Origin of the sequence: Nitrospina sp. P1_D6, assembly GCF_052156615.1 — a bacterium.
Lineage (GTDB): Bacteria > Nitrospinota > Nitrospinia > Nitrospinales > Nitrospinaceae > Nitrospina.
This window is the reverse complement of sequence record NZ_JBQKUN010000004.1, coordinates 57,672-114,806: the sequence shown is the minus strand read 5'-3', so window position 1 is coordinate 114,806 and position 57,135 is coordinate 57,672. Positions and strand designations below refer to the sequence as shown.

Here is a 57,135-nt window from a genome sequence, read left to right as displayed (position 1 = left end):
CCAGTTCATGGATTCGGAAGAGCGGGCGCACCTGTACTCGTTCAAGGACCACTGGAAATTCGTGAAACCTGGCGAGTGTGTGGTGCGTGTCGGTGAGACGGATTACGGCTTCTTCGTCATCGTCAAGGGCACGTTCAGCGTCATCAAGCCGGAAGACATTTTTCTCGCGCACCTGAACCCCGGCGACCTGTTCGGTGAAGTCAGCCTCAAATCGCGCCGCAAACGTTACAGCAACGTGGTGGCGGACGATGAGGGTATCGTGTTCAAGGTCGATGACATCCTGTTAAAAAAAATCAGCCCGGCACTTCATTTGAAAATCAAGAACCAGGTGATTGAAGTGTTGATCCGCCGGCTGGACGACATGAACCAGCGGCTGGTCAAGCTCACCCGCATGCGCTGACCGGCAGGCGGCGTCCATTTTCTTTTTTTGAGGTTCCATCCGTGACCGCCCGCAACCCCTCCACTCCACGCGATCAAAACCCGCGCCGCAAAACGCCGCCGAAAAAAAAGCACATTCCCGTCAAGGAACGCGAATGGACCCTGTGCGGCTGGAACGCCTGCATGCGCGCGTTCGAGGAACGGCCGGAGGACCTGCTTCGCCTGTACTATCACAAGGACCGCTCGAAGGCGTTGTACCGCGTCAAACAGTGGTGCGCGAAACGCAAACTGCCGTATCGCGAACTGGACGACGACTCGCTGAACCGCGCTGCGGGCGGTGTGCATCACGAGGGGGTGGTGATGGTCACGCGCCCGCTTCATGCGCTCTCCCTCTACAAACTGCTGGAGAAGCCGGTGCACCACGACTGGATCGGCGTCGCCTTCGACGGCGTGGCCAACACCCACAATGTCGGTGCGGTGCTTCGTTCGTGCGGCTACTTCGGGGTGCGCGGGGTTCTGCTGGACAAGGAACAACGACAGGTGGCAGTGGCTTCCTCCACGGCGCGCACGGCGGAAGGCGCACTGGAAGTGGTGCCGGTGTACGACTGCGCCGACCTCGCCTCCGGCCTGCGCGATCTCAAGGGCAAAGGCGTGTTTGTGCTGGGCACCGACCCGGAGGCGAAGGAATCCCTCTACGAGGCCGACATTCCATTTCCCTGTGTGCTGGTGCTGGGCGGCGAACGCGAGGGGTTGTCGAAACGCGTGCGCGGGCGTTGCGACCGGGTGGTGCGCATTCCCGGCGAAGATACGATTCAATCGCTCAACGTGTCGGTGGCGGCGGGGGTGGTGCTGGGCGAACTGTTCCGCCGCCTGCACGCCCCTCCCAATTCTTCATCATCATGAACTTCGCGCTGGTGCATCCTTTGATCGTGCATTTCCCTGTGGCCCTGCTCACCAGCGGGAGCGTTCTGGAGTTGTACGGCCGCCTGCAGAAGGAACCGGTGGCGGAGCGCGCCGGGCGCTTCAACGTGCAGTTCGGGTTCTGGGCGTTGCTTGTCGCGGTGGCGGTGGGTTTGCTGGGACTGCTTGACCTGGAAGTGCAGGACAAATTCCGCTCGTTTTTAAGCTCACACATCCTGTTCGCTTTCACCACGGCGAGCGTGTACGCCCTGGGCATGGTCTGCTACCGCTTCCGTTCCAGAGCCTGGGCGGACGGTTTGTATCTGTTGTTATTGGCGGTGGGACTGTGCACCACGCTGGCGACGGGTTACTACGGCGGCGAACTGGTGCACCGATTCGGCCTGCCTTCGGGCGATCAGCCGCTGGTGGAGTGAAACACCAGCAGGTAGCCGCTGTAGGCGGTGGCGCCCATCAGAAGCACGTTGGCGATGTAAAAAAAGAAAGCGTTGCGCGACAAGGCGTTGGTGTAGGCGTAAATGGTGCAGATGATGGTGACAATGACGAAGGCGAAGGAATAGCCCTGGTGGCCTTCGACTTCCACCACCGGCCACTGGCCGAGGTCCACGGCGAACAGGCCGGAGAAGATCGCCATCACCCCCATCAACAACGCGGCGCTGAAGTTGAACGCGGCGGCCTGCACCATCTGTGTGTCGTTGCGCCGTTTGGCGAACCCCATCATGAGCAGTCCGGCCGCAGCCAGTGCCACCGGAAAATGCGACAAAAATGGATGGAGTGAAGGTGTGCTCAGCATAAACGGCCCGGATGGGGGGCGTGGCCCGCGGCAAATTGGCGACTGCCCGGTGGTTGTGCCGATGGTCCGGGAGCGCAATCCAAATACACTCCGTTTGCGTCACGTCCAACGTGGCATGGACCGCGTCCGATGCAACCGGCTGCTAATTAATGAGCGAGCGACGGCCTGAAAAGCGTTTCCAGGTACACACTGTTGGCTCCGCGGCCAGCGCGGGAGATCAGTTGTCGTTGGGCCGGATGTCGGTATCCAGGTTGACGTCGACGTCCACCTTGGTGGCGGCGGAGACTTCCTGTTCCAACTCCTGCATGTTGGCCGTTTGCTTGACGGTTTCGGTTTCGTCCAGCACTTCCTGCTTGAGTTCATTAAAGGTGCGCTGAAATTCGCCCCAGCCTTTACCGATGGCCTTGGCGAGACGGGGCAGGTTGGCCGGTCCAATGATGAACATGCCGATGCCCATGAGAATCATGATCTCAAAAAAACCGATATCGAACATAAGGGTTTCCAAAAAAAAGGATTCTGGTATGATTCGATCTTATCAGACTCCGTGGGGGGCGGCAAGAAAAGACAATCGGGCTTGCCCGTGGCCGCCGGACCCGGAATTTGACACACCCCCGGGACTTGGCTAACCTGTACCCATTCCTTCCCAGACTGGGAACCGGTGGCTCCGAATCCAGCCGATGCGCAATCCGAATCACCCGAAACGCCTTTCATGAAAATCACTCGAGGGACCAAGCACTTCAAAGGCCCGTTGCCGCACCCGGTGGTGGCGCTGGGCAACTTTGACGGGGTGCACCTGGGGCATCAGCTCATTTTCCGCAGGGTGGCGGAAATCGCCAGGGAGAAACAGGGGGCGGCGATGGTGTTCACCTTCGAGCCGCACCCTTTAAAAATCCTCGCGCCGGAAAAAGCGCCGCCGCTCCTCACCACCTTCCGCCAGAAGATGGAGTTGATCGAGCAATGCGGCATCGACGAGGTGGTGTGCGCCGATTTCACACAGCAGTTCGCCGACCAGCGTCCCCGCGACTTCGCCAAGGACATCCTGGTGGACCTGCTGGGGTCGAAGGAGATCGTGGTCGGCTACGACTACGCTTTTGGCCGCGGGCGCGAAGGCACGCTGACGTACCTGCAGAAAATGGGAGAGGAGTTCGGCTTCGCCGTGCACGTGATCGAGGAGATCCGCATCAACGGCCAGCGGGTGAGCAGTTCCCACGTGCGGGAATTGATCGAGGACGGGCAGGTGGAGGAAGCACGGCAGTTCCTTGGCCGTTACTATTCCATCCACGGTCCGGTGGTGCACGGCTACAAAACCGGCCAGCGCATCGGTTTTCCGACGGCGAACCTCGACACCAGCAAGGTGCAGATTCCCGGCACCGGCGTCTATGCCGTTCGCATCATCCACAATCAGAAAGAGTATGACGGCGCGGCCAACATCGGATTCAATCCGACGTTCCACCGCGACCGGCTGAGCGTCGAAGTGCACATCTTCGATTTTCACCAGGAGATCTACGGCATCGACCTCGAAGTCCAGTTCATCGCGCGCATCCGCGGCGAAAAGGAATTCGCCAATGCGGAAGAGCTTGTGATGCAGATCGAAAAAGACATCGAAACCGTCAAATCCATTCTCGCCAGGCACACGTTTTGAAACGATCCGGTCAACTGATCATCGGCATGCTGGTGGCCGTTGCGGCGGTGTATTACACCGTGCGCAACGTCTCGATGCAGGAGTTGCTCGACTCCTTCGCCAACGTGCATTACGGCTACCTGGCCATCTCCGCGTTGATGATGATCCTCACCTATGTCGCGCGGGCCGTGCGCTGGCGCGTTCTGCTCACTCCGGTGAAGGAAGTGCGGACCATCGAACTGGGCTCGCCGCTGATGGTGGGTTTCATGGCGGGCGTCCTGCCGGCACGCGCCGGGGAATTGATCCGGGCTTTTTTGCTGGGCAAGAAGTTGAACATGTCGTTCGCCAGCGCGCTGGCTACCATCGTTGTCGAGCGCCTGTTCGACATGGTTCTGCTTCTCATGTTGTTTGCGTGGCTGCTGGTGTTCCATGCCGACATGCTGGGCGCGAACATCGCCTGGTCGGGTATCCCCGTTCAGACCCTGGCCTTCCAGTTCGGGCTGGCGAGCGTGGTGCTGGTGGTGGGGCTGGTGGTGTTTATTTACCTGTTGATCTACCACGAAGAGCGCGCCATGAAACTGGTGCACTGGTTCATGAAACCGTTTCCGGAAACATTCCAGTACAAGATCGTGCAGATGGCGGAAACGTTCAGCCAGGGGTTGCATGTGGTCAAGAGCCTTCGCTCCCTGATGTGGGTGTTCGTGGCGACGGCGGCGGTGTGGGCGCTGGTCATCCTGCAGTATTACCCTCTTTACTTCGCCTACGACCTGAATGAAAAAACGCTCGCTTCCACCATCCTGCTCACGGTGATGATCTGCATCTTCATCACCATCCTGCCGACGCCCGCGTTTCTGGGGTCGCTGAACGCCGGGGTCCTGATTGCGCTCCACGAAATCATGAACGAGCCGGAGGTGGCGGCGGTGAGTTTCGGCTTCGTCGCCTGGGGGCTCAACTTCATCGTGGTCATGGTGGGGGGCATCTATTTCATCCTGCACGACCACATCTCCGTCAAGAACCTCGTCGAAATGGAAGAAGAAGTCTAGCGGGCGTGGCCCGGACTGCGTCCGGAGGCAGATGGCTGATGCCCTGCGGGCCAACGAGGGTCCGTGGGCGCGGACAGCGTCCGAAGCAGGGGCCTGCGCCGGTTGCAGACTCCTTGGCGACCGCTTCCGGCAGTGAAATTAGCATTCCATTTCCCAGGGCGTTATGCTATTTTACCTGCTCAAAATGAACATGCCGAAGTGGTGGAATTGGTAGACACGCATGATTCAGGATCATGTGGGGGCGACCCCGTGGAGGTTCAAATCCTCTCTTCGGCACCATCTTGCTCTGCCCACCGGGCCGGATCCTCTCCGGTCCGGTTTTTTTATGCCTTGGAGGGGATGGAGGCCTCCGCCCCGCGCAAAAGGGGGAATCCCATTTCCTCGCGCTGGCGCACGTAACCTTCCGCGCACAGGCGGGCAAGTTTCCTCACGCGGCCGATGAACCCCGTGCGCTCGGTGACGCTGATGGCGCCGCGCGCGTCGAGCAGGTTGAAAGTGTGCGAACACTTGAGGGTGTAGTCGTAGGCGGGCAGAACCAGGTCCTGCTCCAGCAGCGCCCGCGCTTCCGCCTCGTACATGTCGAACCACTGGAACAGGCGTTCCTTGCTCGATGCTTCAAAGTTGTAGCGCGAAAACTGTTTTTCCGTTTCCAGGTGGATGTCGCCGTAGGTGAACGCGTCGTTCCACTGCAGGTCGTATACGTTGTCGATGTTCTGCAGGTACATGGTGATCCGTTCCAGCCCGTAGGTCAGCTCCACCGTCACCGGTTCGAGGTCGAGGCTCCCCACCTGCTGGAAGTAAGTGAACTGCGTGATCTCCATGCCGTCCAGCCACACCTCCCATCCCAGTCCCCACGCACCCAGGGTCGGCGACTCCCAGTCGTCCTCGACGAAGCGGATGTCGTGTTGCAGGGGATCGATCCCCAGCGCGCGCAGGCTTCCGAGATACTGTTCCTGCACGTCTTCCGGCGAGGGTTTCAGGATGACCTGGTACTGGTAGTAGTGTTGCAGGCGGTTGGGGTTTTCGCCGTAGCGTCCGTCGGTCGGCCGCCGCGATGGCTCCACGTACGCCGCGCGGAACGGTTCCGGCCCCAGCACGCGGAAGAAGGTGGCGGGATTGAACGTGCCCGCACCGGCCTCGGTGTCGTAGGGTTGATGCAGGACACAGCCTCGGGAGGTCCAGTATTCGTTCAACTTCATGATGACGTTTTGAAAATGCATGGTCCGGTATTTAGCAGAGAACGAATAATCAAGTCAAATATTTAAATGCACTCCGGCCTGACTGTTCTGGCGTTCAGGACGGGGCTGTCTCCTCGCAAAAGCTGACCCACTTTCAAAAACCAACGAAGCCCCACTCGAATAAATTCAATCCGTCATTCGAAGCAATTCCCCCTGTATTTTGCAGTTTTGAGGATATTTTAAAATCGCTTTCTTATATAGAGTAACCAGCATGGAACACATCGGGGTTTCCGGCCGAAGGGGAACCGGGTGAGGCAGGGAACCTCCAAAGATGGGTGAGACGGATATGAAGGCTAATGGAACAGAGATGGAATTCAAGCAGGAAGCCGGGTCTTTTAAGGAACAATTGAAGGGGTTTTTTCAGAGTAAAACGCAGAATTTACGAGGCGACATATTCGGCGGCATCACTGCAGGCGTAGTGACGCTTCCCCTTGCGCTGGCGTTTGGTGTGCAATCGGGTCTGGGTGCGACCGCGGGATTGTACTGCGCCATCGCGCTGGGGCTGCTCTCCGCCGCGTTCGGCGGCACGCAGACCCTGATCAGCACCCCGACCGGACCGATGACCGTCGTCAGCGCGCTCATCATCGCCCGGGTGATCGACCAGACCGGAAGCCTGGCAGCCGGGCTGGGATTGATCATCGCCATTTTCATGCTGGCGGGGCTGATCCAGATCCTGCTCGGTGTCTTTCGCATCGGCAGTTTCATTCAATACATGCCCTATCCGGTGATCTCCGGCTTCATGACCGGCATCGGGGTCATCCTCATCATTGTCGAGTTGTTCCCGTTCATGGGTCTGGAGTCGCCCAAGAACGTGCTGCTGGTGCTCAGCCAGTTTCCCGGCGCCATTCCCGACGCGAACTTGGCGGCGGTGGCCCTGGCCACCATGACCATGGCCATCATTTACCTGTTCCCGCGGGTGACCCAGTCGGTGCCCAGCACCCTGGTGGCCTTGATTGTCGGGACCCTGGCCACGGCGCTGATGGGATGGTCCGTGCCGATCATCGGCGATATCCCGCAGGGCCTGCCCTCGCTCAAACTGGACGAACTGACCGGCATCAATGCATCGCATCTGTCGATGATCTTCATTCCCGCGTTGACACTGGCCGGGCTGGGAGCGATCGATTCCCTGCTCACTTCCGTCATCGCCGACACCAAAACCCGCACCCAGCACGACAGCAACCGCGAATTGATCGGCCAGGGTTGCGGCAACATGCTGTCCGGCGCGCTGGGCGGCATCGTCGGGGCGGGCACCACCATGTCCACCCTGGTCAATATCAACACCGGCGGACGCACCAACCTGTCCGGCATGATCTCGGCGGGATTTCTTATGATGGTGCTCCTGGGGCTCGGGGCCTATGCCCAGTACATCCCGATCCCGGTGCTCGCCGGCATCCTGATGACGGTGGGCCTGGACATCATCGATTACAAGGGACTCAAGCATTTGGCCGCCATGCCGCGCTCGGCCTCCTTCGTGCTTGTGACCGTGTTCCTGCTCACCGTTTTCGTGGACCTGATCGAAGCGGTGGCGGTGGGCATGGGCATCTCCTGCGTGGTGTTCATGAAAACCATGAGCGACCTGGGCCGCAAACAGACGTCACTGGCGCCGCTCAATGACCTGAAACTGAATTTCAACGGAAACGGGGACGGCAGGCATTTTCATTCGCTGGCGGAGGTATCCGAGCAGGTGTACATCAAAACGGTGACAGGCCCCATCTTTTTCGGCTTCGCACGAACATTGACGCAAAAAATCCGCGGCCTCAAAAACACGCGTTGCGTGATCCTGGATATGGACCGCGTTCCCTACATCGACCAGACCGGCCTGTTCGCCATGGAGGACATGGTGCGCGAGTTGAACGACCAGAACATCGAAGTGTTGATGGCGGGCGCCCAAAACCAGCCGCTGGAGATGATGAAGAAAATGAAAATGGTGCCCAACGTGATCTCGCCGGAAAACGTGTTCCCCAGTACGTACGATTGTCTGCATTCACTCGGACAAAGATTGACCCCCGCGTCGGATCATGCCCGGTGATCCCAGGGCGGCTCCGCAAGGGGCCGTTATCCCGGCCCTCTCCTCCTGCATCGCGTCATGTCAGCCACAGGCTCCTCGTGGAGCCTGGAAGAGGGGACCGGGGGTCATTTATTTATCCAGACGGTTCGGCAGTTCTTCTTCTCCCTCACAAAAGCGTCCTCAGGAAGAATTGCCGAACCCCCCCCCACCAAGGGACCGCCAAACCGGCGGTTCCTTTCATGGACTCATTCCAAATCGCTGTAATCCCGCCGCACTTTCTCGATGTGCTCGCGGTAGCTGTTGCCGTCGCCATAGTCCAGAAAGAATTTGTACCGGTTGTGCAGGTCCTTGACCTTGCGCGCGTGCTTGATGGGGCACCAGTGCTGTTCGGTGCGCGCCGCGATTTCCCGCGCATAGGCCACGAGCCCGTTGAAGTAACCGCAGTACATGCAGTTGATTTTTTCGATGCCGTTCAGGTAGCGCAGGTAGTGACGGTCGATGACGATGTAGTCCGACCGCTTCACCTTGGGTATGCCGTACACCGGAAAACAGATGGCCTGGTAAACGGACACCATCAAGTCCATAAAAATGGCCGGAAATATGAGAGAGTAAATGACCGGTGCGGTGACCACCGACATGATGCGCGCGTCGTGAAGGTAGCGGTAAATGGTTTTCATCAACAGCTTGTGCTGTTGGCGAACCTGTTGTTCGAAATACACGCGTTTGCGCTTGATGTGGTAATAGAACTTTTCCTGCCGGGTTTCGATTTCCTGCTGGAGTTGTCCTTCGAGTTCCTTGATCTTGTTCAGTATGTTCTGAATGGTGTCTTCCATGATCGATCTCGCGCGTTCACAGGTTGATGAGATACTTTCAAGGTATCACACTTCAGGGCGTGCGGATTCAGGCAAGGTAAGGGGTTGCGATAAAGGAAGCGGGACTAGAAGATGGCGAGGGAAGTGGGTTTCAGCAACAGCCGCTCCACCTGGAACGACATGCCCATGGATTCACCGTTTTTCTGTTTGAGGAATGCTTTCTGTATTGCCATGCCCTGGATGTCGGTCAGGCGAAGCAGGTTGTCCTTTGCGAAAAATCGGCCCTTCACGACGCGTTGAATTTTCATCGTCGCTTCCGTCATCTCCATCCGAGGGATGGTATCCTGCATGGGCTGACCGCGATTGAGGAAGGTGCCTTCCAGCTTGCCCTGTGGCCCCTTGGGGCACTGGATGTCGATCCGGCCGCGCTGGGAGGTGAATTTTTGAATGTCCCTGGAGCTGAATTCGAGGATTTGCAGAAACGGGTCGAGCGGCACCGAGCCGCTTCCCTGCGCCGCCACGCGGCAGATATTCTTGATGAGCGTTGCCGCGTTTTTGCGGTTGCGCCCTTCAAGCGACCACTCGAGGATGGCCTCCGATCCGAACAGGACCATGGATATTCCCGGATAAGGCTTTTAAAATTGAAAAGCGGAACCGCGCCCCGCATAATCCCAGTATATCGCAAAGGCCACTCCATGCATGAAGTATATAAAGAAACGACGATCGCGGACATTCATCGCATCCTGAATTACTGCCACCACCACAACGTGACCCGGGGGGGCCTGTTCGAGGTGTTCACCACTCCCGGCACCGACGTCCACATGGTCATCGTCAATTCCGGAGGAAACGACCAGCCGCTGGAGCAGTTCCGGCCGCTGGGTGCGTTTTACCTGAACTACACCCAGCCCGGCGCCATCACCCTCGAAGTGGACGACCCGCATTTCGACGGCATGCCCGAACGCAAGTACCACGTCGCCGCCATCCGCCAGGTCATCGACCTGCTCCTGGAACACGCCCGCCCCGGAACCACCATTTCTTTCAACGACCTGCCGTCCATCCCCAAATCCTGATTGCATTTGCCTCCGCGTGGGGTGATACAATTGAGGTAAGCAAAAGAAGGGGGACTACACGCCCAAATGGGCGTATCATCCCACACTCATCTGGAGATTTCGACATGCACGGAATCAACACATCGGCACGGTTTTACCTCGGCTCCTTGTTTTTGGCGGGGCTTCTGCTGTTTGGATCCGCATTTGCCGCACAGGCGGAAACGGGCAAGCACCGCACCCCCGACGGCAAACTGAAGGTGCTGTACCACATCGACGGCAACGATGTGGCGGTCGCCAAGTACGCCATGGCCCTGGTGAAAAAACACATCGAGGCGGAAGGCGGGATGGACAAAATCGACATCAAGGTCGTCGTGCACGGTCCGGCGTTGATGCTGTTCGACCGCGACGACGTCGACCCCGAACTGAAAGCAAAACTGAAGTCGGTAATGGACATGGGCGTGGAGCCGGAGATGTGCCAGGTATCGATGAAACTGTTCGGCCGTCCTTTGGACAGGCTTGTGGCCGGGTTCATTCCCACCGAACACCCGGTGGCGGTGAAACGCATCGCCGACCTGCAGGAGCAGGGTTATCTTTACATCAAACCCTGACCCCTGCCTTTAAATCTCACCCGGATTTCCTTCTCAATCCCCTCCTGTTACGGGGGAGGGTTGAGGAAGGGTAACCCAGGATCCTTCCCGGTTTATTTTTCCGGAAAGATAAAACAAATGAAGAAGCTGCGTGCTGGATGACTCGGGTGGGTCCGGCTGTGATTACTTTCCTGCCAGGCCAGGGGTCGGATAGGTGGTGAGCTTGCTGTAAAGCAGGGCCTGTGTTTCGAGGTCGAGGCGTCCGGTCACTTCCAGCCGGTGGGCCTGCTGAAAACGCTCGACGGCTTTTTCCGTCAGCGGACCGAACTGCGGCGCGTCGGGCTTGTTGAAAAATCCCAGCGCTTTCAGCTGCGCCTGCAGCCACAGCACCGTCTCACCTTCGTCGTTGCGGCCGAGCGACTCCGGCAGGTTCTCAAAATTTTTCCACACGATTTCCGCCTTGCGGTCCCAGACGGGATCGATGAAGGTCAGGGGGACCTGCAACAATCCCTTCGCACCAAACAGGCCGATGTTGCCGATGCGACCGAGGTAGGCCACGCGGTGCCGTCCCGTAGTCTCTCCCAGGTCGAGGGTGATGAGCGCCGGATAGTTCAGCGCGGTCAGGCGTTCCAGGTTGGCGTTTAAAGGAAGCGTTTGCAGGTGGTGCTCCGATTGCAGGTTCGCCCAGCCCGCCTGCCTCAGTTCCGCAATGGTCTCCAGTGTGATGCCCCAGGTTTTCAGCATCCACCGCTGCGCGTAGGCTTTGCTTTCCTCGCCTGTCATTGTGGAAAAGTAACCGTGAAGCTGGCCCGCATGCACCACCCGGTACGCGCCGGAAGGCGTCACCAGAGGCGGCCCGGCGGGAGCGTTCAGTGTGGCGGGGGGTGGTGTCAACGATTCCAGCTTGCCCGCACGCCGGGGATTCATCAGGTTGTGCTGGATCACGGGATCGAGGTCGAAGCCCCACGCCGGACGCCAGTCCACCTGGTCACGCACGGCGTAAAACAATCCCGCTCCGGCAACGAGAGCGAGCAGGATCAATCCCAGGACCGCCTTCACGCATTTGTGCAGGAACGACGGCTCCCGGTCCAGTCCGCCAAGGTCGTCCGCCGCCTGTCGAATGAGTTTTGCCGGAATTTTTTTCGTGCGCTCGTTGTGGGCGAGGGTCAGGGCGCGGTCCATGAGGGCGTTGATCATGCGCGGCACGCCCTTGGAAAAACGGTACACGTTGTCGAATGCGCGGTCGTCGATCAGCACCTTGCCCTTGCCGCCTGCGCGCTGGAGGCGGTAGCGAATGTAGCCCCGCGTCTCCTCGAGGTTGAACGGGGTCCACACGCGTTGCAGGGCGATGCGCTGGCGCACCGACTTCCATTCGGCTTTCGATAAAAAGTGGTCGAGTGCGGGTTGGCCGAGCAAAATGAACTGGATCAGTTTGTCCGTTTCTGTTTCCAGGTTCGACAGCAGCCGGATCTCCTCCCATACCGGGGCTGAAAGATTCTGCGCCTCGTCGATCAAAATCGCCGTCCGGCGTCCGGCCCGGTACTCGGCCAGTAAAAACTGCGACAATTCACGAACCAGCTCCTTTTTGCTGGTGGAATCGGCGGGCAGGCCGAACTGCTGGTTGAGTGATTGCAGGAGTTCGATGCCGTCCTCCGCCGGAATGTGGATGCAGGCGAAGCGGTAGGGGCCTTTCAGGTTTTTCAGAAAACTTTTGCACAGCGTGGTCTTGCCCGTGCCGGGCTCGCCGGTGATTTTCAAAAACCCCTTGCCTTCTTCAAGGCCCATCAAGAGTGCCGCCAGCATGTCCTTGTGGCGGTGCGGCAGGTACAGGTAATCCGGGTTGGGGGTCAGGTCGAACGGCTTCTCGGTGAAACCGAAAAACTCCGGGTACGTCTGGCGTCGGCGGGGGCGCGGAGTCGCAGGAGCGGTTGGAAGCTCGGCTTCCGCGCAACCGGGATCCGGCACGTCGTGGCTTTCGGAATTCAGTTTGCCTGAAGACAGTGCGTCCAGCAGTTGGTATGAATCCAGTTCGTGCGGTTGGCCCATGTCTGCGGTTCCAAAAGGTTCTGTCTGGCTGGCGGTGAGGCCTGCCAAGCCACCGTCGTCAGGCAGCTAAGTTTAAATAATTCAATGAAATATGGTCAATTCGCGGTGCGGAAAATTATAATGCATTACTATACAAAGGTTTAGTGTTCATGTAAACCGAAAAAGAATTTTAACTGATTGATTTTTAATGATTTTCTTGGTTGGAGGGATTGGCTTCAGGGAGGGGGGGTGACTGAATCCGGAAAGGCCCGGGGTTGCACGGCAATGGAAACTTGCGGCACACTTGACGGTGGAATCACAACACCCTGAACTTTGTCATGGACTGACTTATTGTGAGCGCTTCATTCCTCAAATGCCCCACCTGCAGAAAGAGAACGGAGAAAGAGGGCAATGCGTTTTTTCCGTTCTGCTCCGAGCGTTGCCGGCTGGCCGATCTGGGTAAGTGGCTGGACGGTGCCTACGCCATACCGGACACACAAACCCCGCCTTCGCCGGAAGAACCGGATTCCGAAAACAATTATTGACGTGGGTTGAGGAGGGGTCGGGTGGAACGGACCATGCCCAAACGAAGCGTCTCCGGCCGGGCCATGTCTAACCGGGTTGTGCCCGGTCAGGACTGGATGTTGCGCGCGGGGATCTTGCGCATCAGGATTTCCAGGATGGCGTTGTCGTAGAGGATGATGGCGACGTCTTTCATGCCGTCCTTGTTGAAGTCGCTTCCGGCAATGGCCCACGGGTGCCTGCCGACGGGGTAGTTGAAATGAGGATAGATGAAGGTGCCGTCGCCGCGTCCCTGCAGAAGGCTCACCGAGTTGTCCCGTTCGTTGAGGATCAGCAGGTCCGGCACGCCGTCACCGGAAAACTCGCCGGGAATGATGTGGCGCGGACCCTTCTCCGCCGCGAACTCTTCGGTCGGACGGAACCCGCCTTTGCCGTCGCCTAAAAACAAGGTCAGGCTGTCCGTGGTGGGGCTGGACACGATGAGGTCCATGTTGCCGTCCTTGTTCATGTCCGCCTGCTCGATGTAGGTGGCCTGATGCCCTCCGCGTATGGTTTTCGGCGGCAGGAAGGTGCCGTTGCCGTTCCCGAAAAAGATGCGGATGTAATCGGCCTTAACCCCGTTGAACGCGACGGCGAGGTCCTGGTTGTTGTCATTGTCGTAATCGCCCACCACCACGCGCACCGGCAGGCTGTGCGCCTTGTAGGCCTCCGCCAGTTTGAAAGTCCCGTCCCCGTTGCCGAGAAAGATGATCAGTTTGTCAAAACGGAGCGAGACCACGAGATCGATCTTGCGGTCGTTGTTGAAATCGCCGGTGGCGATGTTGATCGGCAGCTTGCCCGCTTTCACCGTGCCCGCGTTTTTGAACACGCCGTCTTTCTGGCCCAGGAAAACCTGTATGTTGCCGTCGCCGTAGTTGCACACTGCGATGTCGGCGATGCCGTCGCCGTTGAAATCCTCCGCCGCCAGCGCCATCGGTTCGCGCCCGGTGTCCATGGTGAACGGGTCCTTGAAGGTGCCGTCGCCGCGTCCTTCGAAAAACATGATGTTGTTGTCCTGCGAATTGGCCACCAGGATGTCGGGAAAATCGTCGCCGTTCATGTCGTGGGCGATGATCATCGCCGGCTTTTTACCCACGTCGTACATGGTGGGCATGTGGAAGGGATCCGGGTCCTTGGCGCGCGGACCGGAATCGCAGGCGGACAAGGGGACCCACACCAGGGCGAATACAGCGAAAAACAGGAAAAAACGGTGAGACACGATACGGAATAACCGGGAACCCGGCCGGACAGAGGGTTTGAGGAATCAGGTCAATGCCTGTTTCTCATATATACAGAATATCGAGCGGCTTGTAAAGCAGGGAAAGCGTCTTGACTCCCTAAAGGCTGGTGGTATAATTTTAGTGTTTTCAATTACTTATAAAGTCAGCCTGCGTCATGGCCCCAATCCGTTTATTGAAATGGGCGGCCCTTCTGGCCGCCGTGCTGTTTCTGACCAGTTGCAGTGTGCTGGACGCCTGGCGCTATCCCGGGCCGCAGGGCGTGTACCACACCGTGTCCAAGGGGCAGACGCTGTATTCCATCTCGCAGGCCTACGGGGTGAAGGTGCGGGTGCTCATGCGCGTTAACGGGTTGGAGGATCCCACCCAACTGCGCGCCGGACGGCATTTGTGGATTCCCGGTGTCGACTCCGTGAAACACGTGCCCCCGACGGTGGGTTACGCCGAAAAAAAATCCCAGCGCAAACAGCGCACCGCCTCGCGCAAACGCAAACCCACCGACAAACGCGTGGCGCGCAAGGCGTTTTCCAAGTACCTCATCTGGCCGGTGAACGGCGTCATCACATCCCGGTTCGGTCCGCGCGGACGCAGCACGCATGAAGGCATCGACATTGGTGCGAGTTCCGGCACACCGGTGTTCGCCGCTGCCGACGGACTGGTCAAGTTTTCCGGCTGGGGTCCCACGGGATACGGACGCATGGTGATCATCAAGCACCCGAACCATCTCACCACAGTGTACGCGCACAACTCCCAGAACCTGGTGAAGAAGGGACAGAAGGTGACGAAGGGGCAGATCATCGCCAAGGTCGGCGCCACCGGCCGCGCTTCCGGTCCGCACCTTCATTTTGAAGTGCGTAACGACACGCATCCCAAAGACCCCCTGTTATATCTGCCCTGAATGGGCTACAATCCTGCGGCATTTGAGTGACACCCACCCAGAACCACATCGCCCGTCGAACGAGAGGAGACACCACGGCATGAAGGAAATCAAAGAATACATCCGCGACATCCCGGACTTTCCCAAGGAGGGCATCGTCTTCAAGGACATCTCGCCGCTTCTCAATCATTCCGACACCTTCAACCGTGTCATCGAAATGTGGAAGGAGCGGTATGCCAACCATGGTATCGACACCGTGGTCGGCGTGGAGGCGCGCGGTTTCGTGTTCGCCGCTGCCGTGGCCTACGCCATCGGTGCGGGTTGCGTCATGATCCGCAAACCCGGCAAGCTTCCCTTCAAGACGTTCAGCAAAACCTACGACCTGGAATACGGCACCGACACCCTCGAGGTGCACCAGGATGCCATCGACCCGGGCAACAAGGTGCTCGTGATCGACGACGTGCTCGCCACCGGCGGCACCATGGAGGCGGTGCTGGAGTTGTTGACGGACAATTTCAAATGCGAACTGGTGGAGGTGACGTTCCTGATGGAGCTGTCGTTTCTGGGAGGCCGCGACAAAATGAAAAACCTGCCCGTCTATTCCCTCGTCAGTTACTGATCCGAAAAGATCGCATTTCAGTCGGCGCGCACACGCAAACCCAGGTTCTCCGCCATTTGCCAGGCGGGTTCGAAATCCGGGTCCAGATTGAGCGCCTGCTGCAGGTGCAGCACGGCACGGTCGAAGGTCTCCTGCGTGACGCCCCCGGGCCATGAAAGCTGGTAGTGCGCGAACAGGGTGTGGTAGCGCGGGTCGGCATCAAACAGGAACAGGGCCGATCCCAGGGCAAGGCCCGCCTCGGCCACGCGGTTTGCCAGCAAGGCATCCACCCCTCTCCGATAATACTCTTCCGCCGCGGGATGCCCCGTCCCGGTGATGGCGATCGACCCCAGAAGGTCGTTGAATGAATCCGTAACCGGTCCGGTGAACATGCCTCCCCCTGCAGTCAGGCCCCGGCGGTACACGTGAAACAACTGGACCCGCTTTCTCCTCTCCCCTTTCTGCACCACGTACGATTCGGTGAACAGGTCCAGCTGGTCGCCCGGAATATGCCGGGCTTTTTTTTCCGAGCGCAGGCGGAACTGGAAGTCCAGCTCCAGCCCGCGTTCCATCACGAACAGCAGGCCCATGCGTTCCTCATGCCATTTGCGGCCGAGCTCCAGTTCGGTGGCCTTGTAGTTGAGGTGATGGAAGTACGATGCCGCGGACAGGGAACCCAGCAGGCTTTGCACAAACGTCCTGTCCTGCAGAAAAACCTGCGTCCCGTCCGGGGTCTGCAACGCCATTGCACGCAGGGTGAAGTCGTAATGAAGGAAACCCTGCTTCAAAATGTTCTGTCTTTGCGTGCGGAAAGTTTCAGAGTCCATGCGGACGTGAAACACATCGACCATTCGCGTACCTTCGGGGAGCAGGATGCGATATCCCATCGGCAGGAGGAAGGGTGTGGCGTTCAAAGGCGTGCGCACTCCAGCCACCGGGGAGGTTTTCATTTGCGGAAAGTTCAGCGCCACGACGAATCCCGTGACCATGGGCACCAGGCCCACGAACAGGATGGTCAGACCCACGTTCCTCAAATGGCGCCGCGGCCGTTTCAGCTTCACCGTCTCATCGATGAAGCGGGTATAGATGTCGGGATGCTGAAGAAACGCGATGGCGGCGGCGAAGACCGTGAAATGAAAAAGGTAGAACCATTCCATCCCCCGCACCCCCAGAAACACCATCTTCAGGTACACGTAGCCGAAATAGAAAACCACCAGCGTCAATTGCGCAAAGAACCATCCCCAGAGCCGGGGAAGGAGCAGGCCGTACGCGGAAATCCAGCAGGATGCGATCAGCATGACCTGCCAGTTCAGCCAGAAGTAATCCCAGTAGACATTGATGTTGCGGGGAAAGTCGTCGAGGTAAAGGCGCGCCAGGAAATACAGGCCGAGGCCCAGCGCCGTCATGCCCATCAAGGGCGGAATGATTCTGCGGGTCGGTTTTTCCAAAAAAAGCCCCCCGTCGTTGAAGGCATTATTGGCCAGTTGGGAGAAAGATGCAAAGGGAGAATGCCATTCCTAATGGCATGGGATGCCGGTGGCTCGTGTGTTTCCCGGTGAACGGGGATCCGAGGGTGTAAACCGGTGGGCTTCCCCTTCTCCGAAGGGGGCTGGGGGGCTTTTTCATTTTCGGTTTGTCATCCTGAGCGTTAGCGAAGGAGGACACTGCGACGAAACTTCGGGCATCGAGATCCTTCGCTGACGCTCAGGATAACAGCGGAAGCATCCCCCTAACCCCCTTTACAACGGGGGATCGAGTCACACCCGGAGGCAATGTCTTGTATTGGGAATGCGCCCACGGACCATCGTTCGCCCACCGGGCAGTAGCCATCCGCCCCCGGCCGCAGTCCGGTCAGCGCGACAATACCTGCACGGGGATTTCTTTGGAAAGGGCGTCCACCACGCCTTCGACGTCGCTTTCGAAATCCGGCGCGATCATGAGCTCGATGTGCCCGCGCCTGGGATCGAGTGTGCGCACCACGGCGAGGTTGTCGCAGGCTTCGAAGATGCCGACGATGTAGGCGATGTCCTTCGGCTCGACTTCCAGGATCCATTGAACCGAATCGGTGTGCGGTGGTTGCATGGTGTGGGGAATCGTTACGCCGCGGGGGCGTTGGTGGTTTCGGCGGAGCCGTGGAGCCCGCGCGAGCGCCGCTCCAGCAACAGCATGAGCAGGCTCACCGCAGAGGGGGTGACGCCCGAGATGCGCGACGCCTGGCCGAGCGTCGCCGGACGGATGGTCTCCAGCTTCTGCACTTCTTCGCGCGACAACCCGGCGATGTCGCCATAAGAAAGATCGTTGGGGATGACGTAGTTTTCGAGCTTCTTCTGTTTTTCGACCAGGTGGTTCTGCCGCTGGATGAACGCCTCGTACTTGACCTCGATCTCCACCTGTTTGGCCACCGCCTCCGGGACCGCGTCCGCGCCATCGCCGAACACCTCCATCAACTGCGCGTGCGTCACCTCCGGCCGGGTGAGGAGGCCGCTCAGGGGCGTCGGCCCTTTCAGATTACCAATGCCCAGTCGGGCGAGCTTCGGTTTGGTCAGCTTGTCCGGAACGACCGTCGTCGTGCGCAGGCGGTCGATCTCTGCCGCAACTTTGCGGTGGCGCTCGACGCACGCGGTGTGCGTGTCGTCGGAGACCATTCCCAGCGCGTGGCCCTTCGCCATCAGGCGTTGATCCGCGTTGTCCTGCCTGAGCAACAACCGGTACTCGGCGCGCGAGGTGAACATGCGGTACGGCTCCAGCGTGCCCTTGGTGACGAGGTCGTCGATCAGCACGCCGATGTAGGCGTCCATGCGCGTCAGCACGAACGGCGGTTTGCCCTGCACTTTGAGCGCGGCGTTGATGCCCGCCATCAGGCCCTGCGCCGCCGCTTCTTCATAACCCGACGTGCCGTTCAACTGCCCGGCGTGGAACAGGCCTGACACGCGCTTGGTCTCCAGCGTCGGTTTGAGTTGCGTCGGCGGGATGAAATCGTATTCCACCGCGTAGCCCGGCCGCACCAGCTCCGCCCGCTCGAGGCCCGGGATGGTGCGCACGAACTCCTGCTGGATTTCCTGCGGCAGGCAGGTGGAGATGCCGTTCGGGTACACCCAGTCGGTGTCGAGTCCCTCCGGCTCCAGGAAAATATGGTGCGACGCCTTGTCGGGGAACTTCACCAGTTTGTCTTCGATCGACGGACAGTACCGCGGGCCGATGCCCTCGATGACGCCGCTGTAGAGCGGCGACTTATCCATGTTGGCGCGGATGACTTCCGCCGTGCGGTCGTTCGTATAGGTGATGTGGCACGGCACCTGCGGCCGGTGCGAGACGGATTCCGTGGAAAACGAAAACGGTTGCGGGTCGGGATCGCCGTCCTGGACCTCGCACACCGAGAAGTCGATCGAGCCGGCCCGGATGCGCGGCGGCGTGCCGGTCTTCAGCCGTCCCACTTCGAAGCCGCAGGCGAGGAAGGAGTCGGAGAGCTTGTTCGACGGCTGTTCGCCCATGCGCCCGGCGGCGTGATGCTCGAGGCCAATGTGGATGCGGCCTTTTAAGAAGGTGCCGGTGGTGATGATCACCGCCTTGGCGTAATACTCGTTGCCCTGGGCGGTGCGGAGTCCGTGGATGACATGGTTGGCGACCAGCAGTTCTTCCGCTTCTTCCATGACGATGTCGAGGTTCGCCTGCGCCTCCAGCACGCGGCGCATCTCGGCTTTGTAGGCGTGCTTGTCCGCCTGGGCGCGGTTGCCCTGCACGGCGGGGCCTTTCGAGGCGTTGAGCATGCGGAACTGGATGCCGGTGGCGTCGATGACCTTCGCCATCTCGCCGCCCAGGGCATCGATCTCGCGCACCATGTGGCCCTTGCCGACGCCGCCGACCGCAGGGTTGCACGGCATGAGGGCGATGTTGTCGAGGTTGAGCGTGAGGAGGAGCGTACTGCATCCCATGCGCGCCGCAGCCAGCGCCGCCTCACAGCCGGCGTGCCCGGCCCCGATTACAATGACGTCATACCGTTTCATGAAACTTCCAATTCCTTCCCCCCTTGTGAGGGGGGCCAGGGGGGTTTTTCCTTAATAATAAAACAAAAAAGAATCAACCACAGATGAACACCGATGCACACAGATAAACCCGGCTGAGCCGGGAAGCAACAAGGGCAATGTCCGTTATGACAGTCCCGTTTGTAGCGGACCATTTCCGCTGTCTTTCTGAGGAGCGCGAGCGACGAAGAATCTCTGTTTTCCTCTTTTTCTTGCAAGCCTCAAGGGTACTGCGAAACCGTTTATCATACAACAATATGAACGCTTTTGCCCTACCCGCGTTCATCCGTGGTTCCTTTTTGGTTTCTGGCAAGGGGGGAAGTGAGGAAGGGGCATCGGTAACCTCCCCTGTATCCCCTCCTTGAAAAGGAGGGGAGGAAAACTGCGGAACGCGCCCGCCGACCCTCGTTCACCCGCAACGCACTAGCCATCTGCCTCGGACGCAGTCCGCGCCCACGGACCCTCGTTCGCCCTCAACGCATTAGCCCGTTGCCTCCGGACGAGGTCCGGCCCGTTTCCCGCAGGCGTTGCCTGCCGTTGACTTTGTTGAGGATTGGCGGTTTAATGTGCGGCGACGCTCACCCGATCCACTTCCTTGAAAGTTAAGGTCATGCCCGAGTTGTTTTTCGAAATCGGAACGGAGGAAATCCCCGCCGGCTACATCGAGCCCGCGCTCAAGCACCTGTCGGGCCAGCTTTCCGATTACCTGGAGAAGCACCGCCTGCACGCCGGAAAACCGGTGTGGATGGGCACGCCCCGCCGCCTGGCCGTGTGCGTGCCGGACGTCGCCGAGCGGCAGGAGGACGTGGTCGAGACCCACCTCGGTCCCAGCGTCAACATCGCTTACGACAAGGACGGCAACCCGACCAAGGCCGCCATCGGCTTCGCCAAAGGCAAGGGCGTGGAGCTTTCGGAGCTGACCACCGAGTCCACGCCGAAAGGCGACGTGCTCTGCGCCCGTGTCGAGAAAAAAGGCCAGCCGACGCCGGACATTTTGAACGCGTACCTGCCGGAGCTGTTCGGCTCGATTCCGTTTCCCAAAAAAATGCGCTGGGCCGACGGCAAGCTGGCGTTCGCGCGGCCGGTGCACTGGATCGCCGCGTTGTTCGACGGCCAACCGCTCAAATTCGAATTCGGCGGCATCGCCGCAGGCAACACCTCGTACGGTCACCGCTTTCTGCGTCCCGACGCGTTCCCCGTCAAAAACTTCGACGATTACCTCAAGCAGGCGGAGGCGCACTGCCTGGTGGTCGATCCCACCGTGCGCCTGCAAAGCATCCGCGAGCAGCTGGATCAACTCGCCTCCGAGGTCGGCGGCACGATCCAGGAAGACACCGAACTGCTCGGCACCGTGACCCATCTCGTCGAGTATCCCGTGACGCTGCGCGGCGAATTCGACGCCCGGTACCTGGAGCTGCCGAAGGAACTGCTCGTCATCACCATGAAGCACCACCAGAAATACTTTCCCGTGTGGAAGGGCAACGACCTGCTGCCGTACTTCCTCGCCGTCAGCAACATGAAGACCGGGGACGGGGCGCTGATCCGGCAGGGCAACCAGCGGGTGCTGCGCGCCCGGCTCGACGACGCGCGTTTCTTTTATGACGAGGACCGCAAGCGCAAGCTGGAAGAGTTTGTTGAAGAGCTCAAGGGCGTGGTGTATCAGAAGGACCTCGGCACCGTGTACGAGCGCACCGAGCGCATCCAGGCGCTGGTCACCGCGCTCACCGGGGAGATCCAGCCAGGTCAGGTTCTGCCCGTTGACGGCAAGGCCACCCGCCGCGCGGCGATGTTGTGCAAGGCGGACCTGGTGACGCAGATGGTGTACGAATTCCCGGAGTTGCAGGGTGTCATGGGCGGGTACTACGCGCTCCATTCCGGCGAGGGCGAAGACGTGGCGACGGCGGTGAAGGAGCATTACAAACCCGCGTTTGCCGGCGACAGCGTGCCCTCCACCCTGACCGGGGCGCTGGTGGCCATCGCCGACAAGCTGGACACCATCGTCGGCTGCATCGGGGTCGGGCTCATCCCCTCCGGTTCCGAGGACCCCTACGCCCTGCGCCGCAATGCGCTGGGCATCATCCAGATCCTGATTCACTACGATCTGCAGACCAGCCTCGAGTGGCTGATCGACCAGGGCATCGCCATCCTGGGAGAAAAGGCCAAGCTGGAACCGGACAAAATCCGCTATCACTGCCTCGAGTTGTTCTCGCAACGGTTGAAAACGTTGCTGACGCAGGAGGGGTTCGAGTACGACGTCATCGACGCCGTTCTGGGCACGCGGGTGGATTCGTTCAAGGACATCAAGGAAAAGGCGACGGCGCTGTCCGACCTGAAAAAACAACCGTATTTCGAGGCACTGGCCATCGCTTTCCGGCGGGTGGCGAGCATCATCGAAGGCCAGGTTCCGGATGAGGTCAATCCCGATTACCTGAAGGAGGAGCCCGAGCGGGCACTCAACGACAAATTCATGGAACTGCGTCCCATGGTTGAAAGCTGTCTCAACATCCGTGATTATTCGTCGGCACTGGCGAAGATCGTTGAGATCAAGCCGGCGGTGGACCGGTTTTTCGATCACGTCATGGTGAACGTCGAGGACCCGAAACTGCGGCAAAACCGCATGGCGTTGCTGAAATCCATTTCCGCTTTGTTTTCAAAACTGGCGGATTTTTCGAAAATTGTAGTCAAAAAAAGTTGAAATGAAAAAGCGGGTTCGCTAACCTGAGGCCCGTTTTTCCGATTAATCTTATAGGAGTCAATCCCTTACGCGCCTCTTAACCGGGGTGTTCATACAAATGAGTCCCAATTCCAAGTACGTTTATTTTTTCGGAGCCAACCAGACCGAAGGCAAAGCAGAAATGCGGGAGCTGCTCGGAGGCAAAGGCGCCAATCTGGCGGAAATGGCCTCTCTGGGCATCAACGTCCCGCCCGGCTTCACCATCACCACCGAAGCCTGCAACTACTACTTCAAAAAAGACAAGACCCTGCCCCCGTCCCTGTGGGACGAAATCATAAAAAACCTCAAAAGTCTTGAGAAGGCCATGGACAAGACCTTCGGCGGCAAGAAGGATCCGCTGTTGCTGTCGGTGCGTTCCGGTGCGCGCGTGTCCATGCCGGGCATGATGGACACCGTCCTCAACCTCGGCCTCAACGAAGACACGATGAAGGCGCTCGCCAAGAAGACCAGCAACAACTGGTTCGCCCACGACTGTTACCGCCGCTTCATCGCCATGTTCGGCAACGTGGTGCTGGGCATCGAGGGCGAGCATTTCGAAACCATCCTCGAACGCAGAAAAGAAAAGCGCAAGGTGGAGTTCGACACCGAACTGCTGGTGGACGACCTCAAGGGCGTCATCAAGGATTTCAAGGCGCTGGTGAAGAAGAAGGTGGGCCACGCGTTTCCGGAAGACCCCGTCGAGCAGTTGCGCATGGCCATCGAGGCGGTGTTCAACTCGTGGAACATTCCGCGCGCCATCCATTACCGGCGGCTGAACCACATTCCCGAGGACTGGGGCACGGCGGTCAACGTGCAGTCGATGGTGTTCGGAAACATGGGTCCGACCTCCGCCACCGGCGTGGCGTTCACGCGCAATCCCGCCACCGGCGAGAAGAAGTTCTACGGTGAGTACATGATCAACGCGCAGGGCGAGGACGTGGTGGCGGGCATCCGTACGCCGCAACCCATCGCCCGGCTGAAAGAAGACATGCCCGCCAGTTACGAGGAACTCCTCGAGGTGTACCAGACCCTGGAGAACCACTACAAGGACATGCAGGACATCGAGTTCACCATCGAGGACAACCGGCTCTACATGCTCCAGACGCGGGCAGGCAAACGCACTGCGGCGGCGGCGATCCGCATCGCCGTGGACATGGTGAACGAGGGATTGATCAGCAAGCAGGAAGCGCTGCTGCGCGTTCCCGCGGAACAGGTGGACCAGATCTTCCATCCCATGATCGACCCGAAAAGCAAGGTCAAGGTGCTGGGCAAGGGATTGGGGGCGTCTCCCGGCGCGGCCACGGGCAAGGTGGTGTTCTCGCCGGAGGCGGCGGCGGAACTGGCGCGCAAGAAAGAGCGCGTCATCCTCGTGCGTACCGAAACCTCGCCGGAAGACATTCACGGCATGAGCGTCGCACAGGGCATCCTCACGGCGAAGGGCGGCATGACCTCCCACGCGGCGGTGGTTGCGCGCGCCATGGGCAAACCCTGTGTCTCCGGCCTGGGCGAACTCAGCGTCGATACCCGCAAAAAGAAGGCGTGGCTGAACGGTACCGAGATCAAGGAACACGACGCCGTCACCCTGGACGGGGCCGACGGACGCGTCATCCTGGGCTCGGTGAAACTGGTTCAACCGCGCGTCACCGGGTACTTCACGCAACTCATGAGCTGGGTGGACAAGGTGCGGAACCTGAGCGTGCGCGCCAACGCGGACACCCCCCACGACGCGCTGGTGGCGCGGGAGTTCGGCGCGCAGGGCATCGGCCTGTGCCGCACCGAACACATGTTCTTCGACGAAGACCGCATCCTGCTCGTGCGCAAGATGATCGTCGCCGACAAGGAGAAGACGCGGGAAGAGGCGCTGAAAAAACTCCTGCCCATTCAGCGGAGCGATTTCACGCAAATCTTCAAGGCGATGGAAGGGCTGCCGGTGACCATCCGCCTGCTCGATCCGCCGCTTCACGAATTCCTTCCCGCCGACCCGAAAGAGATCAAGGCCCTCGCCAAACAAATGAAGGTGTCGCCTTCCAAACTGACCAAGAAAATCCACTCCCTCAAGGAAGCCAATCCCATGCTGGGCCTGCGCGGTTGCCGGCTGGGGCTGATGTTCCCGGAAATTTACAAGATGCAGGTCAGCGCCATCATCGAGGCCGCCTGCAAGCTGGTGAAGAAGGGAACGAAGGTGTACCCGGAGATCATGATCCCGCTGGTCGGGCATGTGGAGGAATTGCGCCAGGCCCGCGTGCAACTGGACGAGGTGGCGCAGGACATCATCAAAAAGGCGAAAGTGAAGCTCGATTACAAGGTGGGCACGATGATCGAACTGCCACGCGCCGCCATCACCGCAGACGAGATCGCCGCCGAAGCGGACTTCTTCTCCTTCGGCACCAACGACCTGACGCAGACGACCTTCGGCCTCAGCCGCGACGACTCCGGCATGTTCCTTCCCGAATACATCGAAATGGGCGTGCTGGACCGCGACCCGTTTGTCAGCGTGGACGTGAGCGGCGTCGGCGAACTGGTGCGCATTGGGGTGGAGAAAGGCCGGGCGGCGAACAAGAAAATCCATCTCGGCATCTGCGGCGAACATGGCGGTGATCCGAAGTCGATCGAGTTCTTCAACAGCCTCAAACTGGATTATGTCAGTTGCTCTCCGTTCCGCGTGCCGACGGCGCTTCTGGCCGCGGCGCAGGCGGCCATCAAGGACCCGAAACCCTGATTTTTCCTTCGTTGGGTGGTTTCCAGAATCGGGTTGACTTCAAAAATGGGGGCCACCATAATTGGTCCATCCTGAAGAGGTCGTGTCGTCCCGCGGCTTGGACCGCATCCGTTTGAGGGCGACTCTCCCAAAGAAATGGCAACCCGGCGGAGCCCGCCGGTTAAGGAAAGGCTCGGAGGTTTTTTCATGAAGATTGCAATGACCGGCATCACCGGCATGGTCGGGTCCCACCTGATCAACAAGCTCCACGGCAAAAAGTCCGGTGAGGAAGACCCGAAACTCGGTCCGGCCAATTTCGACGTGCGTGCCCTCATCCGCGAAGGCAGCGTGGTGGAGCACCTCAAGCCGTTTGAAGAAGTGGATTACGTCATCGGCGGGCTGGAGGACAAGGAATCCCTGAACAAGCTGGTGGAAGGCCGCGACGTGGTCATTCATCTTGCGCATTTTCCCGGCCCGGTGCAGACCGCCGACCAGCTGGTGAACGTGAATGTCAGCGGATCGTTTGACCTGCTGGAAGCGGCGCGCCGCGCCAAGGTGAAGCAGTTCATCTTTATAAGTGCGTGCAACGTGTTCGGCCAGGTCCTTCCTACGGTCAATGAAGAGCACCCGCTGGACGAAACGCATCCCGTTCAGCCCGGTACGCTGTACGGGTCCATCAAGTCGGCGATCGAATCGTTCTGCTTTTTCTTCCAGAAGAGCCGTTATTTCGACGTCACCATCTTCCGTCCGGTGCTCATTTACGGCGTTCGACCGGAGATTCAGAAATCCGAGTGGTTCAACACCGTCGATTTCCTCGCCACCAATTACAACGTGGATGTGAAGGGAAGCACCAAGTACGTGTCCATCGATTCCGTGGTGCAGGGCATCGTCAACAGCCTCGGCAACAAGGACTGCGCGGGCAAGGTGTACCACCTGGTGGACGACCACATCCACAATATGGAACTGGCGAAGATGATTGCGGAGACCATCGACTCGTTCGGCGAGGTCGAGGGCACGATGGGCGAGAACGGCGTTCCCATGTCCAACCAGGCGGCGCGCGACCTGGGTGTCACCTTTCGCGGCCGCGACGGCATCCTCGATTACATCAAGAAAATCCACGAACTGCAGATGACCTACGGAGGCGAGCGCAAGATCGAGAACTGGTGAGCGTCGGCTCCCGTTCGATCGTCGTCTCATCAAGCCCCATCACCCTTCGCACACACTCGACATGCTGGCATCCGATTCCTTTATTGAAAAATTAAGAGAGCGCGGGTACGACTTCTTTACCGGAGTGCCGTGTTCGCTGTTGTCCGGTCTCATCTCCGCCCTGGAAGCACGCGAAGATGTATCGTATTTTCCGTCGGTGCGGGAGGATGCGGCGGTGGGCCTGTGCGCGGGTGCGTTCATGGCCGGCAAAAAACCGGTGCTTCTCATGCAGAACTCCGGCCTCGGTTACAGCCTGAATGCCTTCACTTCACTCAACCTCATTTACAACCTGCCGGTGCTGGTGATCATGAGCTGGCGTGGGTGCGGTGGCAAGGACGCGCCGGAACACATCATCATGGGCGACGTGAATGAAAAACTGCTGGACACGGCGGGCATGATGCACGAGGTGATCGGCGAGGACAACGTCGATTCCCTGCTGTCGCAGGCGGAAGACGCCTACGCCAAACACCTGCCCTACACCCTGCTGGTCAAGAAAGGCATGTTCGATGAAAGGCATTGAGGTTTACCGGGAACTCGCGCCCCTGCTGAAGGACGAACCGGTGGTGTGCGCCAACGGGTACATCAGCCGCGAATTTTTCAACGTGGACGACCGCAAGGGCAATTTTTACATGATCGGGTCGATGGGCCTGGCGTCCTCCATCGGCCTGGGTGTGGCCATGGCGCGGCCCGACCGAAAGACGATCATCCTCGACGGAGACGGCAACGTGCTGATGGCGATGGGGACCCTGGCGATGATCGCCGCCGCCCAGCCGAAAAACCTCCTGCACATCTGCATCGACAACGAGGTGTACGAGTCCACCGGAAAACAGCGGTCCCTTTCCAATATGATCCGGCTGGAAGAAGTGGCGAAGAGTTCCGGTTACACGCAGGTCCTGCGCGTGACGAAGAAAGAAGAGTTGAAGCCCGCCTACGAAAAGCTGTATGCCGCCGAAGGCCCCACGTTCCTTTTGGTGAAGGTTGAGCCGGGATTCGATCCCGGAACGGGCCGGGTGACGCACACTCCAGAGGAAATAAAAAACCGGTTCATGGAAGCGGTCGCCGGGTAGCGATCCCCTCCACAAACCGGTGTCCGTGCCGGTGGGTATTTATTCTGGCTGTGCGATGGGCGTGAAAGTCCCCCCTGTTGAAGACAGCCTGATTGCCATTGCCTGGAGGGCGTGCAAATCAGCCGTCCTCGCGCTGTTCCTCGATGATCTCGCTCATCGCCTGTTTCAGACGAAGGTGATCTTCGGAGGGAACCTGCCGGACCACTTCATTGCTTTCCGGGTCCACGAACTTGACCACCAGCCGATGGTCTTCCGTGACGTCGCGCACCGCTTTGGTCGGCGCAAACGGGTTGCCGGATTCCGATCCGGGCCGGTTGGCTCCGGAGGCTCGCAAGCCGCGCGTGGAAAGCGATACGGTGTCGCCCCTGGCATTCTGTTTGCCGGATGCCACCTGGTTTGCAGCCTGGGACGCCTGCGCTGTCGCCGCAGGACGGGCCGTCGCAGACTGGGAGGCCGGTTTGACCGGTACCAGGTTGGAAATCGCGGTTGGATTGACTTCTGCTGCCATGTTGCATCACCTCACATTTCATTTCGCTCTAAAATGGTGCTTTGGAACTTCAATTAAGGCTCCTTTTTGGGGGGCCATACATTGGTTCCGTACATCTCAACGGCAGGAACAGGTTCCGACTTGAGGGGTGTTCCTGATTTTTTTTCAATAAAATGCGGGATTCCGAAACGGGGCCGGGTGCACCATGAAAGCCATTGATTTCAGGGTGATTTTTATTGAATCTCCAGTCAGGGATTTGTTGAATTGAGGGCGCCTTTGGCGGTATGATGAGCGATTTCAAACGACAGCCTGCTGAAAAGAGAGCCAACGGGGGAGACCCCTCTTTTTCTGGGTGATATCCGGTTCATGAAAGAATTTTCCAAAATCCTGCATTATGCCAGGCCCTACACGAAAAACATCGTGCTGGCCTTTTTGTGCCTGGCCCTGACTTCGGTCATCACCCTGATCCTGCCGCTCATCGTGCGCAACATGATCAATGCCGTGGTGGTGCAGAACAATGTGGAGGCGCTCAACAGCCTGACGTTCGACCTCGTCGTCATCATCACGTTCCAGATGGTTTTCGGCGTGACCACCAACTACATCCTGGGCTTTGTCGGCAACCGCATCACCGCCGACTTCCGCATGGAGTTTTTCGCGCACATCCAGAAGCTGTCGCTGTCGTTTTTTCATTCCCGGCGGGTGGGTGAAATCCTGTCTCGCATGGGCAACGACATCACCGTCATCCAGAAAGCCCTCGTCACCATTCCGGTCGCCGTTTTCCGGCAGACCATCACCCTGCTCGGCGGGCTGGCCATTATCATTTACCTGAACTGGAAGCTGACCGGGCTCATCCTGCTCATTTTGCCGCCGCTCATGCTGTTTGCGCGGGTGTTTGGCAAGCGGCTCAAGGACCTGTCGGCACAGGTGCAGGACCGGCTGGCCAACGCGACGGTGGTGCTCGAGGAGATGGTGTCGTCCATCAAGGTGGTCAAGTCCTACACGCGCGAACCGTATGAGCAGAAACGGTTCGAGGAGGGCATCGAGGACGCCTTCGACGCCGAAGTGAAGAAAGTGAAAATTTCGGCGGCGTTCGGTCCGTTCATCCTGTTTCTCACCTTTCTGGTCTCGACCGCGCTGGTGTGGTACGGCGGCCGGCAGGTGATGCTGGGTGCGACCACACCGGGCGAACTGGCGGCGTTTTTCCTGTACGCCATCATCATTGCCGGGCCGATAGGCACCTTCGTCCGCCTGTACACGCAGATCCAGGAGGCGTTGGGCGCCATCCGCCGGGTGTACGAGATCATGGACCTGAAACCGATCGTCCAGCAACCGGAGAACCCGGTGGTGCTGGAGCGCATCGACGGGCGGATCGAATTCGATCACGTCACCTTCGGATATTCGCCGGAGCGGCCGGTGATCGAGGACGTGACCTTGCACATCCAGCCCGGCGAGCGCGTGGCGCTGGTGGGTCCGAGCGGCGCGGGCAAGTCCACCCTCATCCAGTTGTTGCACCGTTTCTTCGACGTCAACCAGGGCGCCATTCGCGTGGACGGGCAGGATGTGCGTGATCTGGACCTCACGGCGTATCTGAAACAGGTGGCGCTGGTGCCGCAGGAAACGCACCTGTTCGGCGGCACCGTGCGCGAAAACATCCTTTACGGCAAACTCGACGCGACGGAAGAGGAGCTGCAACGCGCCGCGAAAACCGCCAATGCCGAAGCTTTCATCCGGAATCTGGAAAAGGGTTACGACACCATTGTCGGCGAAAAAGGCGTGAAGCTTTCCGGTGGCGAACGCCAGCGCGTGGCCATCGCCCGTGCCATGCTGAAAGACCCGCGCATCCTCGTGCTGGACGAGGCGACCTCGTCGCTCGACACCCAGTCGGAGCACCTCATCAGCGAAGCGCTGGAGCAGCTGATGAAAGGCAGGACGACGTTCATCATCGCGCACCGGTTGAGCACCGTGCACAACGCCGACAAGATCGTGGTCCTGGAAAAAGGCCGCGTGGTGGAGGTCGGCACCCACACCGAACTGATGGCAAAGGAAGGTTTGTACTACCACCTCTACACTCTGCGCCTGTTCGACGACGCGCCCTTGACGCTGGAAGAAGAAACCTGATTTCGGCCGGGCCGTTCCAGCGCGATCCCTTTCCCCATCCTCAAACAGATTTTTCGTGTTTCCCCGCCGGGTTTTGAATTAAGCTGTGTGGGTCGATCTCTTCATCATCCCCCTTTTAAAAGATGTTTTCATGCAAAAGCTGAAACTGCTGTTTGGCGTGCACAACCACCAGCCCGTGGGCAACTTCGACCACGTGTTCGAGGAGTTGTTCGAGAAAAGTTACAGGCCCTATTTCGATGTGCTGGAACCGTTCGAGCACCTGCGCACGGCGGCGCACTTCACCGGGCCGCTTCTGGAATGGATGCAGAAGCACCGCCCGGATTTTTTCAAGCGCCTGCGCGGCATGGCGCAGTCGGGTCGCCTGGAAATCATGAGCGGGGGATTCTATGAACCCATCCTGTCCAGCCTGCCGGAAGAAGACGCCGTCGGTCAGATCCGCATGATGAACGAATTCATCGAAACCGAGTTCGGCCAGGCGCCGCGCGGACTGTGGCTGGCCGAACGCATCTGGTCGCCGACGCTCCCCAGCCTCCTTGCGCAGGCAGGCATCGAGTACACGGTGCTTGACGACACGCATTTTTATTACGCCGGTCTGGAGACAGACCAGATCTCCGGTCACTACATCACCGAAAATCAGGGACACGCGCTCAAGGTATTTCCCATCAGCAAAACCCTGCGTTATTCCATTCCCTTCGACCTGCCTGAGAAAACCATCGAGTATCTGAAACGTTTTCGCGATGAGAACGGTTTCGACGCCGTCACCTACGCCGACGACGGCGAGAAGTTCGGCGGCTGGCCGGAAACGTACGATTGGGTTTACGAGAAGGGGTATTTGAAAAACCTGTTCGGGGCGCTGGAGGCGAACCGCGACTGGCTGGAGACGGTGACCTTCGGCGACTACATCCAGAGCACGCCGCCGGTGGGACGGGTGTACCTGCCGATGGCATCCTATGATGAGATGATGGAGTGGGCCCTGCCGCACCGCGCCGCCTCGCGTTTCGAGGACCTGAAGGCGCAAATGAAAGAGCGGGGGATGGATGAAGACGGCTATCGCACGTTTTTAAGAGGCGGGCAGTGGGACAACTTCCTCACCAAGTACGAGGAAAGCAACCTCATGCACAAGAAAATGCTCTACGTGAGCCGGAAGGTGCATCGCCTGACCCCCGAACAGCAGAAGGAAAGCGGCGCGTTGCGGGAACTGTACCGGGGCCAGTGCAACTGTGCCCAGTGGCACGGCCTGTTCGGCGGACTGTACCTGAATTATTTGAGGCATGCCTTGTACAACCACCTCATTGCGGCGGAGAACATCGCCGACGATTTGCTGGATGGAAACGACCACGGGCTGAATGTGGACGTGCTCGACTACAACCATGACGGGCACGAAGAGGTGATCGTGTCCAATCCGCTGATGACGACGGGCATCGTCCCGGCCTGCGGCGGCGCGCTTTTCGAACTGGACTTTCGTCCCGTGTGCTTCAACCTGAGCAACGTGCTCAAGCGCCGGGAAGAAGCGTATCACCGGCGGCTGGAGACGGCGGAAGCGACGCACGCCGGGGACGAGGCGACACCCGCTTCCATTCATGACCGGGTGCGGGTGAAGGAAGCCGGGCTGAAGGACCGCCTGTTCTACGATGTGCAGGAACGGTATTCGTTCATAGAACGCTTCCTGCCTCTCGATACCACGTTGGAGGCAATGAAATCCAGCCGCTACCGGGAGCTTGGAGATTTTGTCGGGAAACCGTATACGGTGGTTCGGAAGATAGAAAACGGAACGCATGCCGCCCTCGAGCTGGAACTCCAGCGGGAGGGAAGGGTGGTGGATGACGCCGGGGTTCACCCGGTGAATTTGAACAAGCGGTACGTGTTTTCACCCGACCGGGGGGAGATGACGGTTGCCGTGACGGTGGCCAACACCGGAGACCGGGTGCTGAAGGTGCTGTGGGCCGAGGAGTTCAACTTCACGCTGCTGGCCGGCGATGCACCGGACCGCTATTACGTGTCCCCCGGGTTTGGCTCCGAACGGCCGCGCATGAACAGCGAAGGTGAATTGGAAAAGGCGGGGAGTTTCGGTCTGCGTGACGAGGCTTTCGGATTTGCCTTGTTACTGGAAAGTCAAGTGAAGGCCCGGTGGTGGTGGTACCCGGTCGAGACCGTTTCGCAGTCGGAAGAAGGCTTTGAGCGCACCTACCAGGGTTCCTGCCTGCTGAATTTGAATGCTTTACAGTTGAATGCGGGAGAGAAGGTTGAAACGGTGTGGCAGTTGAAATTGCGGGTGGAAGGCGAAGAAATGCCTTGAATTGAAGGGGTTTTTCCTGAGGTGGAATCCCTCGGGCCAGAGGCTCATTCCCCGGGGTCGGCTCCGTTGACAAATCCGATCAGGTGCGCCCGCTTTTCCAGCCCGCCCTTTTTGTATATGCGGACCACCTTCTCAATCACCTCGCGCAGTTTTTGATCTTCCCCATACTGCTCCAGCATGGAGCTGACCATTCCCTCCTCCTGAGCCGAACCGGTTTCATCGCGGGTCATTGGGCCTTTCCCGGTCAGCAGCCAGACTATATTGAGGTTGGAAAACTGGTACAACTTGGCAATGGTGTCGGCAGACGGAAGGGATTTTTCGTTTTCAATATCCGACAACGACCCCTGGGATATTTTGATGAGCTTGGCCAGCTCGTAAGATTTCATCGGGATGGTTTTTCGCCACTGACGCAGGCGTGACCCCAGATGTTTGGCGGTACCTTTATGTTTTTTTTCCGGCATATTGGTGTACTTGGTTGTTAGTTAGACAGAAAGTGGTACCTAAATGCATGGAATCCAAGTGTCATTATGGAATAAATCCACTTTTATTCTCATTGAAAATAAACTTTACCTGAATGCTGGCGGATTTCGGTTCGCTTCCCCTAAGCGGGCTGTAACCTCCGCATTAAAAAATAACTTAATATCTACTCTAGCCATTCCAGCGTTTTCGTCAATCAAAACATTGAAAGTCGGGGCTTAACGTATATATGCCCAGGTCCCCGGACTTCGGGGGATTAGGGGTGGGTCCAGGTATTATTTGGCATCCCGAATGGCTGGCCTCGGATATGTTTATCGGTTTTCCAAATGCAGCATTTGGGTACTAGGTAATACTATGCGCATAGTATAAATACTATGTTTATGATTTTGAACTTGTTTTCTAGGGCTCTCAATAGTCAGGTTTATATTTTGGGTCGTTCCTGAACGAGGGGGCGGCACATAAATATTCAAAAATAATCCCTTTTCCCAACTTTTGGGAAAGTAGAAAACGGACCCCATATTAGGCTTGTCGATATGAATTTTTTTTTGCCGGGCTTGTTAAATTTTTGCCCAAAGAGACATATGTATCGAGTCAATAAGTGTTGGCTGGTCGAAAAAGCGGCCAAAGTCTGTAAGTGAATACAAAGATATGATTAATTAAGGATTTTGTAGCCCGGGTTCAAGCCGAGGACTCGGCCGCCTGTCGCAGGCGGTCCGCAATGGGCTGATGGTAGGAGGTCCAGCCCGCCGGTTCCGGCGGCTGTTCGGGAGCCGGTTTCAGTTTTTCCTTCATTCGAAGCAACCGCTCGACGGAGCTCTCAATGCGGGTGCGGTCGATGCGGCCGCTTTCCACTCCCCGAATCAGCTGGTCTTGCAGGGCCTCCACCTTGTCGCGGTGATGGCAGATCAGGAACACGTCCAGCCCCGCTTCCACCCCGCGTTCGGCGAAGGTGTCGAATGAAAAGTGCTGGTCCACGGCCTTCATCTCCAGGTCGTCGGAGATGATCACGCCCTCGAAACCCAACTGGCCGCGAAGAATCTCCTGCAGGATACGCGGCGAAAACGTGGCGGGCAGGGCTTCATCCCACGCAGGATACATGACGTGGGCGGTCATGATCGCTTCCAGTCCGTGCTGGATAGAGTGGGCGAACGGGGCCAGCTCCACCTGGTTCAGCCCGCTTTCATCCCTTTCCACCCACGGCAGGTCGTGGTGTGAATCGAGGTGGGTATCCCCGTGGCCGGGAAAATGCTTGCCGACAGGGAGAACTCCGGAATCGCGGCACCCATTCATGAACGCCACCGCCAGCACTCCGGCCCAGTGCGGGTCTGTGCTGAACGCACGGTCCCCAATCACCGGGTTGTCGGCATTGGTGTGGACATCGAGCACCGGGGCGTAATCCATGTTGACGCCAACATCAAAAAGTTCCCGGGTGAGCGCCCGGCCGAACTCATAGGCAAGGTCTTCAGACCGTATGCGGTCCAGCCCGATCGCCGGGGGGAATTCCGTGAACGGTGCTTTCAGGCGGGCCACCCGGCCCCCTTCCTGGTCCACGGAAACAAACAGCGGCAGGCCAGTGGACGACGCGGCTGCCACCTGTTGCAGGTCCCGCGTCAGCGCGTGCAATTGCTGGGGGTTCTCGTAATTGCGGTCGAACAGAATCAGTCCGCCGATGTGACGGTTGAGGATCAGGTCCTCGGTTTCGCGGGTGACGCGGGTGCCCTCGAACCCGGAAATCAACATCTGCCCGGTCTGTTCGCGAATGGATAAATTCAGTTTCAACGGCGGCGCGCTCCTAAGGGGGATCCCGCAAACGGACGGCTTGTGTTCCGGCAAAGCATAGCACTAAATCCGGGAAGTGAGAATATTTCCGAGCGTGCCTGGCATAAGGTCTGCTCCCGGTTCAAGGCTCAGCCGTATATAATAGAAGCTTTGGGTGTGGTAGAATCCCACCTTCATCTTATTTCTGTTTGCCATAAATGAGGTTATGTTTCCAAGACGCGTGGTGATCACCGGCCTGGGTGTCGTCAGCCCCAACGGCATCGGTAAAGACACATTCTGGCAGAATACCTGCAATGGGGTCAGCGGTATCGACCGCATCCGGAGTTTCGATCCCGAGGGATTGGATTGCATGATCGCCGGGGAGGTGACGGACTTTGATCCGCGGCGGTATTACGGCGAAGCCGAACTCAAAAAACTGCCGAGGTCGGTGCCTCTTTGCGTGGCGGCGGCCACGGAGGCGTTCGAGGACGCGGGGATCAACTTCAAGGATTTTGAGGAAGAGGATTTCGAAAGCCTGGGCGTGCTGGTGGGCACGGGTGGCTCCGGTTTCGATTTCTCGGAGAAACAGTTCGCGTTTTATTATTCCGACGACCGCCACAAGATCAGCCCCTACGCCATTTCAAACTCGCTGGTCGGCATGTTGTCGAGCGAGGTGTCGATGCGTTTCGGTTTGCAGGGGCGGAGCCACGTCATCTCCAACGGGTGCACCAGTTCGACCGATGCCATGGGCTACGCTTTCAACGCCATCCGTTTCGGGCAGGAAGACTGGTTTCTGACCGGCGGCGTGGAGGCCTGTGTGACGCCGGCGATGATGACCGGCTTCCAGCGCATGCGCGCCAACCCCGTTCACTTCAACGGGGATCCGACGAGAGGGTCGCGCCCCTTCAACCGGGACCGCGAGGGTTTCGTGCTGGCGGAAGGCAGCTGGATGCTGGTGCTGGAGGACCTGGAGCACGCGCTGAAACGCAGGGCCAAGGTGTACGCGGAAATAATCGGTTACGGCACCACCTGCGACGCCTATCACCGCGTGGCCATCATGCCGGATGGCAAACAGTCCACGCGCGCACTCAAACTGGCGCTCAAGGACGCACGGCTGAGCGACATGGACGTGGATTACATCAATTTCCACGGAACCTCGACCGTCATCAATGACAAAATTGAAACCCATGCGGTGAAGCAGGCCCTGAACGGGTATGCGATGCAGATTCCGGTGAGCTCCACCAAATCGATGGTCGGGCATCCGCAGGGGGCCTCGGGGGCGCTCGGGGTCACGGTGACGGCGCTTTCGCTCAAGCAGGGAGTGCTGACGCCGACCATCAACCTGGAGAACCCCGACCCGGAATGCGATATGGACTACATCGCCAATGAAAGCCGCGAAACCTCCATACGCACCGCCATCAGCAACTGCATCTCCTTCGGCTCGAAAAACTCCGCCCTCGTCCTGCGCAAATTCGAGTAGGCGTGGCCTGCAGCAAGAGGGCTGATCCCCGGTGATCCCCGCGATGGTTTATGGTGCAGGCCGACGGTCCTGACCGGTTTCCCCTTTGCAGGGGGTAGAATGTATCCGCCGGACGAGGGTTGGTTTGGTCCGGACCACGCCCGGCAGGTGCAACCCGGTTGAACTCCGTTCCGGGGAATTCTATAATGGGACCCAACTCAAAGATACGAGATCAGGTTTCAACTGTTTATTATAAATAAGGAGTGCGTCATGTCTGAACAGCACGCTCACGACATAGAAATCAATTACCGGAAAATTTTCGCGCGTCTGCGCACCCGAAAAAAGTTCGCGATCCAGTCCATCGAAGGGACCAGGGTCATCGTGGAGCAGGACGAGGAAATCTGTGGGCAGAAGGAACCGCGTACGTTCGAGTTCAACAGCGAAAAAGAGCTGGAACAGTTTGTCACCCAGGAAAACCAGATCGAGCGTGACATCGAGTCTCAACTGTCCGGCAACCAGATGCCCTATCGTTGATCCGTCAACCACGGAAAAAACGATCGAAGCAATTGCTCATTGCCTCACCCGGTTCGTTTCGCTTGAATGGAGAACGACCGGGTGACGGATGCAGGATGAACTTCCAGTATTCTTCCCTTTTCATTCGTTTGCTTTCCTGAGTAAACAGGGGTACACACCGAAAAAAAATTGTGCTAGCATTTGTCCAGCACATCGGGTCGCAGATTCCCACAAGCGGCCCATCATAGCCTGCCTTGACTCAACGGGAAGCATTCCTGCCGATCCGGTTTCAATTCGTTTTTCATGGAACCCTAACCGAACCGGATTCTTTAAACTACATGTCTCAGAGACTAACGCTTCAAACCCTTGCTGAAAATCTGATCCGCGAATCGCAGACCCCCTTCACATTGGAAGATTATGTTTCCCGCATTCAGGAACGCTGGCGGCGACGCATTGCACCGGACACACTGGACCACCTCAAGGCCAAGCTCAGCAACCACGATTATCTGATCGAGGTCGGCGACAACGACTTCCTTCCGTTCCGCCTCATTCTCAATCGGCTGGGACGGATTCCGCTGGTGATCAATCCCGGTTCAGTAGAACAGGAGAAAGGGCTCCTCGTCCCGGGTCACCGGCTGGCTCCCTTTGTTTCGTGCGAGCTGGATGAAGGGGAACTGGTGTTTGTCGATGCCGAAGGCCGCGACGTTCCCAAAAAACGCAAAACTTTTTTCATTGAGGACGTGATCCCGTTTTTTCAGTATTGCGACGAGCGGCATTTTCCGGACCAGATCAAAGTCAACCAGTTCGTTCCCGGTAAAAGCATGCTCACCCTCACGGCTTGGGACGTGAGGCCGCTTTACTCTGCCTACGGCCTGAAACCGGGCGATGCCCTGCAGGCGCGTTTGGAGGATTACCGCGGTGGGGTGTTTTCCCTGCATCCGTACCCGGCGGAAAAAGGGAGGGAAGACCGCATTCGCCTGCGCTCGTTGTACATTGCTCTCGAACGGGTGTTGTCGGATTTGTTCACGCGGAAACGGCAGAGCCCCGACCGGCTGGACAAACAGCTTCTCTATGCGCTGTTCACCCTGGCCGAAAGACGGGTGGAGATCCCTGCGTTCTCCCTGCCGGAGATGGTGGAAAACCTCAACCGCATGCACGTGGTGCGCGATGAGGTGCGGGGCATTCACATGGCACCGGCCCATCCTGCGGGACCGGATCCGTACGTGTGGGAAGCGGTGGAGCAAACCCCAAGCGGGCGGACGGGATCGCTTGCTGAAATTTTCGAAGACATGGGCCTCGCGTTCAACGATCTCGAGTTCAAGGCCATCCTGGTTTCGATGATGGCGACGGACGACTTCGATATTGAAGCCGTGTTCGATCTGCTCTTCGGCGCCAAGCGCGATCGCTTTTATGACGACCGGCAGCACAAGGCCTTCTACCGCTACCTGCGCAAAATGTTGCAGGGGATCTGCGAGGACCTGCAATGCCCGGAACCGAAACCGGTGTCCGATATCCGCAACGAGACGGTGGGCATCAAGCTGCGTCTCATCCAGATTTTGCGTTACCTGGAATCCCAGATGGTGAACCTGGAAGACCTCCCCGCGGAAATGCTGGAAGTGCTGGCGGACCTGGACGAATTCTGCACCGAGACTCTGGAAAAACTTTCCGACCGGTTGAACCCTCCGGATGTGAAGTCCATTCGCGATATGCGCCTGACCCTCCACATGATCGGTCCCGACGCCGACCTCCTCGAGGAAGACATCTACAACAACCTGGGAATTTATTAACCGGGCGTGGCCCGGTGCAAACACGCTGTTGCTTGTTGGGCGGACGATAGCCTGTGGGCGCGGGCGTGGCCCGGTGCAAACCCGCGGTTGCTTTGGGGACTCTCCGGGGAATCCGTGGGCCCCATACCAAGCTCCTCCCCTTTTCCCGAAGAGCCGCACACGACCAGGCAACTTTTTAAAGAGTCTTTAAAGTTGATTTGGTGGGAGTACGAAAAGGAAGGATTTACAACCCGACTGCTGTTGCGGGCGCGGTTTTGGCAACGAACTCGCCTTTGAGGACATGACCCTGCGCGCTGTGCACGCGCACGCAGGCGAGGTCGCCCGTCTGCAATGCGTCTTCCCCACCTGAGAAAATCACCATCCAGTATTCCGGGTTGCGGCCTTTGAAGGTCATGTTCTGGCGTGACGTGCGGCTTTCAACCAATACCTCGACTTCCTCATCGAGAAACTTCTGGCTCAATCGATCGGTCAGCCGTGACTGCAGGTCGATGGTGGCGTGCAGGCGGCGTTTCTTTTCTTCATCCGGCACGGAGTCTTCATACAGCGCGGCGGGGGTGTTGGGTCGCGGACTGTAGGCGAACATGTAGCTGTTGCTGTAGCCCACCTTCTCCATCAGCCGAAGCGTGTCCTCGAACTCGCTTTCCGTCTCTCCGGGAAAACCGACGATGATGTCGGTGGACAGCGCGATGCCCGGCACCGCGTCTTTCAACGCGTCAATCTGTTCCATGTACTCCGCCACGGTGTGACTGCGCCGCATGCGGTCCAGGATGCGGTCGTTTCCGGACTGCACCGGCAGGTGCAGGTGGTTGACCAGCTTGTCGAGATCGCGGAACGCCCGGATGGTTTCCGGTGTGAAGTCGCGCGGATGACTGGTGGTGAAGCGCAAACGCTCGACGCCCGGAATGTCCGCCACGCCGTAGAGCAGTTCATGGAAAGCCACCGGTTTTTCGAGACCCCGTTTGCCGTAGGCGTTGACGTTCTGGCCGAGAAGAATGATCTCCCTCGCGCCCTGGTCCACCAGCTGGCGGACCTCCTCATAGATCTCCGACGCTTCCCGCGATTTCTCCCGCCCGCGGGTGAACGGCACCACGCAGAATGAGCAGAACTTGTCGCACCCCTTGATGATGTTGATGAAGGCGCTGGGTCCGGGAGGTTTCACCGGCGCCACTACGGGGATGGAGTAGTGTTTCTCGCGGTCGAACTCCGTCCAGGAAAGCGGTTTGCCCTCGCGGCGGACGCGATCGACCGCCAGCGGAATGTCCTCCACCGCGTCGGGTCCGATGATGAAATCCAGAAACGGCATGCGTTTCAGCAGGGATTCCTGTTCCTGTTGCGCCAGGCAACCCGCAAGGCCGAACAGCAGGTCCGGGTTCTGTTTCTTGAGCGGGCGGAACGAACCGAACAGCGAATACACCTTCTGTTCCGCTTTCTCCCGGATCGAGCAGGTGTTGACGAGGATGAGGTCCGCGTCCTCCGCGTGTTGCGTGCGGGTGTAGCCCGAGTGGAACAGCAGAAGCTCCATGCGGTCGGTATCCGCCACGTTCATCTGGCAGCCGAAGGTTTCGAGGTAAACGTGTTTCATGGCGGAAGATTGTAGCGGAATTGCCGGTTCATTCCAACCGGCATTTGGAGCGAGGGGGGGGAGTGCGTCCCTCGAGGCTCGGGAATCCCCCCCGCCCGCCCAGGGCAAAAAGGGGGGTGGTTGAGGAAAAATCACCGAAGCCCTTTTTGCCGTGCCGGGGAAGCGCGGGCGGCTGGCAATCCCGCGCACAGAGCGGATCTGCGGCCCGTCCGGCGGCGGGGGCGGCAGAAAGAAATTTGTTTAAATTTATATAAATTAATATTAATAGCAATTAATTCAAAAAAATTATTGACATAATAATAAACATTCAAGTATATTGATTAGCATCCGTAAAAATTGAATAGCAACTACATTTAAGTCATGCGCAATTCGTCCCATTTTTTTAGCCAAAGGAGGGGAATATTGTGGCCAGTGTGAATAATGTCCGCAAAATCCGCGAGTCGAAGATGATGAGCAAGGCCGAGCTCGCACGGAAAGCCAGTGTCACCGTGCAAACCATCGACCGGATTGAAAAAGGGAACGATTGCCGCTTGGACACCAAACGCAAAATCATACTTGCACTCGGGTACAAACTGGGGGAGCGCTCGAAAGTCTTTGGGGAGGAAGCGTCTGCAGACGACCGGGCATCCAGCCAGGTCAAGACCAAATCCAAATCCAAGGTCAAGGTGCGTCGCCAGGCCGGAAAGGGGAAAAGGCAGGCATGATTCCGAACGGAGTTCAACGGTTTCATCAATCAACAGGGCACTGCCAGCAAGGTCGCAGGTGCCGTTTCGAAATAAAGCAGGAGGAGGGGACCGGGTTTCCGGCTCACCGGACGGTTCCCGTAAAGAGCGCAACCTAACTCATACGCAGAGGACGTTACATGTTTCTTTCGGCCAAAACTCCGTTGTTGGCTATTGATATCGGGTCGCATTCCATCAAGGTCGCCCAGCTCGATGGGGATCCGGGAAAGTTTGAGTTGAAAAACTTCGGACTCATGCCCCTGGAACCGGAATCGGTGACGGAGGGAGTGGTGCGCGATGAAGAGCAGGTCTCCGACGCCCTCACCCGTCTTCTGGCCGCGGAAAAGATTAACAACCGGTTTGCGGTTGTTTCCGTTTCCGGTGAGGCGGTGATGATCAAAAAGATCAAGGTGCCCGCTCTGCCGGAGGAAGACCTGGCTGAAGCCATCCAGGAGGAGGCGGAACAGTACATTCCCTTCGACATCGACGACGTGCGCATCGACTACCAGATTCTGGAACCAAGCATGGCATTCGACGAGCATGAATTTGAAGATGAGGAGGAAGAGAAGCTGGACATCCTGCTGGTTGCTGTGCAGAACGAAATCATCGACAGCCGTCTGGCGGTGCTCGCGGCCGCCGGCCTGAAACCGGTCATTGTCGACCTCGACGTGTTCGCCATCGTCAACGCTCTTGGCAATTCCAGAAATGTGAAGGACATGGGTTCGGTGGCATTGCTGGATCTGGGACATACGTTCACTCACCTCAATATTCTGATGGACGGCGTCAGCACCTTCACCCGCGACATACCGGTGGGTGGCGGCTTGTGCACGAAAAACCTGGTGAGCCGTTTCCAGCTGGAACCCAAAGATGCCGAGGCCCTCAAGTACGGCGTTCTTCCGGAAGAGATGGAAAAGGACGATGTGATCAATGTCATCCTCGATTCTATCGATCCGATCATCGAGGAACTCCATAAGGCTTTCGAGTTTTTCAGCTCCACCTCCAACAGCCAGGTGGAGAAGGTGTTTGTCATGGGAGGGGGTGCGTTGATTCCGGGGGTGGATGGATTTATCGCCGATCGCATGGCGGTGCCTGTGGAATTGTTCGATCCGTTTGAGTCCATCAAGATTCCGTCGACTTTTGACAAGAAAGCCCTGGCGCACATGGCACCCATGTCCGCAGTCGCCATCGGGCTTGCTTCGAGACGGTTCGATTACCTGGAACAGATGGAGTCCAAGAAAAAAGAACAAAAGGTGAAATAATTCATGAATCTCATTCGCGTCAATCTATACGACTACCAGCGCATTGTCCGGGAAATCATCATTCAAAAGCTGTTTGCCGGCATTGTGAGCGCCGGCTTGCTCGCAGGCGTGGCCTGCTTTCTGGTGTGGGCATGGCAGCTGGTCACCGTTGCGCAGCTGGAAGGCGATATCGAGGAAGTGCAGTCCCAGGTGAACGCGTTGACCCCGGATTACAGGAAAGTCCAGAAGCTCAAAAAGAAAAAGGAACGTTACGGGGACATCATCAAGGGAATCGACGGGCTTCGTACCAAGCGCAGCCGCACCACCGAGTTGCTGGAAGACCTGGGGCAGAGCCTCCCGGACGGGGTTTGGCTGACGGTGGTGGAGCAGCGAACGCTGGACGACCTGGCCAATATCCCGGATCTTTTTCTCGGCGTCAACAAGGCCGCCATCAATGAAGAGAAGGCCAATGCGGAGAAGGAAGGGCGCGAACACGAACCACACCAGTTTATCCAGATCACGGGCCAGGGGGACGACCATCAGGCCATCGTTCATTTCGTGGAGAGACTGAGGGAGCTTCCCTACTTCGACCATGTGATGCTGGCCCGGACCGAGCAGAAGTGGAAAAAGAATTATCCGGTCAAGGAATTCATCATTTACAGTCACGTACTCAAACTCGACGCTCCGCAAAAGGGATGATCCATGGATAAAATTTTAGACAAGATTCCATACGACAAACTGGATCGGTTCCAGAAACCCCAGGCCATCATGGTGGGAGCGGCGCTGTGCTTCGGCATTTTTATTGCCTATTATCTTTTAATTTACAGTGCCTACCAGGATGAGTATCGCGAACTGGAAACCAAGATGAGTAAAACCGAGGACAAGCTGAAACTGTACCAGCAGGAAGTGTCGCAGAAGGAATTGATCACCAAACAGGTCGCCACGCTTTCGGGTACGCTGGTGGAAAAGAAACGCCAGCTTCCGCTGGTTGAGCAACTGCCCACGCTGTTGAACAAAATTTCGGATGTGGGCCGGTTCCTGGACGTGAACATTGTGACGTTCCGGCTGGATGAAGCGTCCGAAAAGAAATTTTACAAGGAAATCCCCATCACCATGACCATCACCGGGGATTACTACCATACGGCCGGTTTCTTTGACACGTTGCAGAGCCTGTTGCGCATGGTGAATATTTCCAAGCTCAAAATGGTTCGGGAGACCACCCAGGTTCCTGTGAAAGGCGATATGGGTGAGGCTCAACGCAAGTCGGTCCTTTTGCTGAAGACGGACATTCAGGCGAAAACGTTTGCATACATTGAAGGCTCCGAGAAAGAGGGTGAATAAAGCCATATGTGGAACGCGACGATGAAAACGCAGACACAATATTTAAACGGATTCCCGGACACCCGCGGTGTGCGCTGGTTCGTGGCGGCCCTGATGGCGGCCTGGATGGTTCTTGCCGTGTGGGTCCCGGAACTCCAGGCGGCCAGAACGCAAAACAAGACTTCACTCGTTCGGCAGTTGTTCGTGCTAAGCGGATCCCAGAAGGAAAAGGCTCTGGTGGCGCGCATGACCATGGAACCATCCGTGTTCACCAATCCGAACCTGCTGTCATCGTTGGGGCTTTCAAGAGAGCACATCACCCTCATCAATGAAGTGTACGAGGGAGCGTTCAACACCAACGAGTTTTACAACACCAAATTCCGGGCCCTTCGAGATGGTTTCAACCGAACGCACATCCGCCGGGCCATCCGGTTTTTCCGTTCGCCGCTGGGGCGCCGTATCGCTGCGCTGGACTCCAGCTATGTGAAGCGATGGGGCGAATACGAAAGCTTTCTCAAGCGCATCACGTCACACCCTCCGGACAAAAAACGCCTGGAGTTGATGGACCGTTTGGAGAAAGCCAAGTCGCAGGTGGATTACGATATCAAGTTCAAGGCATCGATGCTTCGTACCGTGGCGCCGCTGAACGATTTCTTCGCCGTAGGCAGCGCCGAAAAGCTGGTCATGAAGTTGAAGATGGAAATGCGCGACCATCAGCGGTCCCTGCACATCATCGACAACCTGTTCCGCTACAAAGCCCTCAGCGACCGTGATGTCGAACGCATGGTCCGGTTTTATGAATCGCCCGAAGGGCGCTGGTACAACCGTATGGACCAGGAGGGCAACGCCGCAGGTATCGCCAGAATGAATCGGCGGGCGGAAAGTGCCTTGAAAGAAGTGGTGCGACGGCTCAAATCCACGAAAGAAGATTTTGACACTCTCAAAGCCGTGTTCGCTCCCGGTCTGCGCTACATGTTCACGGACAAACGGGATCCCTTCGTGCCTCAGATTGATGAAGTGGATATTGAAGCCATTCAGAAGCAGATGCAGGAAGACAAGGACCGGCGGGAACGCATGAAGGAAAGAATGGAAGAGAAACAGTTGTTCCGAAGCCGTATGGACCAGGAACTGGGAACCCTTCCGTCGATTCCTTACGAGGTCTACCGCGCAGTCAAACGAACGGACCCGAGACTCCATTCCGACCTCGAATACTATGCGGCGCTGTTTAAGAACAAGAAAGAGCTGCGGGACATGAGTAAGGACGAGGTTGTCGAGGAAATCAGCAATTACAAGAACCTGATTGAAAAGGCCAGTGGGGTTGGGTCCATGCAGATCGGGTCCGACCTGCAGAATGAACTGGGTCAATTGAAACTGTCCGGCCTCATCTGGAACGGTCAGGAGACCGTTGCCTTGGTGGAGACCCCGGATACTTTCGGACATACCATCCGCGTCGGTTCTCTGCTTGGACCGCGTTACGGCGTGGTCGAAGCCATTGATCAGGAAAAGATCACCATTATTGAACGTATCCGCGATTATCAGGGCAACATCCGGACCCAAACCCGATATCTGGAGTTTACTAAACCGGCCGATGAATGAGGAGCGTGTTGTGAAAACCAAAAACATGAAAATTCATATCTCTTGTTTGACCGCCGTCGTGATGGCTGTGTGCCTGACGGCGTTCCCGGTTTTCGGCGCCACGGGGGACAAGGGCCACACCTCCGTCAAGCCGGAAAACATGAAGGGGATTTCTGTCACCAAATCCGGGAAAACCATCAATGGAAAAAAAGGAAAGGTCTGGAATGTCGCCCAGATGACCGAAGAGGCGCCCGCTTCGGCCATAAACGAAATTCAGAACCTGACCGCGGACCAGCAAGGCGACGAAACTTCCATTCAGCTCCAGATCAGCGGCTCGGTGAATTACACTGCCTTCAAACTGGAAAACCCGCTCCGCCTGGTGCTGGACTTTCCGGGAACGTCTCAGGGCATGCTGAGCGGAGCCATCCAGGTCAACAAGGGAGTGGTCAGTACGGTCACCCCGACGTACTTTGAAGAAGCCAAAGTGCTGCGCCTGGAGATCGGTCTCAACCAGACCGCCAGTTACGAAATCGTCAAAACCGGACCCAACAGCCTGGACGTCCGCATTCAGGCCGCTTCCATGGAAGCAGGAAACAAGGACACCCGCACCGCCTCCTCGTTTGAGGAAGAAATGGGCATGGCCAGCGGAGAACAGGAAAGCTCCCTTTATGAATCGGGATCCAAGGCCAGCGTGGAAGACACCTGCGGCAACCTGCTGGGTGGACAGAAGGAACGCTATACCTTCGACTTCCAGGACGCGAGCCTGAAAAACATTTTCCGTATCATTTCCGATGTCAGCGGATTCAACGTGGTGTTGTCTCCGGACGTGAGTGGAAATGTCAATGTCCGCCTGGTGGATGTCGGCTGGAATACGGCTCTTGAATTGATACTGGACAACTACGGGCTTGCCCGCAAATGCCAGAAAAACATCATTCGCATTGCACCCAAGGCGGCGCTGGAGGAAGCCAAGAAATCCGAACCGCTGGTGACCGAGATGATCCGCATCAGTTACGCGGACATCGAGGAGATGGTGAAGAACCTGGAAAAAATCAAGTCGATCGACCGGGGCCAGATCTCCTCCGACACCCGCACCAACACGTTGATCCTCACCGACATTGAGGACAAGATCGAGGAAATGGTGTCGGTGATCCGGACGCTGGATATCCGAACCCCGCAGGTCATGATCGAGTCGCGTATCATCGAGATCGCGCGGTCGTTCACCCAGGACCTCGGACTGCAATGGACGTTGAACAATAACATCGACGTGGCCAACCCGGGCTTCCCGACCACGCTGAACGGCGAGTTCGTGGTGGACCTCGCCGCCAACGTGGCCAACCCCGCCGGCCTGTACACCCTGACCATGAGCGATGCGGACCACCAGTTGCAGTTGATCCTGGCCGCAGCCGAAAGTGAGGGTAAATCGCGGACCATTGCGAATCCCAAGGTCACCACGCTGGATAACAAGGAAGCCAAGATCCGCAGTGGCCGGGAGATCCCATATCAGACTTTCTCCGCGAACGAAGGTACCAAGATCGAGTTCGTCGATGCGGAAATCAACCTGACGGTAAAACCGCACATCACGGCGGAAGAGGACGTGTACATGAAGATCACTGCCACCCAGAACCAGGCCGACTTTGGTCAGCAGGTCAACGGCGTACCGACCATCATCACCAAGGAAGCCAATTCCGAAGTGCTGGTGGACAACGGTGCCACGGTGGTGCTGGGCGGCCTTTTCCAGCAGGAAATCAACGAAGCCCGCGTGCGGGTGCCATACCTGCACCAGATTCCGATTCTCGGTTATCTCTTCAAGAATCGTTCGCAAGATGATACCATCTCGGAATTACTGATTTTCGTTACGCCCACCATCGTGCGGGAAAACATCGAATAGGATTCAATGAAAGTTTTGAGGATAGATCTGGCCGACAGGAGTTACGACATCCTGATCGGCCAGAATCTATTTGGCACCATCAGCGGCCGCGTGCCTTCGCTTGCCGGTTTGCGCCGCGCCGTGATCGTCACCCATCCGTCCATCCGCGCCTTGTACGGCCCTGCGCTGGAGGCCGGCCTGAAACAGGCCGGCATCGAAAACCGCATCGTGGAAATTCCGCAGGGCGAGGCGCACAAAACGCTGGCCAGCGCCGGGGTGGTGTATGACCACCTCATGCAACACGCCTACGACCGCAACACGTTGATGGTCGCTTTGGGCGGTGGCGTCATTGGCGACCTCACCGGCTTCGTCGCCGCCACCTATCAACGCGGCGTGCCGTTTCTGCAGGTGCCCACCACCCTGCTGTCGCAGGTGGACAGCAGCGTCGGCGGCAAAACCGCTGTCAACCACCCGCTCGGCAAAAACATGATCGGCGCGTTCTACCAGCCGCGCGCCGTCATCATCGACCTCAACACCTTGAAGACCCTCCCCTCCGACGAGTTTCGCGCCGGCATGGCCGAGATCATCAAGTACGGGGTCATCGAGGACCCCGATTTGTTCAAGTATCTCGAGGACAACGTGGATGCGATCCAGTCCCAGGACCCGCAGGCCCTCACCCACATCATCGAAACCTCGTGTGCCATCAAGGCGCGGGTGGTCGAAAAGGACGAGCGCGAAAGCAATTACCGCATGGTGCTCAATTACGGCCATACCGTCGGCCACGCCGTGGAAGCCCTCACCGAATACACGCAATACAAACACGGCGAGGCCGTGGCCATCGGCATGGTGATCGCGGCGCGCCTGTCGCACCAGATGGGATACTGCGACGCCGCTACGGTGGAGCGGATCACGAAACTCATCGACCGCTACGGCCTGCCCACCGCGCTTCCGGAATTTCCAGCCCGCGCTTACATCGAGTCCATGTACCGCGACAAAAAAGCGCGCGAAAAGAAGATTCGCTTCATCCTCGTCTGCTCCCTGGGGCAGGTGGAAATCGTGGACGCCGTCCCCGAGACGGAACTGGAAAAAGTTTTGATTTCCAAGTGATTGGCCCGGACCAGGACGCCCCTTCCGGTCCGCTTGACTTCCCTTCATCATTTACCTATATTCCAATTGAGCGGTGATTCAACCGCGTTTTCTTTTCCAGGCCCCGGTTTTCCATGAACCCGGGCTTTCATGGGTCTCCGGAGGGTTCCGGCCTGTGTCAACGATCGATCTCCTTTCGCTCCGCCAGTCTTATCTCAACGCATTTCCATTCGGAGGTGTTGCATGACCAAGGAATACAAAAACTACATCAACGGCAAATGGGTGGCCTCATCCAGCGGCGAGATTTTTGAAAACACCAACCCCGCCAACTGCAACCAGGTGCTGGGACGGTTTCAGAAATCGAACAAGAAGGATGTGGACAAGGCCGTCGCCGCCGCGGCCAAGGCCAAAAAGATGTGGCGGGAAACCCCTGCGCCCAAACGCGGCGAGATCATGTACAAGGTCGCCGAACTGTTGGTGAAGCACAAGGAATCGCTGGCTCAGGACATGACGAAGGAAATGGGAAAGATCATCTCCGAGACGCGCGGCGACGTGCAGGAGGCGATCGACCTCACCTACTTCGCCGCGGGCGAAGGCCGGCGCATGGCCGGGGAAACGGTTCCCTCCGAACTCAGGAACAAATTCGCCATGTCGGTGCGGATGCCGCTGGGCGTCGTCGCCTGCGTCACGCCGTGGAACTTTCCGCTCGCCATCCCGTCCTGGAAACTGATTCCGGCACTCATCTGCGGCAACACCGCGGTCATCAAACCGGCGGAAGACACGCCGCTGACCGTGGTCAACTTCATGAACATTTTCGAGAAGGCGGGACTGCCCCCCGGCGTGGTCAACATGGTCACGGGTTTCGGACCCGACGCGGGTGCGCCGCTGGTCGAGCACAAGGATGTGGACATGGTGTCGTTCACCGGTTCCACGCAGACCGGGGCCGGCATCGCCAGCGCCTGCGCCCAGAGGATGAAGCAGTACTCGCTGGAGATGGGCGGCAAAAACGCCATTATCATCATGGACGACGCCAACCTGAGCCTCGCTCTGGAGGGGGTGATGTTCGGTGCGTTCGGCACCACCGGCCAGCGTTGCACGGCCTGCAGCCGAGTCGTCATCCACAAAAAAGTGGCAAAGAAGTTCACCGACATGTTGGTCGAGCGGGCGAAAAAGCTGAAACTCGGGAACGGCCTCGAAGAGAAAGTGGACATGGGTCCGCTCATCAACGACAGGGCGCGAGAGAAGGTTCACCGCTACGTGCAGATCGGCAAGGACGAAGGTGCGAAACTGCTGACCGGCGGCAATTACGCCAACGGCAAGGCCCTCAAGAACGGCTGGTTTTACCAGCCTACGGTGTTTGCCGATGTCGATCCCAAAATGCGCATCGCGCAGGAGGAGATCTTCGGTCCCGTGGTCGGCGTCATCGCCTGCAGCAGTTTTGAGGAGGCGGTGGACATCGTCAACGATTCCTCCTATGGATTGTCTTCAGCGATCTACACGCAGGACGTCAACCGCGCGTTCAAGGCCGTCGAAACTCTGCAAACCGGACTGACCTACGTCAACGCATCGACCATCGGTGCGGAAATCCAGTTGCCGTTCGGCGGCATCAAGGGAACGGGCAACGGCCATCGCGAGGTCGGTATCGCCGCGCTCGAAACCTTTTCGGAATGGAAGTCGGTGTTCGTCGATTACAGCGGCAAACTGCAGAAAGCCCAGATCGACCACGACTAACGGGCGTGGCCCGTGTCAGGCTGGGTGATGCCCGATGGGCGAAACGAGGGTCAGTGGCCCCGTTCGAAATATCAACTGTGCTATCGGACGCAGTCCGGGGCGGCCCCTCCGGCCAAATGGCTACGGCTCTTTCACTCCCTCCTTAATAAGGAGGGAGTGAAAATGCAATTCAGAGGGGAATTCCTTTAAACAAAGTTTTATAGTGGGGCGACGAATCCACGCGTTTCCCGGACGGTGTCCGGAAAAGGGGAGGAGAGGGATATTCTGAAATTTTCCGTTTTATCCAGCGGCAGCAAGGGCAACGCGCTGTTTGTCGAAAGCGACCGCGCGCGCATCCTCATCGACAACGGCCTGTCCCTGCGCGAACTCAAGCTGCGCATGGCGGCGGTCCAACGCAACGTCACCGACCTCGATGCCGTTTTCATCACGCACGAGCATTCCGACCACATCCGCGGCATGAAGTTGTTGCTCAACAAACACGGCATTCCCGTGTACGCGACCAGGGGCACGTTTGACGCGGCACGACGGCACCACGATCCGTTTGACAAGGCGCGGTGTATCGGCCGCGAGGATGAGGTGGCGGTGGGCGATCTCTGCATCGAGTCGTTCCCCACGCCGCACGACGCCGCGGAGTCCGTGGCCTACGTCGTCCGGTGCGGATCGGTGAAGCTGGGTCACGCCACCGATCTCGGTTCCTCCACGCCCACCGTCGAGGCGCGATTGAAAGGGGTGGACGTGTTGCTGATCGAGGCCAATCACGATCCCGACATGCTGATCAACGGATCGTACCCGTGGCCGCTCAAAAAACGCGTCGCCAGCGATACGGGTCATCTTTCCAACCAGACCTGCGCCGAAATGTTGAGTGCTCTCAATCACGCCAATCTTCAGAAGGTGGTGTTGATGCATCTGAGCGAAAAAAACAACCGGCCGGAGCTGGCGTTGAATCACGCGCACCGTGCGCTCGCCGCTTCACCGGTGCCGGTGGAGGTGGCCCGGCAGGATCGGCCCACCCCCCTGTTTGCCATCCGGTAATTCCCGTTTCCATGAAGCCCGCCTCATGAGCGCCTCCGACGACAAAGCCCTCGGCAGCTGGTACGGCATGGCCGTCGGCGACGCTCTCGGCCAGTCGGTGAAGGGCCTCAAACCCGAAACGGTCAAGCAGTATTTCAAAACCGTCGATGCCTATCACGATGTGAAACCTCACATCGGGAAGGGTGTGAAGCGGTACCGCATGAAGGGTCTGTACGGCGTGCAGACGCAGGCGGCGCTGGCGGTGAGTGAGGTTTTGCTGACCACGAAAAAACCGCAGCCGGAAGCAGTCGCCGATGTGTTGATGCGCATGGGGGCGAACGGACCCGAAGGCTACTTCGGCGTGTTCCGCCGGCCGGAGGGGTGCTTTTACAAGACCGTCGAGTCGTTTCCCAATCGCACAGCCGTGGCAAAGTCGGGTGAAACCTATGCCTTCGGCTCGACGTTCTCCGTGGCCGTGCCGCTCGCCGTGTACATGAAACGCAATTCCGTCACCTTCCGCAGTCAGTGCGTGGAAACGGCGCGGCTGTTCAGCCGGCATCCTTGGGAGATCGTCGGCACCGCGCTGACCGGGTTTCTAGTGACCCGCTGCCTAGACCTTGAACCGGCTGCCCAGCCCGGTGGGTTGCAGCACCTGTTTGGCGACGCGGCGGCGTTTTGCGGGGAAGTGGAAACGACCCTGCAGACGGAGCACGGTGATGTCTGGCATGCGGTGGAGAAAGATCCGCAGGCGTTCAGCAAAACGTTTCGCGAACTGGAAACGCGGTACGGGCCGGGGCAACGCGATGCTCTGGGCAAATGGATCGCGAAGAATGCGTCGCACTTCACCGGTTTGGACATCGTGCATCCGACGCAGGGGCATGCCCTCACCCTGCTGCCGTTTGGGTTGCTGATGCTGGTGGAAGGGACAGGTGGTTTCGATGCGGTGCTCACCGCCACACTCAATCATGGACGCGAAGCCGACAAGCTGGGCGCGCTGGTGGGCGCCTGGGCCGGAGCGCTTTACGGGTTGGATGCGATTCCCGATGCATGGCGGAGCGGGCTGGTCAATGCGAAAGAGATCAAGACGCGCGGAGAAGCGCTGTCACGCCGGAAGAATCTGAAAAGTGACAAGGACCTCATTGCGATGGAACTCGGCCTCACCAACAAGGAAGCCGAGGAGCGAAGAAAATTTTTGCCGAAGGAAACGAAGAAAGGGGCGAAGAAATCGACGCCCCTCGACGATCTGTGGCTGGAAGAAGAGTCGCGCGATACCATCAGTCAACTGAAAGAGGACCCTTACAAGTGGCGGCAATTCGAACGGGACAAGGCCAAAAAGAAGCGGGACCGGCGACGCAAACCGGAATTTCCGGATTAAAATTTGCCCAAATAGCCCGTAAAATTGGCAGTTTTGGGGGAAGTCATTGATTTTTTGCAGGAAAATTCAATTATCCGCTTAACCTGAATGTGAAAATCGGCTATAATGTTTGTCATAATCCATTGATAGATAAACTGTTATGAGGGGGACCGGGGCCGGTTCCAATCTGAAGGGTGCAGGATTTGACAAGATTAACGGGTCCACTTTTGTAGGAGAGAGTTGTGAAATCCGGAAACTATTTTTTGCTGGTCATGAGCCTCGTTTTTGCGGCGCATCCGGTATTTGCGCAGGACGCGCCCAAGCCTGCCCCGGCACCGGCGCCGGTGCAGGAACAGAAACAGGAGTGTGCGCCGCGCCCCGGTGAAACCCAACCGGCGGACATCGTGGTGGGCAAAAACCTGTCGGTGGACATGCCCCTGCAGGCAGCTGTCGACCTTCTCGGCATTCCCGAATTCATCAAGATCAATCGCGGTACGGATCCGGGTCTGGACAATATCGAGATCACTTATCCCAATCATGATCTCGTGATCCGTGCATTGACTGAGGGCAAGGTGGTGGAAGCCATTGAGATCGGCCCGAATTTCAAAGGCGCGTTCAGCCAGGGAGAAATCCGCCTCGGTGCGAAATTCGAGGACGTGGTGGCGAGTTACGGGGTGCCGGCATCGCTGACGGCCCAGGTGGCGCGGTATCCGGACGAGGGTCTGTATTTTCTCTTCAGCGACCGGATTCTTTTGTCGGCGAAAACGTATTCCAAGAATACGCGTCTGCTCGATGCGCGGTTGATGAACCCTTAAGCGGTCGGGCGGAACAAAAATTCTCGCAGCACCGGCGCAATGCCGCAGGATTACTTGGAGGAGGAGAAACATGGGTCTTCGGACCCATGTTTTTTTTTGGCTTGTGAAACCTGGAATTAAAGGGAGATTTCCACCTGCAACTGCAGGGTGTTCCAGGCATGGCATTCCGGACAAAATGCATACCAGGCATTCCCTTTGTGGTGGCAGGCCGAGCAGATGTACTGTTCGATGGCGGTGGCGAGGCGGTTGTGGGTGGCGTGCATGATCTCGTCCACCTGCGCATAATCGTTACGATCCAGAAGGGCTTTGATCTTGTACATCTGTGTGGACAGCGAGGGATGTTCGATATTGTTGAGCACTTCCATGGCCGTGTCTTTTTCTTCGTGGTGGAAGAGATGGTGCACGTAGAGCATGGAAAACAGTTCACGCCGGGGGTCACTGGAAGCTTTACTGATCGCCTCCTGGTACAGCTTGTAGCTGTCATGGACTTTGTTTATGTCTTCGTAGAGGTTCTGCAGGCGGATCAGGAAAATGGGTGACTGGGTGATGTCGAACCCGTCCTTCCAGAATTTGATCGCGGTTTTGGGGTTGCTGTTTTCCAGGTAAAGCTGGCCGAGGGTGAGGTAAGCGGGAAGACACCGGTTGTTCTCGCGAAGCGCGCGCTTGAGTTCCACAATCGCCGGCTCGATTTTCTTTTCCTGGTAAAGCTGGTATCCCTTCGAATACGTGATCTGGCTGAACAGCTCCTGCTCCTGCGCGAGCTCGCCGGCGTCGTGGATGAGGGGCATGACCGCTTTCTGCATCTGGTACGCCTGGTCCGGATTGCCCGCTTTCAAAAACGCATCCCGCAACTGGCGCAGGGTGGGAAGGGAGTTGGGATTGCGGCTGCGGATTTCCTTCAGGGTGGCGATTTCATTTTCAACGTTGCCCAGAGCGGCGTAGTCCCTGGCCAGCGCGAACCGGACCGGCAGGTTGTCCGGGTCCAGCTTGATCGCCCGTTGGTGCATGGTGACGGCGCGTTCGGGGTCGCCTTCCTCCCGCAATTGATCACCCAGATGAGCGAGCGCTTCAAAATGCTCCGGTGCCTGATTGAGAATTTTTTCCAACAGGGCGATGCCTTTGGCCCGCTGGCCACTGGTGATCTCGTTGATCGCTTTCTGGAACAGCTCTTCCCATTTGCGGTGCAGTTTTTCCTGCTTCCGGACCACCCGCTTGCTGCCGTACTGTCGAAGCGAGTTGCGGAACTGCTGGAGCCCCGTCGCCAGTGCCGTGCACACCACTCCGACCAGGATCGATCCCAGCATGAATACCACAATGGGCATTTTCAGGGAAAAGTGCTGGGTGAAATAAACCTCGACGTCGCTGGGATTGAGAAACGTGAAGTAAACAATCAGCAGGACAAAAACGATCAGGGTTGAGATCAGTTTTAAGGTCACGTCGCGTATTCAGGTTGTGAAATGGTTGATCAAACAGTTTGTGTCGCGGAATTCAGGAAATGGATCCCGGATCGTCTCCGAAGGATTCCATGCGCCTGTTGAGCTTTTCTTCCTGTTCCAGTTTTTCCAGGCATTTTACACAATACCGCGTGAACGGCACCACCTGAAGACGGGCCTCGGGAATTTTACCCTCACATTCCGAGCACACCCCGTATTCACCCGTGGTGATTTTTTCGAGCGCCTCTTCCACCAGTTTCAGTTTTTGCCGTTCCTGCTCACCCAGGTTGAGCAGCATCTGCCGGGAGGAGGAACGCGCCGCGTCGTCGGACACATCCGAGACAAGTTTGGTGAATTCTTCATCCTGGCTGGATTTTATGTTCTTTTCCAAGTCTCCCAGAATTTCTGATCGGATCTGAATCAACTGGGACTTCAGCTCGGAAACTTTCTTCTTGTCCATGGTTCCGGAATCTCCTCACGTTCACTCGTTCATTCGCTCATCGCTGCAATCACGGGGACATCTCCCCAAAGCCGCTCCAGGTCGAAATGCGTCCGGACTTCCTGCAAAAATATATGAACTATCATGTCTCCAAGATCGAGGATCACCCAGTTGCCCTGCTGGTACCCTTCCTGTGCGACCGCGTCGTAGGGAGTGCCGGAGGTTTTTTCGAGGATGTTGTCCGCGATGGCCTGAACCTGGACTTTGGAATTCCCACTGCATATCAGGAAATAATCCGTCAGGTCCGTGCGGTTTCTCAGATCCAGAAGAATGATATTGGAAGCTTTTTTTTCGGTGGCCGCGTCAACCACCAATTGTTGGAGTTCGCTTAAAGACTCTCTCATCAAGACATCGGATGGGGGTGTGCTTGGTATAAAAGATGGGCCATGATATACCCTGCAACGGCAGGTGGCAACATCTTTTTGACCGCGTCACCCCGCCTCAAGGCATCCCGGATTTCCGTTGAGGATACGGCTTCCGGAGGGATTGGAAAGAGTGCGATGCGGCGTCCGGTTTCCCTGCAGAAATACGTCCGCCGTGTGTCGTCGGAATCCTCCGGCCGGTAGGAAAACGGCAGGTCGGAGATCAGGGTTTTCATGTCTTCGGCGGCTTCGTCGAGCGTGTGGCCGGGGCGGGACGCCACCAGGATGTGACTCGCTTTCAACACGCGGTCATACTGCTTCCAGGTTGAAAAATCGCGAAACGTGTCGGCGCCCATAATTAAAGAAAGCTCGGCGTCGGGCCATCGACTTTGCAACCCTTCCAACGTGTCCAGCGTGTAAGACACTCCCCCTCTTTCGATTTCAATTTCCGAAATTTCGAATCCGTTTTCATCCTCCAGTGCGCGGCGGAGCATCTCCAGACGGTGGTGCGTCGGCGTGATCTCCCGGTCTCGTTTATGCGGGGGAAGGGCTGCGGGAATGAACAGCACCCGGTCCAGGGAAAAGGCGGCCCGCGCCTCGCGCGCCAGGCCCAGATGGCCGTTGTGGACGGGATCGAAACTGCCGCCCAATATTCCGATTTGTTCGTGGGATGGTGTGGTCATGAAATCGAGTCGGGAAAATGGATATCGGCCAGAGGAAGGTGCCGCTGCCTGCGGCCCCTGTCAATACCGCCATCTTATCGGTTTGATTTCTTTTATTTAAGAAAAAAACGCAAGCGTCGAAAAGGGATAAATGCCCGGTTCTTCTGGCCAATTCCCTGCACGCCCGATTGGGGGTCAACTCGCCCGGTCTGTTCTTCCAGCCGGGGGCATTAGTAAAGGAATAGCACCGCATTCCAATGAAGGGGGGCCGCAACCTTTAAAATCAAAAGGGTTTTCACAATTTTTGTCTCCGGGGGTGACAATAATTGTCTTTTTTGGGAGGGAAAGCCGTGCGATTTTTATTGGACAAACGGCCGCCTTATTTTTTAAATTATTGTTATTAAACGAATTATTAAAATTAAGTAAGGATTTGGGTGTTTTCGGCATATAGCTTGCAACCTATGTGGGCAAACGAATACGACGAGTATCCCAGAAGTCAGGTTTTGTTCCAGAAACTGTTAACTCTCATCAGGAGGAGAAGTAATGATTAGTCGAAACGAAAAAGGTTTTACCTTGATCGAGCTGCTGATCGTAATCGCCATCATCGGTATCCTGGCGGCGATCGCGATCCCTCAGTTCAACCAGTACAAAGCTCGTGCCTACAATTCGGACTCCAAGTCCAACCTGCACAACCTGTACCTGGGTTGTAAAGCTTACTGGGCCGAGCAGGGTTCTTCCCAGGCGTGTAACGTAGCCACCGTTACCGCTGCGGAATACGGTTATGTTCAGTCCACCCGTGTCAGCATCCAGGGTTCCGGTAACGAAACCGGCTTTGCCGCTACGGCTCAGCATCTGGACAGCACGACCAGCTACACCATGGATGCGAACGGCAACATCAACTAATCCATGGGTGTCGTAAGACACACGGGTTTGTGTTGAACCAAACTCACCAGCACGCTCCCACCCCGGAATCCGGGGTGGGAGTTTTTTTTTCGCCCGGACACTGCCTGCAGGCCTGCGTCTGAATACCGGTACACAGGCAGGATTGACATGCGACCGGTAAGGGAGTCCAATAGCATGGGAAGTATGACTTCGTTTGCCGTTGGCGGTTCGGCCGCCGGCTCCTTCTAAACGAGAATCGACTGGTGCCCACCACTCCGAACGACGCCTCCAAACATTCCAAAGACCGCGCTCCTTTCACCGTGGCGTTGCTCAGTTTCCTGGTTTACATCCATTCACTTCGCAACGGCTTCGTCAATTACGACGACATCGACGAGCGCATCCTGAAAAATCCCTTCATCAACACGCCCTGGGACTGGAACTTCATTCCGCAGGCCTTCAGTCAGGCGACAGCGGGATATTACGATCCCGTTTATGTTCTTTCGTACGTCCTCGATTACCAGCTGTGGGGCATGAATCCAGCCGGGTTTCACTTCGGTAATGTGCTCCTGCACACGGTCAATTCGCTTCTGGTATTTCACCTGGTGAGGGCCATGACAAAACGCCACGACCTGGCGTGGGTGACAGGACT

The 57,135-nt window shown here is 57.8% G+C and carries 53 protein-coding genes and 1 tRNA gene (2 of these 54 running past the window's edge); 36 read left to right on the top strand and 18 right to left on the bottom strand.

The window, feature by feature from the left end; translation table 11 throughout:
- The 3 genes in view from ACTRXA_RS08565 to ACTRXA_RS08555 are tightly spaced (at most 41 nt apart) and all read left to right on the top strand, a layout consistent with a single transcriptional unit that may run on beyond the window.
- Window positions 1–400, top strand: the 3' portion of a protein-coding gene (locus ACTRXA_RS08565; RefSeq protein ID WP_442426792.1) for a cyclic nucleotide-binding domain-containing protein. The gene continues 47 nt to the left of window position 1, outside the view; only the last 400 of its 447 coding nucleotides appear in the window; its start codon lies off the left edge, out of view; it ends in the stop codon at window positions 398–400.
- A 41-nt stretch (window positions 401–441) separates the two neighbouring features.
- A complete protein-coding gene (locus ACTRXA_RS08560; RefSeq protein ID WP_442426791.1) occupies window positions 442–1,281 on the top strand; it encodes a TrmH family RNA methyltransferase in 840 nt (279 codons plus the stop codon).
- Entirely contained in the window at window positions 1,278–1,712 is a 435-nt protein-coding gene (locus ACTRXA_RS08555; RefSeq protein ID WP_442426790.1) for a DUF2231 domain-containing protein, read from the top strand. The genes ACTRXA_RS08560 and ACTRXA_RS08555 overlap by 4 nt, the downstream gene beginning before the upstream one ends.
- Here the strand turns inward: ACTRXA_RS08555 and ACTRXA_RS08550 are convergent.
- Window positions 1,694–2,089, bottom strand: a complete 396-nt coding sequence (locus ACTRXA_RS08550) for a hypothetical protein (protein WP_442426789.1) — start codon at window positions 2,087–2,089, stop codon at window positions 1,694–1,696. The genes ACTRXA_RS08555 and ACTRXA_RS08550 overlap by 19 nt on opposite strands.
- A 217-nt stretch (window positions 2,090–2,306) precedes the next feature.
- On the bottom strand, window positions 2,307–2,582 hold the full coding sequence (locus ACTRXA_RS08545) for a Sec-independent protein translocase subunit TatA/TatB (protein WP_042250531.1): 276 nt from the start codon (window positions 2,580–2,582) through the stop codon (window positions 2,307–2,309).
- A 216-nt stretch (window positions 2,583–2,798) separates the two neighbouring features.
- Between ACTRXA_RS08545 and ACTRXA_RS08540 the strand changes: the two genes are divergently transcribed.
- From ACTRXA_RS08540 to ACTRXA_RS08530, 3 genes are all read left to right on the top strand, one after another.
- Complete coding sequence (locus ACTRXA_RS08540; RefSeq protein ID WP_442426788.1) at window positions 2,799–3,731, top strand: bifunctional riboflavin kinase/FAD synthetase; 933 nt, start codon at window positions 2,799–2,801, stop codon at window positions 3,729–3,731.
- Entirely contained in the window at window positions 3,728–4,753 is a 1,026-nt protein-coding gene (locus ACTRXA_RS08535) for a lysylphosphatidylglycerol synthase transmembrane domain-containing protein (protein WP_442426787.1), read from the top strand. Before ACTRXA_RS08540 ends, ACTRXA_RS08535 begins: the two co-directional genes overlap by 4 nt.
- Window positions 4,754–4,945: 192 nt before the next feature.
- A tRNA-Leu gene (locus ACTRXA_RS08530) sits at window positions 4,946–5,032 on the top strand.
- 44 nt (window positions 5,033–5,076) lie between these two features.
- On the opposite strand, the gene glyQ is transcribed toward ACTRXA_RS08530, so the two are convergent.
- Window positions 5,077–5,973, bottom strand: a complete 897-nt coding sequence (glyQ, locus tag ACTRXA_RS08525; RefSeq protein WP_442426786.1) for a glycine--tRNA ligase subunit alpha — start codon at window positions 5,971–5,973, stop codon at window positions 5,077–5,079.
- A gap of 289 nt (window positions 5,974–6,262) precedes the next feature.
- On the opposite strand from glyQ, the gene ACTRXA_RS08520 reads away from it, so the two are divergent.
- On the top strand, window positions 6,263–8,020 hold the full coding sequence (locus ACTRXA_RS08520) for a SulP family inorganic anion transporter (protein ID WP_442426785.1): 1,758 nt from the start codon (window positions 6,263–6,265) through the stop codon (window positions 8,018–8,020).
- Window positions 8,021–8,244: 224 nt separating this feature from the next.
- On the opposite strand, the gene ACTRXA_RS08515 is transcribed toward ACTRXA_RS08520, so the two are convergent.
- A complete protein-coding gene (locus ACTRXA_RS08515) occupies window positions 8,245–8,832 on the bottom strand; it encodes a hypothetical protein (protein WP_442426784.1) in 588 nt (195 codons plus the stop codon).
- 104 nt (window positions 8,833–8,936) lie between these two features.
- Window positions 8,937–9,425, bottom strand: coding sequence for a hypothetical protein (locus tag ACTRXA_RS08510; protein WP_442426783.1), 489 nt, complete (start codon window positions 9,423–9,425; stop codon window positions 8,937–8,939).
- 81 nt (window positions 9,426–9,506) lie between these two features.
- Between ACTRXA_RS08510 and ACTRXA_RS08505 the strand changes: the two genes are divergently transcribed.
- Together ACTRXA_RS08505 and ACTRXA_RS08500 are read left to right on the top strand one after the other, a co-directional pair.
- Window positions 9,507–9,881: a hypothetical protein gene (locus ACTRXA_RS08505; protein ID WP_442426782.1), complete on the top strand. Its 375-nt coding sequence runs from the start codon at window positions 9,507–9,509 to the stop codon at window positions 9,879–9,881.
- Between the two features lie 104 nt (window positions 9,882–9,985).
- Window positions 9,986–10,468, top strand: coding sequence for a DsrE family protein (locus tag ACTRXA_RS08500; RefSeq protein ID WP_442426781.1), 483 nt, complete (start codon window positions 9,986–9,988; stop codon window positions 10,466–10,468).
- 162 nt (window positions 10,469–10,630) lie between these two features.
- Here ACTRXA_RS08500 and ACTRXA_RS08495 read toward each other — a convergent pair whose 3' ends face one another.
- Window positions 10,631–12,493, bottom strand: coding sequence for an ExeA family protein (locus ACTRXA_RS08495; protein ID WP_442426780.1), 1,863 nt, complete (start codon window positions 12,491–12,493; stop codon window positions 10,631–10,633).
- A gap of 332 nt (window positions 12,494–12,825) precedes the next feature.
- On the opposite strand from ACTRXA_RS08495, the gene ACTRXA_RS08490 reads away from it, so the two are divergent.
- The gene (locus ACTRXA_RS08490) at window positions 12,826–13,017 is read left to right on the top strand and encodes a DNA gyrase inhibitor YacG (protein WP_442426779.1); all 192 of its coding nucleotides are present in this window, start codon (window positions 12,826–12,828) and stop codon (window positions 13,015–13,017) included.
- 86 nt (window positions 13,018–13,103) lie between these two features.
- On the opposite strand, the gene ACTRXA_RS08485 is transcribed toward ACTRXA_RS08490, so the two are convergent.
- Entirely contained in the window at window positions 13,104–14,252 is a 1,149-nt protein-coding gene (locus ACTRXA_RS08485; RefSeq protein ID WP_442426778.1) for an FG-GAP repeat domain-containing protein, read from the bottom strand.
- Window positions 14,253–14,428: 176 nt separating this feature from the next.
- On the opposite strand from ACTRXA_RS08485, the gene ACTRXA_RS08480 reads away from it, so the two are divergent.
- Together ACTRXA_RS08480 and ACTRXA_RS08475 are read left to right on the top strand one after the other, a co-directional pair.
- Complete coding sequence (locus tag ACTRXA_RS08480; RefSeq protein WP_442426777.1) at window positions 14,429–15,169, top strand: LysM peptidoglycan-binding domain-containing M23 family metallopeptidase; 741 nt, start codon at window positions 14,429–14,431, stop codon at window positions 15,167–15,169.
- Window positions 15,170–15,248: 79 nt separating this feature from the next.
- The gene (locus ACTRXA_RS08475; RefSeq protein WP_442426776.1) at window positions 15,249–15,767 is read left to right on the top strand and encodes an adenine phosphoribosyltransferase; all 519 of its coding nucleotides are present in this window, start codon (window positions 15,249–15,251) and stop codon (window positions 15,765–15,767) included.
- Window positions 15,768–15,784: 17 nt separating this feature from the next.
- On the opposite strand, the gene ACTRXA_RS08470 is transcribed toward ACTRXA_RS08475, so the two are convergent.
- The 3 genes from ACTRXA_RS08470 to mnmG form a co-directional block, all read right to left on the bottom strand.
- On the bottom strand, window positions 15,785–17,194 hold the full coding sequence (locus tag ACTRXA_RS08470) for a hypothetical protein (RefSeq protein ID WP_442426775.1): 1,410 nt from the start codon (window positions 17,192–17,194) through the stop codon (window positions 15,785–15,787).
- A 403-nt stretch (window positions 17,195–17,597) separates the two neighbouring features.
- Window positions 17,598–17,828 (bottom strand): DUF4911 domain-containing protein, encoded by a 231-nt coding sequence (locus tag ACTRXA_RS08465; protein ID WP_442426774.1) that lies wholly within the window; start codon window positions 17,826–17,828, stop codon window positions 17,598–17,600.
- A 14-nt stretch (window positions 17,829–17,842) separates the two neighbouring features.
- Window positions 17,843–19,750 (bottom strand): tRNA uridine-5-carboxymethylaminomethyl(34) synthesis enzyme MnmG, encoded by a 1,908-nt coding sequence (gene mnmG, locus ACTRXA_RS08460; RefSeq protein WP_442426773.1) that lies wholly within the window; start codon window positions 19,748–19,750, stop codon window positions 17,843–17,845.
- A gap of 628 nt (window positions 19,751–20,378) precedes the next feature.
- Here mnmG and glyS point away from each other — a divergent pair.
- From glyS to ACTRXA_RS08435, 5 genes are all read left to right on the top strand, one after another.
- Window positions 20,379–22,463 carry a glycine--tRNA ligase subunit beta gene (gene glyS / locus ACTRXA_RS08455; RefSeq protein WP_442426772.1) on the top strand — a complete coding sequence of 695 codons (2,085 nt, stop codon included), beginning with the start codon at window positions 20,379–20,381 and terminating at the stop codon, window positions 22,461–22,463.
- A gap of 97 nt (window positions 22,464–22,560) precedes the next feature.
- The gene (ppdK, locus tag ACTRXA_RS08450) at window positions 22,561–25,200 is read left to right on the top strand and encodes a pyruvate, phosphate dikinase (RefSeq protein ID WP_442426771.1); all 2,640 of its coding nucleotides are present in this window, start codon (window positions 22,561–22,563) and stop codon (window positions 25,198–25,200) included.
- Between the two features lie 186 nt (window positions 25,201–25,386).
- A complete protein-coding gene (locus ACTRXA_RS08445) occupies window positions 25,387–26,346 on the top strand; it encodes an NAD-dependent epimerase/dehydratase family protein (RefSeq protein WP_442426770.1) in 960 nt (319 codons plus the stop codon).
- 61 nt (window positions 26,347–26,407) lie between these two features.
- Window positions 26,408–26,905 (top strand): thiamine pyrophosphate-binding protein, encoded by a 498-nt coding sequence (locus ACTRXA_RS08440; RefSeq protein ID WP_442426769.1) that lies wholly within the window; start codon window positions 26,408–26,410, stop codon window positions 26,903–26,905.
- Window positions 26,892–27,452 carry a thiamine pyrophosphate-dependent enzyme gene (locus tag ACTRXA_RS08435; protein ID WP_442426768.1) on the top strand — a complete coding sequence of 187 codons (561 nt, stop codon included), beginning with the start codon at window positions 26,892–26,894 and terminating at the stop codon, window positions 27,450–27,452. The genes ACTRXA_RS08440 and ACTRXA_RS08435 overlap by 14 nt, the downstream gene beginning before the upstream one ends.
- A 118-nt stretch (window positions 27,453–27,570) precedes the next feature.
- Here the strand turns inward: ACTRXA_RS08435 and ACTRXA_RS08430 are convergent, their stop codons facing one another.
- Window positions 27,571–27,960 (bottom strand): flagellar protein FlaG, encoded by a 390-nt coding sequence (locus tag ACTRXA_RS08430; protein WP_442426767.1) that lies wholly within the window; start codon window positions 27,958–27,960, stop codon window positions 27,571–27,573.
- Window positions 27,961–28,305: 345 nt separating this feature from the next.
- On the opposite strand from ACTRXA_RS08430, the gene ACTRXA_RS08425 reads away from it, so the two are divergent.
- Window positions 28,306–30,057, top strand: a complete 1,752-nt coding sequence (locus ACTRXA_RS08425) for an ABC transporter ATP-binding protein (protein ID WP_442426766.1) — start codon at window positions 28,306–28,308, stop codon at window positions 30,055–30,057.
- A gap of 130 nt (window positions 30,058–30,187) precedes the next feature.
- Window positions 30,188–32,353: an alpha-amylase/4-alpha-glucanotransferase domain-containing protein gene (locus ACTRXA_RS08420; RefSeq protein ID WP_442426765.1), complete on the top strand. Its 2,166-nt coding sequence runs from the start codon at window positions 30,188–30,190 to the stop codon at window positions 32,351–32,353.
- Between the two features lie 44 nt (window positions 32,354–32,397).
- On the opposite strand, the gene ACTRXA_RS08415 is transcribed toward ACTRXA_RS08420, so the two are convergent.
- Together ACTRXA_RS08415 and nagZ are read right to left on the bottom strand one after the other, a co-directional pair.
- Window positions 32,398–32,814 (bottom strand): helix-turn-helix domain-containing protein, encoded by a 417-nt coding sequence (locus tag ACTRXA_RS08415; RefSeq protein WP_005007458.1) that lies wholly within the window; start codon window positions 32,812–32,814, stop codon window positions 32,398–32,400.
- A gap of 694 nt (window positions 32,815–33,508) precedes the next feature.
- Window positions 33,509–34,609: a beta-N-acetylhexosaminidase gene (gene nagZ, locus ACTRXA_RS08410; protein WP_442426764.1), complete on the bottom strand. Its 1,101-nt coding sequence runs from the start codon at window positions 34,607–34,609 to the stop codon at window positions 33,509–33,511.
- Window positions 34,610–34,814: 205 nt separating this feature from the next.
- Between nagZ and ACTRXA_RS08405 the strand changes: the two genes are divergently transcribed.
- The 3 genes from ACTRXA_RS08405 to ACTRXA_RS08395 all read left to right on the top strand — a co-directional run bounded on the left by ACTRXA_RS08405 (window position 34,815) and on the right by ACTRXA_RS08395 (window position 38,347).
- Entirely contained in the window at window positions 34,815–36,068 is a 1,254-nt protein-coding gene (locus ACTRXA_RS08405; RefSeq protein WP_442426763.1) for a beta-ketoacyl-[acyl-carrier-protein] synthase family protein, read from the top strand.
- Between the two features lie 249 nt (window positions 36,069–36,317).
- The gene (locus ACTRXA_RS08400) at window positions 36,318–36,581 is read left to right on the top strand and encodes a hypothetical protein (RefSeq protein ID WP_442426762.1); all 264 of its coding nucleotides are present in this window, start codon (window positions 36,318–36,320) and stop codon (window positions 36,579–36,581) included.
- 317 nt (window positions 36,582–36,898) lie between these two features.
- The gene (locus tag ACTRXA_RS08395; protein WP_442426761.1) at window positions 36,899–38,347 is read left to right on the top strand and encodes a hypothetical protein; all 1,449 of its coding nucleotides are present in this window, start codon (window positions 36,899–36,901) and stop codon (window positions 38,345–38,347) included.
- A 223-nt stretch (window positions 38,348–38,570) separates the two neighbouring features.
- On the opposite strand, the gene miaB is transcribed toward ACTRXA_RS08395, so the two are convergent.
- The gene (gene miaB, locus ACTRXA_RS08390; protein ID WP_442426760.1) at window positions 38,571–39,929 is read right to left on the bottom strand and encodes a tRNA (N6-isopentenyl adenosine(37)-C2)-methylthiotransferase MiaB; all 1,359 of its coding nucleotides are present in this window, start codon (window positions 39,927–39,929) and stop codon (window positions 38,571–38,573) included.
- Between the two features lie 404 nt (window positions 39,930–40,333).
- Here miaB and ACTRXA_RS08385 point away from each other — a divergent pair, with 404 nt between their 5' ends.
- The 11 genes from ACTRXA_RS08385 to ACTRXA_RS08335 all read left to right on the top strand — a co-directional run bounded on the left by ACTRXA_RS08385 (window position 40,334) and on the right by ACTRXA_RS08335 (window position 52,648).
- A complete protein-coding gene (locus tag ACTRXA_RS08385; RefSeq protein WP_442426759.1) occupies window positions 40,334–40,633 on the top strand; it encodes a helix-turn-helix transcriptional regulator in 300 nt (99 codons plus the stop codon).
- 158 nt (window positions 40,634–40,791) lie between these two features.
- A complete protein-coding gene (gene pilM, locus ACTRXA_RS08380) occupies window positions 40,792–41,910 on the top strand; it encodes a type IV pilus assembly protein PilM (protein ID WP_442426758.1) in 1,119 nt (372 codons plus the stop codon).
- Window positions 41,911–41,913: 3 nt separating this feature from the next.
- Complete coding sequence (locus tag ACTRXA_RS08375) at window positions 41,914–42,588, top strand: PilN domain-containing protein (protein ID WP_442426757.1); 675 nt, start codon at window positions 41,914–41,916, stop codon at window positions 42,586–42,588.
- A 3-nt stretch (window positions 42,589–42,591) separates the two neighbouring features.
- A complete protein-coding gene (locus ACTRXA_RS08370) occupies window positions 42,592–43,230 on the top strand; it encodes a type 4a pilus biogenesis protein PilO (protein WP_442426756.1) in 639 nt (212 codons plus the stop codon).
- A gap of 21 nt (window positions 43,231–43,251) precedes the next feature.
- Window positions 43,252–44,805, top strand: coding sequence for a pilus assembly protein PilP (locus tag ACTRXA_RS08365; protein WP_442426755.1), 1,554 nt, complete (start codon window positions 43,252–43,254; stop codon window positions 44,803–44,805).
- A 10-nt stretch (window positions 44,806–44,815) separates the two neighbouring features.
- A complete protein-coding gene (gene pilQ, locus ACTRXA_RS08360) occupies window positions 44,816–46,672 on the top strand; it encodes a type IV pilus secretin PilQ (protein ID WP_442426754.1) in 1,857 nt (618 codons plus the stop codon).
- A 6-nt stretch (window positions 46,673–46,678) separates the two neighbouring features.
- Window positions 46,679–47,758 (top strand): 3-dehydroquinate synthase, encoded by a 1,080-nt coding sequence (aroB, locus tag ACTRXA_RS08355; protein WP_442426753.1) that lies wholly within the window; start codon window positions 46,679–46,681, stop codon window positions 47,756–47,758.
- Between the two features lie 222 nt (window positions 47,759–47,980).
- A complete protein-coding gene (locus ACTRXA_RS08350; protein WP_442426752.1) occupies window positions 47,981–49,468 on the top strand; it encodes an aldehyde dehydrogenase family protein in 1,488 nt (495 codons plus the stop codon).
- Window positions 49,469–49,702: 234 nt separating this feature from the next.
- Window positions 49,703–50,500: an MBL fold metallo-hydrolase gene (locus tag ACTRXA_RS08345; protein ID WP_442426751.1), complete on the top strand. Its 798-nt coding sequence runs from the start codon at window positions 49,703–49,705 to the stop codon at window positions 50,498–50,500.
- Window positions 50,501–50,525: 25 nt separating this feature from the next.
- Window positions 50,526–51,854 carry an ADP-ribosylglycohydrolase family protein gene (locus ACTRXA_RS08340; protein WP_442426750.1) on the top strand — a complete coding sequence of 443 codons (1,329 nt, stop codon included), beginning with the start codon at window positions 50,526–50,528 and terminating at the stop codon, window positions 51,852–51,854.
- Between the two features lie 221 nt (window positions 51,855–52,075).
- Window positions 52,076–52,648: a hypothetical protein gene (locus ACTRXA_RS08335; RefSeq protein ID WP_442426749.1), complete on the top strand. Its 573-nt coding sequence runs from the start codon at window positions 52,076–52,078 to the stop codon at window positions 52,646–52,648.
- Between the two features lie 116 nt (window positions 52,649–52,764).
- Here the strand turns inward: ACTRXA_RS08335 and ACTRXA_RS08330 are convergent, their stop codons facing one another.
- From ACTRXA_RS08330 to nadD, 4 genes are read right to left on the bottom strand one after another with little or no spacing between them, the layout of a single operon-like run.
- Window positions 52,765–54,084 (bottom strand): tetratricopeptide repeat protein, encoded by a 1,320-nt coding sequence (locus ACTRXA_RS08330; protein WP_442426748.1) that lies wholly within the window; start codon window positions 54,082–54,084, stop codon window positions 52,765–52,767.
- 52 nt (window positions 54,085–54,136) lie between these two features.
- Window positions 54,137–54,541 carry a TraR/DksA family transcriptional regulator gene (locus tag ACTRXA_RS08325; protein WP_442426747.1) on the bottom strand — a complete coding sequence of 135 codons (405 nt, stop codon included), beginning with the start codon at window positions 54,539–54,541 and terminating at the stop codon, window positions 54,137–54,139.
- 29 nt (window positions 54,542–54,570) lie between these two features.
- Entirely contained in the window at window positions 54,571–54,924 is a 354-nt protein-coding gene (gene rsfS, locus ACTRXA_RS08320) for a ribosome silencing factor (RefSeq protein WP_005007501.1), read from the bottom strand.
- Window positions 54,924–55,625, bottom strand: coding sequence for a nicotinate-nucleotide adenylyltransferase (nadD, locus tag ACTRXA_RS08315; protein ID WP_442426746.1), 702 nt, complete (start codon window positions 55,623–55,625; stop codon window positions 54,924–54,926). Before nadD ends, rsfS begins: the two co-directional genes overlap by 1 nt.
- Window positions 55,626–55,755: 130 nt before the next feature.
- On the opposite strand from nadD, the gene ACTRXA_RS08310 reads away from it, so the two are divergent.
- The 3 genes from ACTRXA_RS08310 to ACTRXA_RS08300 all read left to right on the top strand — a co-directional run.
- Window positions 55,756–56,055 carry a hypothetical protein gene (locus ACTRXA_RS08310; protein WP_442426745.1) on the top strand — a complete coding sequence of 100 codons (300 nt, stop codon included), beginning with the start codon at window positions 55,756–55,758 and terminating at the stop codon, window positions 56,053–56,055.
- A gap of 92 nt (window positions 56,056–56,147) precedes the next feature.
- Entirely contained in the window at window positions 56,148–56,507 is a 360-nt protein-coding gene (locus ACTRXA_RS08305) for a prepilin-type N-terminal cleavage/methylation domain-containing protein (RefSeq protein ID WP_005007504.1), read from the top strand.
- Window positions 56,508–56,749: 242 nt separating this feature from the next.
- Window positions 56,750–57,135, top strand: partial view of a hypothetical protein gene (locus ACTRXA_RS08300; protein WP_442426744.1) — the 5' end (the start) only. The gene runs 1,351 nt beyond the window's last position; 386 of the gene's 1,737 nt are visible here — the first part of the coding sequence; its start codon is at window positions 56,750–56,752; its stop codon lies beyond the right edge, outside the window.

Bases quoted from the DNA above. Each gene is read 5' to 3' on its own strand.
- miaB (WP_442426760.1), bottom strand. From the start codon at position 39,929: ATGAAACACGTTTACCTCGAAACCTTCGGCTGCCAGATGAACGTGGCG.
- ACTRXA_RS08365 (WP_442426755.1), top strand. From the start codon at position 43,252: ATGAAAACGCAGACACAATATTTAAACGGATTCCCGGACACCCGCGGT.
- ACTRXA_RS08480 (WP_442426777.1), top strand. From the start codon at position 14,429: ATGGCCCCAATCCGTTTATTGAAATGGGCGGCCCTTCTGGCCGCCGTG.
- nadD (WP_442426746.1), bottom strand. From the start codon at position 55,625: ATGACCACACCATCCCACGAACAAATCGGAATATTGGGCGGCAGTTTC.
- glyS (WP_442426772.1), top strand. From the start codon at position 20,379: ATGCCCGAGTTGTTTTTCGAAATCGGAACGGAGGAAATCCCCGCCGGC.
- ACTRXA_RS08475 (WP_442426776.1), top strand. From the start codon at position 15,249: ATGAAGGAAATCAAAGAATACATCCGCGACATCCCGGACTTTCCCAAG.
- pilM (WP_442426758.1), top strand. From the start codon at position 40,792: ATGTTTCTTTCGGCCAAAACTCCGTTGTTGGCTATTGATATCGGGTCG.
- ACTRXA_RS08430 (WP_442426767.1), bottom strand. From the start codon at position 27,960: ATGGCAGCAGAAGTCAATCCAACCGCGATTTCCAACCTGGTACCGGTC.
- ACTRXA_RS08325 (WP_442426747.1), bottom strand. From the start codon at position 54,541: ATGGACAAGAAGAAAGTTTCCGAGCTGAAGTCCCAGTTGATTCAGATC.
- ACTRXA_RS08310 (WP_442426745.1), top strand. From the start codon at position 55,756: ATGCCCGGTTCTTCTGGCCAATTCCCTGCACGCCCGATTGGGGGTCAA.
- ACTRXA_RS08550 (WP_442426789.1), bottom strand. From the start codon at position 2,089: ATGCTGAGCACACCTTCACTCCATCCATTTTTGTCGCATTTTCCGGTG.
- ACTRXA_RS08435 (WP_442426768.1), top strand. From the start codon at position 26,892: ATGAAAGGCATTGAGGTTTACCGGGAACTCGCGCCCCTGCTGAAGGAC.
- ACTRXA_RS08395 (WP_442426761.1), top strand. From the start codon at position 36,899: ATGTCTCAGAGACTAACGCTTCAAACCCTTGCTGAAAATCTGATCCGC.
- ACTRXA_RS08340 (WP_442426750.1), top strand. From the start codon at position 50,526: ATGAGCGCCTCCGACGACAAAGCCCTCGGCAGCTGGTACGGCATGGCC.
- ACTRXA_RS08505 (WP_442426782.1), top strand. From the start codon at position 9,507: ATGCATGAAGTATATAAAGAAACGACGATCGCGGACATTCATCGCATC.
- ACTRXA_RS08305 (WP_005007504.1), top strand. From the start codon at position 56,148: ATGATTAGTCGAAACGAAAAAGGTTTTACCTTGATCGAGCTGCTGATC.
- ACTRXA_RS08540 (WP_442426788.1), top strand. From the start codon at position 2,799: ATGAAAATCACTCGAGGGACCAAGCACTTCAAAGGCCCGTTGCCGCAC.
- ACTRXA_RS08555 (WP_442426790.1), top strand. From the start codon at position 1,278: ATGAACTTCGCGCTGGTGCATCCTTTGATCGTGCATTTCCCTGTGGCC.
- mnmG (WP_442426773.1), bottom strand. From the start codon at position 19,750: ATGAAACGGTATGACGTCATTGTAATCGGGGCCGGGCACGCCGGCTGT.
- glyQ (WP_442426786.1), bottom strand. From the start codon at position 5,973: ATGCATTTTCAAAACGTCATCATGAAGTTGAACGAATACTGGACCTCC.
- ACTRXA_RS08370 (WP_442426756.1), top strand. From the start codon at position 42,592: ATGGATAAAATTTTAGACAAGATTCCATACGACAAACTGGATCGGTTC.
- ACTRXA_RS08545 (WP_042250531.1), bottom strand. From the start codon at position 2,582: ATGTTCGATATCGGTTTTTTTGAGATCATGATTCTCATGGGCATCGGC.
- ACTRXA_RS08420 (WP_442426765.1), top strand. From the start codon at position 30,188: ATGCAAAAGCTGAAACTGCTGTTTGGCGTGCACAACCACCAGCCCGTG.
- rsfS (WP_005007501.1), bottom strand. From the start codon at position 54,924: ATGAGAGAGTCTTTAAGCGAACTCCAACAATTGGTGGTTGACGCGGCC.
- aroB (WP_442426753.1), top strand. From the start codon at position 46,679: ATGAAAGTTTTGAGGATAGATCTGGCCGACAGGAGTTACGACATCCTG.
- ACTRXA_RS08465 (WP_442426774.1), bottom strand. From the start codon at position 17,828: ATGCAACCACCGCACACCGATTCGGTTCAATGGATCCTGGAAGTCGAG.
- ACTRXA_RS08515 (WP_442426784.1), bottom strand. From the start codon at position 8,832: ATGGAAGACACCATTCAGAACATACTGAACAAGATCAAGGAACTCGAA.
- ACTRXA_RS08510 (WP_442426783.1), bottom strand. From the start codon at position 9,425: ATGGTCCTGTTCGGATCGGAGGCCATCCTCGAGTGGTCGCTTGAAGGG.
- ACTRXA_RS08520 (WP_442426785.1), top strand. From the start codon at position 6,263: ATGGGTGAGACGGATATGAAGGCTAATGGAACAGAGATGGAATTCAAG.
- ACTRXA_RS08500 (WP_442426781.1), top strand. From the start codon at position 9,986: ATGCACGGAATCAACACATCGGCACGGTTTTACCTCGGCTCCTTGTTT.
- ACTRXA_RS08495 (WP_442426780.1), bottom strand. From the start codon at position 12,493: ATGGGCCAACCGCACGAACTGGATTCATACCAACTGCTGGACGCACTG.
- ACTRXA_RS08445 (WP_442426770.1), top strand. From the start codon at position 25,387: ATGAAGATTGCAATGACCGGCATCACCGGCATGGTCGGGTCCCACCTG.
- ACTRXA_RS08425 (WP_442426766.1), top strand. From the start codon at position 28,306: ATGAAAGAATTTTCCAAAATCCTGCATTATGCCAGGCCCTACACGAAA.
- ACTRXA_RS08400 (WP_442426762.1), top strand. From the start codon at position 36,318: ATGTCTGAACAGCACGCTCACGACATAGAAATCAATTACCGGAAAATT.
- ACTRXA_RS08440 (WP_442426769.1), top strand. From the start codon at position 26,408: ATGCTGGCATCCGATTCCTTTATTGAAAAATTAAGAGAGCGCGGGTAC.
- ACTRXA_RS08350 (WP_442426752.1), top strand. From the start codon at position 47,981: ATGACCAAGGAATACAAAAACTACATCAACGGCAAATGGGTGGCCTCA.
- ACTRXA_RS08375 (WP_442426757.1), top strand. From the start codon at position 41,914: ATGAATCTCATTCGCGTCAATCTATACGACTACCAGCGCATTGTCCGG.
- ppdK (WP_442426771.1), top strand. From the start codon at position 22,561: ATGAGTCCCAATTCCAAGTACGTTTATTTTTTCGGAGCCAACCAGACC.
- ACTRXA_RS08415 (WP_005007458.1), bottom strand. From the start codon at position 32,814: ATGCCGGAAAAAAAACATAAAGGTACCGCCAAACATCTGGGGTCACGC.
- ACTRXA_RS08405 (WP_442426763.1), top strand. From the start codon at position 34,815: ATGTTTCCAAGACGCGTGGTGATCACCGGCCTGGGTGTCGTCAGCCCC.